This window comes from Pseudomonas sp. GW821-FHT02A11, from assembly GCF_059421985.1.
Map to the genome: position 1 here is coordinate 1 of NZ_JBWKWB010000029.1, position 57,671 is coordinate 57,671.

Below are 57,671 nucleotides of genomic sequence, written 5' to 3' on the forward strand. Positions count from 1 at the left end.
TGTCCACTAAAAAATGGTGTCCACTATCTTGGCTAATTTGGAGGGCTGTCAGGAGAGGGTGCTGGCCGGACGGTTACGAATTTACTAAACGCCATGGCCTACCAACAATGTTATTGGAGACGATGTGACTAGAGAATTTCCAGCAGTACTTAAGCAATTTCCAGATTTCGTGGAGCCATTCATCAGCGCTATTTCGCTAATCAAGCCTGATGACGAAAGAACCCCGCCCGGTGACCATCAAGGTACAGGCTCGTTCTTGTTGCTGGATGATGTCAGGCTGCTAGTTACATGTGAGCATGTGGCAAACGTACCCGCCAACGTAATCTTGGGTATGACTCAGTATGGCGCCGAACATGCGCTATCTATTCCAGGTGCTTTTTCCGCAAGTGAGTATCCTGTAGATGTCGCGGCCATTCATATTCCAGATAAAAACTGGAATCGTGTACCTCACGCTGCAAGATGTGTAGAGTTAAATATGCTTTCTAGAAAGCATGAGCCAGTAGAGGGCGAGTACCTGTATGTGTATGGATTTCCTGGTGATGATGCAGCAGTTGGCTTCGGACAGCATAGTCATCGCGGATTAGCGGTTTTCTCGCACGAGATAGAGTTTTCAAGTGTTACAGTTGATGAGGAGCCAAAACCTGTAGAGCCCCATCATTTCTTTATTCCATATAACCCTGAGCACGCAAAACTATTGGAAGGCAGTAATTCAGTGCTCTCTCTCGCCGATGGGATGAGCGGTTCATTGGTGTGGAATACACGTTATACCGAGGTTACTAGCCAAGGAGGAGAGTGGAAACCAGAGGATGCGCGAGTTACGGGAGTGCTTTGGGGACACTCATCGAAAGCGGGTGTTTTGGTCGTGACCAAGATCGAATATCTCCGTTACTTTCTTAGCATTGATGCGGATTGACTGACCTGGCACTCAACCCGCTAGGCTCTGTACGAAATCCCGACAAACCCAATCGCCGCCGCTCGAACGCTAGCAGGAAGCTGGGTCAAGGGCATCACCGCAAGCCGCAGCGGAGCGCAGCCCGGTAGGGCGAGCACCGAACGGGTGAGGATGATGGGCGTAGCTGTACCCTTGATGCAGCTGTAAGCGACTAAGCCTAGCGACAGGGGGAGGAACAAGGCGAAGCCGCCGGACCTGCCCCTGCCGCCCGTCCGGCAAGGATAGGACGCGGGATGCAACCGAAGGGGGTGCCCAAGCGAAGCGCGGAGTGTTCGGAACCATGATGCTCTCATTGGTTAGGCCGGTTTCGCTGCAGCTTGGCAAGGAACTTGTTTCCAATCTCACGATTGATTTCGAGCACTTGTGCGTTCTGGCGCTTTTGGGCAGGCATCGCGGATTTTCTTTTTCTGTCCCTGGCGATTTCGAGTCCTAGGTTTGCTCTGAACTGCCCCGCCCGGTACTTCATCGCGACTCCTGAAAGCCAATACTCAGGAGCTTTTCTGATGAGGCCGTTGGCTATCGCTCCTGCCAGCTCATCGAGGAGCATTTGCGCATCATCTAGCGAAATGCCTTTGAGTATCCGATCAACCGAGCTTTTCGAGTGCATAGACAGCCCACCGGGGTAGGTCAACAGCAAGACGTTTGCTGGAGCTTCCTGTAGTGGTGTCTTTGATTTTGTTTTCTTTGGTAGTTCTTGGTCCGTCACCTTATCGACAGTGGGTGGTGACCCTATGCTGCCACTCCCCCCTGCCACATCGATGTCATGGGGGGGTGACACAGCCGTGTCGTTCTCTATCACGTTGACTGTGTAGAAATTGCTCGTTTGCGAGCCGTCGCCCCTGAAGCGCGGGGTGGAGGTGACGTATCCGGCACTGCACAATTTTTTAAGAACTCTCTGAATGGTGCGCGTGGATACCCCGCATTTATTGGCTAGGTGTTTTACACTTGCAAAACAAGGCTCGTTCGGGTTTTCGCACTTTGCGATGTATACCAATATCAGCTTTTCCTGCGCAGGCAGCTTCTGGTTGTACACCCAGTCGATTGTGCTGTAGCTCATAGTTAAGCTCGCAAAGCAGGTGCGTCGAGAGATAGTGCCTGGTTGACTTGTAGCGTGCGGAAATACACTCGTCGCCCCACGCGGACTACGGCAGGCTTCAGCTTTCGTGAAAGCTCTGAGTCGCTGTACATGGCGACTCTGAAGCCGTCTGGTGACCTATCCAGCAGGCTTGCGACCTGTGCCATGCTCATCAAAGGGCCGAATCGGTCTAGAAGGTACTCTTCAGCAGTCATGGACTTTCTCCTTGCTTACGTTGAATTACGTATCTTTGTAAGTTCGGAGTGAAGCTATCAATTAAGTTTGGTGACAGTAAAGACGGTGGAGTGTCGTTGAGTTGTCACCAAACTTGGCTCTAAGACCTGCTAGAAAACAGTTTTGAAAACAGGTTGACAACAATGTAACAACAGAAAGAAAACAATGGGAAAACAAAAGGGCGGTTATTTAGTTTCTAGTCTATCTAGCTTATGAACTAAATCTTCAGCCCGCAGATGAGTATAGCGCTTCAGCATCTGCATCGATTTATGCCCGCTAATTGCCGAAACTTCTTGATCAGAAAGGCCGCCCTCAACCAGCCTGCTCACGGCCTCGTGCCGCAGATCGTGAAAACGGAAGTCCGGCACACCAGCCATTTTCTTGATGGCCCCCCAGATCTTTGTGAACGCATAGGGGCGACGCTTTCCATCACGGCCAGGCTCGCCGAAAAAAACCAGATCGCAGTCAATTGGCCGCACGGGATTCGCCAAGGCTGCGCGGAAAATTTCGGTCGCGAGCTTCGTCAACGGAACGGTGCGGGCAGTATCATTTTTTGTATCCGACAGCCGGACGATCCGTTTTTGGACGTCCACCTGTGATTGCCGCAGGCCTGCAATTTCCGATGCACGCATACCTGTTGCCAAGGCTATTTGGACGATCCAGCCCAGCATTGGATTGCTGTGCTTGCCCACAGCAGCCATAAGACGCTTTTCTTCGTCAGCCATCAGGCGCCTGTTACGACCTTCACCGGGGCTCGGTTTTCGAATGTTGAGCACGGGGTTAAAGGTAAGGCCAAGTCCCCATTCCTGAATTGCGACTGTGAACAGGTGGCTAAGGAGGGCGAGTTCAAGTCGCACAGTATTATTGCTCGTGGGTTGGCCGCGGTTGGTCAGCGAGCCCAGACGTGTATCGCGATAGTTGGCGATCACCTCGGATGACAGAGCTGCAAGCGAATACTTTCCCAGGTGCTGGATCAGCTGCTGAGCCTTGGTCGCCTCGGCTTTCTGCGTGGTGGGCTTCTTGGTAGGGCTGACTTCGCGCAGATATCGCTGCAGCGCGTTTTCGAGTGTCAGTCGCTCGGACCCGCTGCGCTGGATATACACCCCCCGCACCATTTCATCTTCGGTGCGCCGTGACCAATCCTCCGCGTCGCGTTTGGTGCGGAAGGTTTTAGCGTTGGTCGGCCATCCGGTCTTGCGGATGACGGCCTTCCAGGTGCCGGCAGGGGTTTTGACGATTGTGGCCATCTGAAGGACTCCAAAGGCGTGCAAGCGAAGCCGCACTGTACCTAATTTGTACCTTCGGACCATAGGACTGATCCGGTTGCCACCAGCTCAAAACGCCGAAAGCCGCGCAATGCGCGGCTTCGAAGATGGTGGGCCCACACGGACTCGAACCGTGGACCAAAGGATTATGAGTCCTCTGCTCTAACCAACTGAGCTATAGGCCCCAGTCAGGCGGCGGATTATAACGACGGTTTCCGTGCTGTGCTATCCGAAAAGTCTGAAACGGTCATGCGAAGAAACGTCGCGCAAAATTCCTCGGGGCGAAGCGGCAGACTGACGATGTAGCCCTGGATCTGTTCGCAGCCTTCGTCGGCGAGAAATTGCTGCTGTTCGAGGTTTTCCACGCCTTCGGCGATCACGGTCAGTTGCATGCTGCGGCCCAGGGCGATGATGGCGCGCACGATGGCGGCGTCGTGGGGATCGTCGGGCAGGCCGCGCACGAATGACTGGTCGATCTTGAGGATGTCCAGCGGCAGGCGTTTGAGGTAGCTCAGCGAGGAGTAGCCGGTGCCGAAGTCGTCGATGGCCAGTTGCACGCCGAGTTTCTTCAGGCGATGCAGCACCGAGAGCGCTTCTTCGGTCTGGGACATGATGAAGTTTTCGGTGATCTCCAGCTGCAGGCAACCCGGTTGCAATTGGTATTGATTGAGCAGCTGTTCGATGCGGTTGACCAGGTTGGGCTGACGCAGTTGTGCGCCGGCCAGGTTGACCGACAGCGAGCCAAACACGTCGTAGGACTGATTCCACTCATAGAGTTGCTGGCAGGCCTGCTCAAGCACCCATTCGCCGATCTGTAGGATCATGCCGTTTTCTTCTGCCAGCGGAATGAAGCGCTCGGGTGGGACTTCTCCGAACGTCGGGTGGGTCCAGCGAATCAATGCCTCGGCACCCACCAGCCGCTGTGTCAGCAGACTGACTTTAGGCTGGTAGGAAAGCGTGAACTCGTTGCGTTCGATGGCCCGGCGCAGCTCGTGCTCCAGCGCAATGCGCTCGCTGGCCTGGGCGGTGAGGTCGCGGGTGTAGCTTTCCACGCGGTTGCGGCCTTTGGCTTTGGAGCGGTACATCGCCGCATCGGCGTTCTTGATAAGGGTCGCGACGTCGGCTCCGTCGGTGGGGAACAGCGCCGTGCCGATGCTGGTGCTGATGAAGAACTCGTGCTCGCCGGCCTGGAACGGCGCGGAAAAGGTGTTCAGCAGCTTGGTGGCGATGGCTTCTGCATCGTGCTCGGTCTGCAGGCCGGGCAACAGGATGATGAACTCGTCGCCACCCAGGCGCGCGACGGTATCGATGTCGCGCAGGTTTTCCTTCAGGCGCTGGGCAATGCCTTTTAGCAGCAAGTCGCCCACTGGGTGTCCAAGGCTGTCATTGATGTGCTTGAAGCGGTCCAGGTCGAGGAACAGCACCGCTCCCAGGCTGTGAGCTTCCTTGCTGTGCACCAAGGCAGCATGCAGGCGGCTTTCGAACAGGGTGCGGTTGGGCAGGCCGGTGAGTGGATCGTGGTGGGCCTGGTAGTCGAGACGAGCTTGAGCCTGTTTGAGACTGGAAATGTCGGCGAACACGGCGACGAAATGGGTGATGAATTTGTCGCGGTTGCGCACAGCGCTGATGGTCAGCCAGCTGGGGTAGATTTCGCCATTCTTGCGCCGGTTACTGATTTCGCCCTGCCAGTGACCTTCAGCGGTGAGCTGGTACCACATGGCCGCGTAGAAGGCGCTGTCGTGCAAGCCGGATGCGAGCAGGCGCGGGGTTTCGCCGATCGCTTCGCTCTCGCTGTAACCGGTGATTTCACTGAAAGCGCGGTTGACGGCGTTGATGCGCTGGCGAGTGTCGGTGATCAGCACACCTTCGGCCGTGCTCTCGAACACAGTGGCGGCCAGTTGCAGTTTTTCCTGCATCTGGTGGCGTTCGGTGATGTCCCGCGCGATGGTCAGCATGCAGTCTTCGCCGCCAATGGGCAGCGGGCGTGACGAAATTTCGCACAGCCGAATCTGACCATCCCTGCGCCGGATGTGGCTGGTGAAGTCTTTGACGAAGCCGTCGCGGGCGAGCTGCTCCAGCAGTTGCTGACGTTCGTTGAGGTCGACCCAGATGCCCAGGTCCAGCGTCGTGCGGTCCAGCGACAGCGAGCTGTGATAGCCGGTAATGCGGCTGAAACCGTCGTTGATTTCCACCAGCAGGCCGTCGCTCTGTCTCGAAATGAGCATGCCGTCGGGGGAGGAGTGGAAGGCCTTGGCGAACTTCTCTTCGGACAACTGCAGCTGCTGCTGGGCTTCCTTGAGCGGCGTGATGTCGCGCACGACCACGACCACGGCAGGCGTTGAGTCCAGATCGAAGGGTTCGGCTGACAGTAAACCGGTAAATGTCTGACCGTTGCTGCGGCGAAACGGCATCTCCAGGTTTCGAATGCTGCCTTTTTGCAGGCGCTGCAGCAGGCTGGGGCCGATGTTCGGGATGCCCCAGATGTTCATCTCTGTCGGGGTTTTGCCAATGATGTCGCTGGCGCTGAGGCCGATCTGCTCAACGAACGCCTGGTTCGCCTCAAGGAAGCAGCCATCGCAGAGCCGAGCGATGACCAGAATGTCCGGGCATTGCGCGAACACCGAAGCGAATTTGCCTTCGGACAGCCGCAGCGCTTCTTCGGTTTGCTTGGCTTCGGTGATGTCGATCATCAGGCCGCGCATGACCGGTTCGTGCCCGTAGCTGATCAGACTGACGATGTCGCGCACCCAAAGCACCTGGCCATTGGCATGGATCACCCGGTAATCGAGGCTGTGATCATTGCCCAGCGCGGTTTGTTCGTTGCAATAGGCCTGCGCACCGGCGAGGTCTTCGGGGTGCACGATGCTGCCCCAGAAGCCGGAACGACGCCACTGGTGCAGCGGATAACCGAGCAGGTTTTCGGCGTGAGGGGAAACGTAGTTGTAGGAATAATCCTGAATGTTGGCTTCCCAGGCGATGGCGGAGAGACTCTCGATCAAGCCGCGATAGTGGTACTCGCTGCTGCGCAGCTCCTGTTCCAGTGCGACGCGCCGGGAAATCTCCGAGCTGAGGCGGCGGTTGATGCGCACAACGATCGCCAGAATCGTCGAAAGCAGCAACAGACCGGGCAGGCCGTAAAGCAGGAAGTCCTGCCAGAATTTTCCAGTATTGGCGTGGGTAGGTGGCGACGTGGCCGTATCGGTGGAGCCTTGCGGCAGGTCGGCGTAAGCCAGTGTTTCATGCAGGCGATCGTCGAGGCTGAATAGCCCATTGCTGGCGATTTCCGTGAGGCGGGGCTCGCTCAAGCGCTCAATGTCGGTCGATGCAGCATCCGTACTCTGCATTGATTCCCCGAGCATACCCTGCCAGGCGGTCGCCACTTGAGGCGTAACCTGAGTGTCAGCCATGGCCGACCCCGTCAAGCACAAGAACACAATGGCCGGCATCCAAAACATGGCAGCCTCAGTCGTTTCAGTGTTGAGAATGAGTCGAGTGTAGCTGGCTGAGGGCTGGTGGCACAGTGCCGAAAACGTATTCCTTTGAGCGCAAAACCCCCGGCATGGCCGGGGGTTTTGTGATGACGCTATGCGCTTACTCGTCCAGGAACGAACGCAGGTGTTCGCTTCGGGTCGGGTGACGCAGCTTGCGCAGCGCCTTGGCTTCGATCTGACGAATACGTTCACGGGTTACATCGAACTGCTTACCGACTTCCTCAAGGGTGTGGTCAGTATTCATGTCGATGCCGAAACGCATGCGCAGGACCTTGGCTTCTCTGGCGGTCAGGCCGGAGAGGACTTCGCGGGTCGCCTCTTTCAGGCTTTCAACCGTGGCGACATCGATTGGCGACTGCATGGTCGAGTCTTCGATGAAGTCACCCAGGTGCGAGTCTTCGTCGTCACCGATCGGGGTTTCCATGGAGATCGGCTCTTTGGCGATCTTCAATACCTTGCGGATCTTGTCCTCAGGCATTTCCATGCGTTCGCCCAGCTCTTCCGGCGTCGGTTCGCGACCCATTTCCTGCAGCATCTGACGGGAAATACGGTTGAGCTTGTTGATCGTCTCGATCATGTGCACCGGAATACGGATGGTGCGGGCCTGGTCGGCGATCGAGCGAGTGATCGCCTGACGGATCCACCAGGTGGCATAGGTCGAGAACTTGTAACCACGACGGTATTCGAACTTGTCCACCGCTTTCATCAGACCGATGTTGCCCTCCTGGATCAGGTCCAGGAACTGCAGGCCGCGGTTGGTGTACTTCTTGGCGATCGAGATCACCAGACGCAGGTTGGCTTCAACCATCTCTTTCTTCGCGCGGCGGGCCTTGGCCTCACCGATCGACATGCGACGGTTGATGTCCTTGATTTCCAGCACGGTCAGACCGGTTTCTTCTTCCAGCGCGGTCAGCTTTTGCTGGCAACGCTGAATGTCGGCCTGCAGGCGACCAATGGCTTCGGCGTATTTGCTCTTGCCTTTGGCCAGCGCGTCGGTCCAGCTCTGGTCAACTTCGTTGCCCGGGAACTGGCGCAGGAAGTCGGCACGCGGCATGCGGGCATCACGCACACACAGCTGCATGATGGCGCGCTCTTGTGCACGCAGGCGCTCAAGTGCGCTGCGAACGCGTTCAACCAGGCCTTCGAACTGCTTGGGAACCAGCTTGATCGGCATGAACAGCTCGGCCAGCGCCAGCAACTCGGCGTCAGCCTGCTTGCTGCCACGACCGTGTTTTTTCAGGGCCTTGAGCGTGACGGCCATCTGATCGGAGACGGCACCGAAGCGCTGAGCAGCGATGACCGGGTCCGGGCCGCTTTCGGCCTCTTCCTCATCATCGCCGTCGGCGGACTCTTCGTCGTCATCGTCGGAGTCGTCGGCTTTCGCGGCTTTCTGATCGACAGGAATCGGCGCTTCGGCAGGCGGCGCAATGCCGTCGTCCGGATCGATGTAACCGCTCAGGACGTCGGACAGGCGACCGCCTTCGCTGGTGACGCGATCGTATTCGGAGAGAATGTGCTCCACGGTGCCCGGGAAGTGAGCGATAGCGCTCATCACTTCACGGATGCCTTCCTCGATGCGTTTGGCGATTTCGATTTCGCCTTCACGAGTGAGCAGCTCGACCGTACCCATTTCGCGCATATACATGCGCACAGGGTCAGTGGTGCGACCGATGTCGGTCTCCACCGCTGCCAGCGCTGCCGCTGCTTCTTCCGCAGCGGCCTCGTCGGTATCGGCGTCGGCCAGCATAAGGGCGTCCGCATCCGGAGCACTCTCGTGTACGGGGATCCCCATGTCGTTAATCATGCGGATGATGTCTTCCACCTGCTCGGGATCTGAAATATCCTCGGGCAGGTGGTCGTTGACCTCGGCGTAAGTCAGATACTTCTGCTCACGGCCCAGTTTGATCAACTCAATGATACGAGACTGCTGTTGCGCTTTTCCGGACATAACACCCTATCCACTGAAGGTCTTGGCGGGCAAAAAACAAGCCGAGGATTATACCCGAGCTCGGACCTCACGCGCCAGTTGAGGTCGGGGTTTGTGCAGGAACTTTGCGATTTAACAGGTTGAGCAACTGAACTTTTTCCTCAGCACTCAGCCCGGTCTGCCGTTCCTTCCTGATCAATTGATCCAGGCTTCGCTCGCGTTGGCGGGCGGACAAGCTAGTTATAGTGTCGAAAAACTGTTGTTCAAGGTTATCGGCCGAGATCAGCCATTCCTTTTCCGCCAGCTGTCGTAATAGTCGTCCCTGATCGGTTCCGTGCCAGCGGGCGATCAGTTGCAGCGACCGCAGCTTCGGATTTTTTTGCAGCGCTTCAAGCAACGCGACCAGCAATTGCGAGTAAACGTTGTCTTCGGCCGCGAAGTGGCTGGTATCTTCCACTTTCTGCGACAGGTCAGGATGATGCAGCAGTGTCCTGAGCGCTGTCAGCGTGGGCGGCTCGACCGTCGCCGGAGTGCGTGGCGTGCGCGGTTCGAAATCCGGGCGTTTGCCGTTCTTGTCCCACTTCTTGCCCTTTTCCCACGGCTTGTTTTCCCACTTTTTCTTCTGCCCGGACGGCGCCTGCGGTGCCCACTCCTGTTGCGGCTCGTAGGCGTCGTGCGGCGGGTAGTCGCCGTATTCGGGCACTGAGTCGTAGTCGAAACCCGGGTCGTAGATCGGCGGCGCTTCAGCCGGTGCCGATTGCACCATCTGAGTAACCGCGGCGGCGTCCAGTCCGGTAATTTCCTTGAGTCGCCGACGCATCAGCTCGCGAAGGTTGGCACCCGGTACTTTTTCGATCAGCGGTGCCGCCAGGGTGACCATGTGCGCCTTGCCTTCCAGAGAACGGGGGTCCGCTTCCTTGGTTAGCTGCTCGAAGAAGTAATCGGCCAGCGGCTGCGCATGCTGATTGATCCTGGCCTTGAACGCATCGGTGCCTTCGGCGCGGACCAATGTGTCCGGGTCCTCGCCCTCAGGCAGAAACAGAAACCGCGCTCGACGACCGTCCTGCAAGCTCGAAAGCGTCGCTTCAAGCGCTCGCCAGGCCGCGTTGCGACCTGCCTGGTCGCCGTCAAAGCAAAACAGCACGTTGGGCACTACGCGAAACAGGCGTTTCAAGTGTTCTTCGCTGGTCGCCGTCCCGAGCGTGGCGACGGCATTGCGCAAGCCTTGCTGGGCCAGGGCGATGACGTCCATGTAGCCTTCGACAACGATGATCTCGTCGAGGTTGCGATTGTGTTTGCGTGCCTCGAACAGGCCGTACAACTCCTGGCCCTTGTGAAACACCGGCGTTTCCGGGGAGTTCAGGTATTTCGGCTTGTCGTCACCCAGCACTCGGCCGCCAAAGGCGATAACGCGGCCCCGGCTGTCGCGAATCGGAAACATCACCCGATCGCGGAAGCGGTCGTAGCGCTTGCCGGTTTCGGCGTTCTCGATCAACAGGCCGGCGTCGATCATGGCCTTTTGCTGAAGGGTGTCGCTGCTCAGGTGTTTGTAGAGATTGTCCCAGCCGGGCGGGGCGAACCCTAGGCCGAAATCGCGGGCGATCTCTCCCGAAAGGCCACGGCCCTTCAGGTAGTCCACTGCGGATTTGCGTGTCGGATGGCTTTTCAGCGCGGCACGGTAGAAATCGGCAGCGGCGGTCAATAACGGGTAAAGCGGCGAATCCGTGGGTTGTCGGGGCTTTTGGCCTCTGACGCCCTGTTCGCGGGGTACTTCCATGCCAGCGGCTTTGGCCAGTTCCTCGACGGCCTGGGGGAAATCCAGATTGTCGTGGTCCATGATGAAGCCGAGTGCGTTGCCGCCTGCGCCACAGCCGAAGCAGTAATAGAACTGCTTATCAGGGCTAACGCTGAACGACGGCGTCTTTTCCTTGTGGAAAGGACAGCAGGCACTGAAATTCTTGCCGGTTTTCTTGAGTTGGACGCGCGAGCTGACAACATCGACGATGTCGGTGCGGTTCAGGAGGTCGTCAATAAAGCCTTGGGGAATCAGTCCGGCCATGGCGTTCTCATCATCAGGCGCCCCGCCAGAAAGATCGTGGCGAATCCAAAGCGTAACGACGGTTGCTTGGTCAGTGTAGACGGGTCAACGTAGCCTGGTTCAGGCTGGAAGAGTTCGACGGAGCCTGTCGTGATCGCGTGCGCGACGTCGAAAGCCTCGGTCTGTAAAGCGTGGAGCTAAAACTGTAACTGCCGACAGCCCGGCTTTGAAGGCCGGGCAAGGCAGAAGCTTGCGACGAACGCCTGTATTAGTACAGACGAACGGCGCGGCGCTGTTCGCGCTGAACTTTCTTGGCGTGACGCTTAACAGCAGCAGCTGCTTTACGCTTACGCTCGGAAGTTGGCTTCTCGTAAAATTCGCGGCTACGAACTTCGGCCAGAGTGCCGGCTTTCTCGCAGGAGCGCTTGAAACGACGCAGAGCTACGTCGAAGGGTTCATTCTCTTTAACTTTGACGGCTGGCATCCAGAGCTACCTTCATTCATTACCGGGGTCGACGCCTCGCACAACACTTGTACTGAGTACGCCGGTTTTAAGGGTTGCGGATGTTAACCCCTCGGCGCGAGGAATGCAAAGCCTCTGATCGAAAAGCACTGGTCGCAGGCATGAGCGGCGACTATTATGCGCGCCTTCGAAATCAGCCTCCACAAGGCGTACCCCATGTTAGTACTGGGAATGGAAACATCCTGCGACGAGACCGGCGTAGCGCTCTACGACAGCGAACGCGGGCTTCTCGCCGATGCATTGTTCAGCCAGATCGACCTTCACAGGGTCTATGGCGGCGTGGTGCCCGAGCTTGCTTCGCGCGATCACGTAAAACGCATGCTGCCCCTGATTCGTCAGGTGTTGGCCGAGGCCGATTGCGCCGCGACCGAGATCGACGCGATCGCTTATACAGCCGGGCCGGGCCTGGTCGGGGCCTTGCTGGTCGGGGCTTCCTGCGCTCAGGCGCTGGCATTTGCCTGGGACATTCCGGCACTGGGCGTTCACCACATGGAAGGTCATTTGCTGGCCCCGATGCTGGAAGAACAACCGCCGGAGTTTCCGTTCGTCGCTTTGTTGGTTTCCGGTGGTCACACGCAGTTGGTTCGCGTCGATGGGATCGGCCTGTATGAGCTGCTGGGCGAAACCCTGGACGACGCCGCCGGCGAAGCCTTCGACAAAACCGCCAAGATGATGGGCCTGAATTACCCCGGCGGCCCCGAGATTTCCCGTCTGGCCCTCAAGGGTGTACCCGGGCGTTTTACCTTTCCGCGGCCGATGACCGATCGTCCGGGCCTGACGTTCAGCTTCAGCGGTCTGAAAACCTCGGCTCTGAATACCTGGCAGCAATGTCAAAGCGCTGGGGACGACGGCGAGCAAACCCGTTGCGACATCGCGCTGGCCTTCCAGGATGCGGTGGTAGAGACTCTGACCATCAAATGCAAGCGCGCGCTGAAACAGACCGGGCTCAAGCGTCTGGTGATCGCCGGTGGCGTCAGTGCCAACAGGGCGTTGCGTCAGTCGCTGGAGTCGATGCTCGGCGGTCTGGGCGGCAACGTGTATTACGCGCGTCCCGAGTTCTGCACCGACAACGGCGCGATGATTGCCTTTGCCGGTTGCCAGCGCCTCATGGCTGGCCAGCGTGAAAGCCTGAGCATCAGCGTTCAGGCCCGTTGGCCGATGGAGCACTTGCCGGGTTTGTAACACGCAGCGAACGATGAAAGAAAAAGGCTCCTATGAGCCTTTTTCATATTTTGCTTTCAGAAATGCCGTTCGCGCCCGGCGAAGAGGTCGCGTAGATTGCCGCGATGACGCCAGACGATCAGCAAGGTCAGCACCGTCATGGGCAATAACGCATGAGGTTCCTGCCAAGCCAGTAGCGGCAAAGTCAGCGGCGTTGCGATCAGCGCGGCCAGTGAGCTGGTGCGGGTCAGGTAAAAGGTCAGCAGCCACGCGGCGATGGCCAGCAGCGCTGCCGGTGGGTAAAGGCCCAGCAGCATGCCGGCGGCAGTGGCCACGCCCTTGCCACCACGAAAGCGAAAGTAAAGCGGGAACAAGTGACCGAGTACGGCGTAAAGTCCGATCCAGGCCTGTTGCCTGGGATCGAGCCCGATCCAGCCGGCGATCAGCACGGGGATCAGCCCTTTGCAGACATCGCCGATCAGCGTCAGGATAGCGAGCTTCTTGCCTGCCAGACGCAACATGTTGGTGGCGCCTGCGTTGCCTGAGCCACTGGCGCGCGGGTCCGGGCTGCCGCTGATGCGGCTGAGCAGGATGGCAAAGGACAGCGAGCCGAGCAGGTAGGCGAGGATCGCCAGTAACCAAAACATGCTAACCATTCCGGGCGGGGATGCCCTGATTCTAACGGCGCATCGCGCCCTTGTCGTGCAGCGGAGAGAAAGGCTTGGACAGAGTTTTCATTGAGGGTCTGGAGGTCGATACGGTGATCGGCGCCTACGACTGGGAGCGTGGCATTCGCCAGGTTCTGCGTCTGGACCTGAGTTTTGCCTGGGACAATCGGCCTGCCGCGGCAGGTGATGACCTGAGCAAGGCGCTCGACTACGCCAGCGTCTCTGCGCGCATTCAGGCCTTCGCCGAAGCCTCGCAATTCCAATTGGTGGAAACCTTCGCCGAGCGTCTGGCCGAGGTGTTGATGAGCGAATTCCACATTCCCTGGCTGCACCTGAAACTGACCAAGCCCGGCGCTGTGCCAGCAGCCAGGGGCGTGGGCGTGGAGATCGAGCGCGGATGCCGCTGACACGGGTTTTCCTCGGACTGGGCAGCAACATCGACCGCCACCGTCATCTGTGCGCCGGGCTGGATGCGCTGGCCGGTTTTCTGACCGACATGTCCTGCTCGCCTGTGTTCGAAAGTCATCCAGTGGGCATCAAGAGCGGGCCGTTCATCAATCTGGTGGTGTCGGCGTTGACTGATCTGCCGTTGATGGAGCTGGATCGCCGCCTGAAATTCATCGAAGCCGACAACGGTCGCTATGCGCCAGATCGTAGGGGCTTGCCGCTGGACATCGACGTGCTCCTATACGACGAACACGTTGGTAATTTCGACGGTCTGGTATTGCCGCGTGCCGAAATCCTGAAAAACGCCTTTGTGCTCTGGCCGCTGTCGTTGATTGCACCCGAGCGCCTGCATCCTGCTGTCGGCGTGTCCTTTGAGCGGCTGTGGGCCGAGGCGCAGATTGATCAGAAGCTCTGGCCAGTCGCCTTTGAGTGGCGCGCAACGCAGTTGACGCCTGCTTCGCTGCTCGCGTCGGTTTAGAGAGCACAGAACGTCTGTGGGAGCGAATTCATTCGCGAGAGGCAGGTGCATCCGACACATATGTGTCGTCTGATGAAGCTTCGCGAATGAATTCGCTCCCACAGGAAAGAACGTCAGGCGTGATCGATACGTCTACCCCTGATACGACGCCTTATAGACCATCAGCGTATCAAGCCGCTCACGCTTGAGCGCCTCGCCCAGTTCATGACCCTGATATCCCTGATCCAGCAACGGCTGCACCGCGACTTTTCGCGCTGCTTCGGCTGCGCCGCGCAAGTATTCCGCCTGTGGGTAACTTCGGTTTTCAAAGCCTTTCCGGCCTCGGGCGTCCATTTCGCACGCAACGATAAACTCTTCGAACCGTTGCGGACGGCGGTAAACATCGAACGTCTGCAGCAAATCGAGCAACGTTGAGGGCTTTAGCTCAAGGGCGCGATGCCCGTGCGTGTGATACTGGCCGACCAACAGCGCCAGCTCCTGGCAATCTCTTGGTACCTTGAACCGCAGGCTCACGGCCTTGATTGCCTTGAGACCTTTTTGTTCGTGGGCAATGTGTCGTGGCCATTCTTCTTCCGGGGTCAGGCCTTTGCCCAGGTCGTGCAGCAAGCAGGCCCAGCGCACGCTCAGCGGTTGGCGATGCAGGGCCGATTGATGCAACACGCTCAGCACATGCACGCCTGTGTCGATTTCCGGGTGGTGAGCTTCAGGTTGAGGCACGCCGAACAGCGTGTTGACCTCGGGCATCAGCACCTTGAGCGCGCCGCATTCACGCAACACCTCGATAAATACCTGTGGTTCGCGCTCCATCAACGCGCGGGAAATTTCCTTCCAGCTGCGCTCCGGCGTCAGGGCCTGCAGTTCGCCTGAGGCGCTGAGCTGGCGCATCAGCTCCAGCGTTTGGGGGGCAATGGTGAAACCGTCAGGCGCGTAACGGGCGGCGAAGCGCGCCACGCGAAGCACCCGTAAAGGATCTTCGGCGAATGCGGGGGAAACGTGACGCAAAATGCGCGCTTCGAGATCGCGTTGGCCATGATAAGGGTCGGTCAGGTGGCCGTCCTTGTCTTCGGCGATGGCATTAATGGTCAGGTCGCGGCGAATCAAGTCTTCTTCGAGGGTGACGCCAGGGTCGGCGTGAAACACGAAGCCGCCGTAGCCCGGCGCGGTTTTGCGCTCGGTGCGCGCCAGCGCGTATTCCTCGCCGGTGAGGGGGTGCAGAAATACCGGAAAATCCGTGCCGACCGGGCGATAGCCTTTGATCAGCATTTCATCGGTTGTCGCACCGACGACCACCCAGTCCGTATCAGCGACCGCCTTGCCAAGCAGGCGATCGCGAACCGCTCCGCCAACTTTATAGATCTGCATAAAAAACCTCCGTAAGCGCGACAGGATAAACCTTGCGTCGCCCTTGCGGAGGTGCAAATTGCTTTATCAGGTCAACGACCGTCAGGTCGAGTAACCCTATAGATGAACGACGGCCAGGTCGAGCCGGGGATATTCACTGTCAGCGTGTTCGCCTCTCGGTGGTACGTGGTGGACTTTCATGACCTGATCGCCTTGCAGTGTCTCCAGATGAATGTCGAAGCCCCACAGACGATGCAAGTGTTTGAGCACTTCGTCGGTCGAATCGCCCAGCGGTTTGCGGTCGTGTTGTTGGTGGCGCAGGGTCAGTGACCGGTCGCCACGACGATCGATGCTGTAGATCTGCACGTTGGGCTCGCGGTTGCCCAGGTTGTACTGAGCGGCGAGGGTTTCTCTGATGGTTCGGTAGCCGGCTTCGTCATGGATCGCAGGAACCAGCAGATCCTCCTTCTGATCGTCATCGAGAATGCTGAACAGCTTCAGGTCGCGAATCACCTTGGGCGAGAGGTATTGCAGAATGAAACTCTCGTCCTTGAAGCTGCTCATCGCGAACTTAACCGCCGTCAACCAGTCGGTGCCCGCCAGGTCCGGAAACCAGCGGCGATCTTCGTCGGTGGGGTGTTCGCACATCCGGCGAATGTCCTGATACATGGCAAAGCCCAGGGTATACGGGTTGATGCCGCTGTAATAAGGGCTGTCGAAACCGGGCTGGAACACAACGCTGGTGTGGGACTGCAGGAATTCGAGCATGAATCCTTCAGTCACCAGGCCTTCGTCGTACAAATCGTTCATCAAGGTGTAGTGCCAGAACGTCGCCCAGCCTTCGTTCATGACCTGAGTCTGACGTTGCGGGTAGAAGTACTGCGCAATCTTGCGCACGATGCGCACCACTTCACGCTGCCAGGGTTCCAGCAACGGCGCGTGTTTTTCGATGAAGTAGAGGATGTTTTCCTGCGGTTCGGCCGGGAAACGTGCGTTGTCCTCTTTGTCGTTCTTGCTGGCATTTTTCGGGATGGTTCGCCACAGGTCGTTGATCTGTTTTTGCAGATGCTCTTCGCGATCCTTCATGCGCCGGCGTTCTTCTTCCGCCGAAATAGGGTAGGGGCGCTTGTAGCGATCAACGCCGTAATTCATCAGCGCGTGGCAGGAATCGAGCAGGTCCTCGACCGCATCGATGCCGTGGCGCTCTTCGCATTGCATGATGTACTGCTTGGCAAACACCAGGTAGTCGATGATCGAGCTGGCGTCAGTCCAGGTGCGGAACAGGTAATTGCCTTTGAAGAAGCTGTTATGGCCATAGCAGGCATGCGCTACCACCAGCGCCTGCATGCAGATGGTGTTTTCTTCCATCAGGTAGGCGATGCACGGGTCGGAGTTGATGACGATCTCGTAGGCCAGACCCATCTGGCCACGTGAATAGGATTTTTCGGTGCTAAGGAAGTGCTTGCCGTAGGACCAATGGTGATAGCCCAGCGGCATGCCGACAGACGCATAAGCGTCCATCATCTGCTCGGCGGTGATCACTTCGATCTGATTGGGGTAGGTGTCCAAAGCATAACGCTCGGCGATGCGGCTGATCTCCCGGTCGTAGGCCTGGATCAGTTCGAACGTCCACTCTGAACCCGTGGAAAGGGGTTGGCGCTTCTGCTCTCTAGCGGTCATGTCACTAACCTGCGCTGGAAGAGTTCACGGAATACCGGATAGATATCACCGGCAGAGACCAGCTGCTGCTGGGCGAACGTATCAGCGAAAGCCTCGCCGATGCGTTCGTATTCGAACCACAGCGCCTGATGCTCGCGTGGGGTGATTTCGACGTAAGTGTAGTACTGCACGAACGGCATGATCTGCTTGATCAGGATGTCACGGCAGATGGGCGAATCATCATTCCAGTTGTCGCCGTCCGATGCCTGGGCCGCGTAGATGTTCCATTCATTGGTGGGGTAACGCTCGGCCATGATCTCCTGCATCAGTTTCAGGGCGCTGGAGACGATGGTGCCGCCGGTTTCCCGGGAATAGAAAAACTCCTCTTCGTCGACTTCCCGCGCACTGGTGTGATGGCGGATGAACACCACTTCGATCTTGTCGTAGTTCCGCTTGAGGAACAGGTACAACAGGATGAAAAACCGCTTGGCGATGTCCTTGGTTGCTTGGGTCATGGAGCCCGAAACGTCCATCAGGCAGAACATCACGGCCTTGGAACTGGGGTTAGGCTGTTTGACCAGCAGATTGTATTTGAGGTCGAAAGTGTCCAGATAAGGGACGCGTTTTATGCGCGCCTGCAAGCGCTGGATTTCGACTTCCAACTCCTGAATATCGCCGAAGTTGTCAGGTTCGTCACGTTTCAGGCGTTCAAGTTCGGCGAGCGCCAGTTTGAGCTTGGCTCGGCTGCTGCCGGACAGGGCGATACGTCGGGCATGTGCCGAGCGTAGCGTGCGGATGATGTTGATACGCGAGGGATTGCCCTCGTTGCTGATGCCTGCGCGTACGGTCTTGAAGGTGTCGGTGCCGGTCAGGTTGCGTTTGACCAGATTGGGCAGTTCGAGGTCTTCGAACATAAATTCCAGGAATTCTTCCTGGGTGATCTGGAACACGAACTCGTCCATGCCTTCACCGGAGTTGCTCGCCTTGCCGGCGCCTTTGCCACCGCCGCCACCTTGTGGGCGGGCGATGTGTTCGCCGGAAGTAAATTCCTTGTTGCCGGGGTGGACGACGGTCTGTTTGCCGCCGCGACCATGGTGCAACACCGGTTCGTCGATGTCGCGACCGGGAATGCTGATCTGCTCGCCGTGTTCCATATCGGTAATGGAACGGCGGCTGACGGCTTCCTCTACTGCTTTCTTGATGTGGTCACGGTAACGGCGCAGAAAACGCTGCCGATTCACCGTGCTCTTGTTCTTGCCATTGAGACGTCGGTCGATCACATAGCTCATAGGCCCTCCGGGCAGCTACAAGAAAAAATCAGCCACAAGCTGCAAGCTGATTCGGACCAGGCATTCAAACGCTGACCCGTTCAGCTTGCCGCTTGAAACTTGTAGCTCACAGCTGCTTTATTGGGATTTACGGACCCGCAGGTACCACTCGGAGAGCAAGCGTACCTGTTTGTCGGTGTAACCCCGCTCGACCATCCGGGTGACGAAGTCGTTGTGTTTCTGTTGATCCTCTTTACTGGCTTTGGCGTTGAAACTGATCACCGGCAGCAGATCTTCGGTGTTGGAGAACATTTTCTTCTCGATCACCACCCGTAGCTTCTCGTAGCCGAGCCAGGTCGGGTTTTTGCCATTGTTGTTGGCGCGGGCACGCAGGACGAAGTTGACGATCTCGTTGCGGAAATCCTTCGGATTGCTGATGCCAGCCGGTTTTTCGATCTTTTCCAGCTCTTCATTGAGCGCTACGCGGTTGAGGATTTCGCCGGTCTCCGGATCGCGGTATTCCTGATCCTGAATCCAGAAGTCTGCGTACAGCACGTAGCGGTCGAAGATGTTCTGGCCGTACTCGCTGTAGGACTCCAGATAAGCCGTCTGGATTTCCTTGCCGATGAACTCGATGTAGCGCGGTGCCAGGTATTCCTTGATGAAGCGCAGATAGCGCTCGCGGGTTTCGGCCTGGAACTGCTCCTGTTCGATCTGCTGTTCGAGCACATACAGCAAGTGCACCGGGTTGGCGGCGACTTCGTGCGGGTCGAAGTTGAAGACCTTGGAGAGGATCTTGAACGCAAAACGGGTCGACAGACCGTTCATGCCTTCGTCGACGCCCGCGCTGTCGCGGTACTCCTGGATCGACTTGGCTTTCGGGTCGGTGTCCTTGAGGTTCTCGCCGTCGTACACCCGCATCTTGGAGTAGATGTTCGAGTTTTCCGGCTCCTTGAGGCGTGAAAGCACGGTGAACTGCGCGAGCATTTTCAGGGTGTCCGGCGCGCAATGAGCCTTGGCCAGAGAACTGTTGAATAGCAGTTTGTCGTAGATCTTGATCTCGTCGCTAACGCGCAGGCAGTACGGCACCTTCACGATGTAGATACGGTCGATGAAGGCTTCGTTGTTCTTGTTATTGCGGAAGCTGTGCCATTCCGATTCGTTGGAGTGGGCCAGCAGAATACCGGTGAACGGGATCGCGCCCAGGCCTTCGGTACTGTTGTAGTTACCTTCCTGGGTAGCGGTGAGCAGTGGGTGCAGGACCTTGATAGGTGCCTTGAACATCTCCACGAATTCCATCAGGCCCTGGTTGGCCCGGCACAGCGCGCCCGAATAGCTATAGGCATCGGCGTCGTTCTGCGGGTATTCCTCAAGTTTACGAATGTCGACCTTACCGACCAGCGCGGAGATGTCCTGGTTGTTCTCGTCACCCGGTTCGGTCTTGGCCACGGCGATCTGGTTGAGGATCGACGGGTAGAGTTTCACCACCTTGAACTGGCTGATGTCGCCCCCGAACTCGGCCAGACGCTTGGTCGCCCAAGGCGACATGATGGTGTTGAGGTAGCGGCGCGGAATGCCGTAGTCCTCTTCGAGGATTTGCCCGTCTTCTGAGGGTTTGAACAGGCCCAGGGGCGATTCGAAAACCGGGGAGCCCTTGATGGCGTAGAACGGTATTTTTTCAACAAGCTGTTTGAGTTTTTCAGCCAGGGACGACTTGCCGCCGCCTACGGGGCCGAGCAGGTAGAGGATCTGTTTCTTCTCTTCCAGGCCCTGGGCGGCATGACGGAAGTACGAGACGATTTGCTCGATGCAGTCCTCCATCCCGTGGAAATCCTCGAACGCCGGATAGCGCCGAATGACCTTGTTGGAGAAGATTCTGGACAGCCTGGAGTTGGTCGACGTGTCGAACAGCTCTGGCTCGCCAATGGCCATCAGAAGACGTTCTGCGGCTGAGGCGTATGCACTGCGATCGGTTTTGCAGAGCTCCAAGTACTCCTGTAGCGAGAGCTCTTCCTGGCGGGTCGATTCAAAGCGTTGTTGGAAGTGGCTAAAAATACTCATGACGTCACCTCGCTCGATACGTGGAGCCGGCGGCGGATCGTCAGTCGATGCTGGATGACTGCTGATCACTCAGCGGTCATTTACCCCCCAAACACCATAAAAGTAGCTACCGATGACCCACGCGCCGGTGTACCGGCTCTCCCCTGATTTGGATGGCCTGAGGACAAGGATAGTTCGGATTCGCACACAGAAAGAAGGAAGGCGTATGAATGAAGGGCAACCGTTCGTCAGTTAGACGCGCGAGGCCGCGTAGAACGCGGCTTGGCGCACTGAAAAAAAATTTTTCGATCAGCCTTGCGCGGTTTCGGCTGGAAATGTGTTTTTCCACAGCTCAAAACCGCCGTCCAGGCTGTAGACCTCGGAGAAGCCCTGACCTACAAGATAGGCCGCCGCGCTCTGGCTGGAGTTGCCGTGATAGCAGACGACGACGAGCGGCTTGTCCAGGTCGGCATTGCGGATGAAGTCGGCGATCGAATGGTTATCCAGATGGTGCGAGTTGGGGATGTGATTGCTGGCAAACGTCTGTGCGTCGCGTACGTCGACCAGCACGGCGCCTTGTTCGCGCAGGGCCTGGGCCTGCTCCGGCGGGATGCGTTTGAAGTCGGTCATGGCATGGGCTCCTGGGCCGTTGGGTTCTCGAAGGGTCGAGAACGAAAAAGAGGATTCTAACGTCGGACCGCGTTTGAGTCGCCGGCCGGTGTCTGCGCAGATGTCGACGTGGCGAGGTTACCGCGCTCGTCGCAGTCGCAGCTGATCAGCTCTCGGGTGTCAACGTTGAGCATCGACATCGCGCCGCCCCATACGCAACCGGTGTCCAGCGCGTAGACGCCGGGCTCGTCGCAGCGACCTTCAAGCGCAGCCCAATGGCCGAAGATGATGTTCAGGCCGCGAGTCTTGCGCTCCTTGTGGCTGAACCATGGCGCGTAGCCCGCTGGCGCGCTGTCCAGGCCTTCCTTGCTCTTGAGGTCCAGCTTGCCGTCGCTGGTGCAGAAGCGCATGCGCGTGAAGTAGTTGGTGATCACGCGCAGTCGCGTGACGCCATGCAGGTCTTTGTCCCACTTGGCGGGCTCGTTGCCGTACATGCCGTCCAGAAACGGCTCGAGCAGGTTGTCGTCACGTAATGCTTCTTCGACTTCCTCCGCGCAGCGCAGGGCTTTTTTCAGCGTCCACTGCGGCGGGATGCCGGCATGCACCAGCGCGATGTCGCGCTCGGTGTCGTAATGCATGAGTTTTTGCTGACGCAGCCAGTCGAGCAATTCGCTGGCGTCGGGGGCTTCGATGATTTCTCGAAGGGTATCGCCCTTTTTCAGTCGCTCGATATTGCGCCCGGCCGCGAGCAGGTGCAGGTCATGGTTGCCCAGCACACATACGACAGATTCACGAATGCGGTACAGAAAGCGCAGGGTTTCCAGTGACTGCGGGCCGCGGTTGACCAGATCACCCACCAGCCAGAGTTTGTCTTTGCTGTAGTCGAACGACACGCGCTTGAGCAGGCATTTCAGGGGTTCGAGGCACCCTTGCAGATCGCCGACTGCGTACACCGCCATCAGTGAAGCGCCCCCGGCACCGCCAGCCGGAAGGGCGCGATGATAGCGTCGAAACGTTTGCCGTCGTCGGCCAGCATCTGATAGCTGCCCTGCATGTTGCCGACCTTGGTGGTCATGACCGTGCCGCTGCTGTAGGTGTGGCTCTGGCCTGCCTGAATCAGCGGCTGCTGCCCTACGACGCCCTCGCCACGCACTTCTTCGACATTGCCGTCGCCGTCGGTGATCACCCAGTGGCGCGACAACAGCTTGGCTGGCAACTCGCCGTTGTTGTGAACGGTGACGGTGTAGGCGAAGGCAAAGCGGTTCTGCTCTGGCTGAGATTGTTCCGAGAGAAAGCGGGTGACGACGCTGACGTCGATCTGATAACGAGGATCGGACATGCAAGAGGCCTTAAAAGCGGGAGCGGAAAAAGCCGGAAAAGCCCGGAGAAGAATGAGTCTAGGACATGTAACGGGTAAAAAACCATCGAGTGCTTTGACCCGGCATGTCCCCAGAGGTTTAAGCGACGACAGGCTTGTCCGCCAGTTTGTCGGCCAGACGCACGAACGCGGCCAGGTCCAGTTGCTCGGGACGCAGGCTGCCGTCGACGCCCGCTTCGGTGATTTCCTCAGTGCTCAGCAGGGCCTTGAGGGTGTTGCGCAAGGTCTTGCGGCGCTGATTGAAGGCTTCGCGAACGACGCGCTCCAGCACGCGGTGATCCTTGGCCGGGTGCGGCAGGGTGTCGTGCGGGACCAGACGAACGATCGCCGAATCGACTTTCGGCGGCGGGTTGAACGCGCCAGGGCCGACGTTGAACAGGTGCTCCACGCGGCAGTGGTATTGAACCATGATCGACAGACGCCCCCAGTCACCGCCGCCAGGGCCTGCGGCCAGACGCTCGACCACTTCCTTTTGCAGCATGAAGTGCATGTCGCGGATCAGGTGAGCGTTCTGCAGCAGGTGAAAGATCAGCGGTGTGGAGATGTTGTACGGCAGGTTGCCGACCACGCGTAGTGTATTGGGGGCTGCGTTGAGCGTATTGAAATCGAACTTCAGCGCATCACCCTGATGCAGGTTGAAGTTTGGCAAGTGGCTGAACTGGCCCATCAGGATGGGCACCAGGTCCTTGTCCAGTTCGACGACGTCCAGTTGTGCGCCGCTGCTCAGCAGACCTTCGGTCAGCGCGCCCTGGCCTGGCCCGATTTCCAGCATGCGGTCCTCGGCCTTGGCGCGGATCGAGCGCAAGATCTTGTCGATCACGCCTGCATCGTGCAGGAAGTTCTGGCCGAAGCGCTTGCGCGCCTTGTGTTGGTATTGCTCAGTCATTTACGTGTCTCGGCCATCTGATAGGCGGTGTGCAGCGCGACCTTGAGGCTGCCGGTGTCGATCTTGCCACTGCCAGCCAGGTCCAGCGCCGTGCCGTGATCCACGGAGGTGCGGATGATCGGCAGGCCAAGGGTGACATTGACGGCGGCGCCGAAACCTTTGTACTTCAGCACGGGCAGGCCCTGGTCGTGGTACATCGCCAGCACTGCATCGCAGTGTTCCAGGTATTTGGGGGTAAACAGAGTGTCGGCGGGCAGCGGGCCACGCAGGTCCATGCCTTCGCCGCGCAGACGCTCCAGAGTGGGTTCGATGATGTCGATTTCTTCGCGACCCAGATGGCCGCTTTCGCCCGCGTGGGGATTCAGTCCGCAGACCAGAATGCGCGGTTGAGCGATCCCGAACTTGTTGACCAGATCGGCGTGGAGAATACGTGTGACGCGCTCCAGTCGATCAGGGGTGATGGCGTCGGCGATTTCGCGCAGGGGCAGGTGAGTGGTCACCAGTGCCACGCGCAGATCACCGGTGGCGAGCATCATCACCACTTGTTCGGTCTGGGTCAGTTCGGCGAGAAACTCGGTGTGTCCGGAAAAAGCGATACCGCTTTCGTTGATCACGCTCTTGTTCACGGGGGCGGTGATCATCCCGGCGAAGTCGCCGTTCAGGCAGCCTTCTCCTGCGCGGGTGAGGGTTTCCAGCACGAACGGGCCGTTGGCCTTGTTCAGCTCCCCGGTCACCACGGGTGCGTGCAGGGGAGTGTCCCACACGTACAGGCTGCCGGAAGGGGCGGGGGCATCTGGCCACGCGCCTGGCGTGACAGGAAGCAGGCTGACAGCCACACTCAGTTGCGCAGCACGCTCATTGAGCAGGTCGCAACTGGTGATGGCAATCAGGGGATGCGGCTGGGACTGCGCGGCGAGCAGCAGGCAAAGGTCAGGACCGATGCCGGCAGGCTCGCCGGGTGTCAGGGCGAAACGCTGGGGTTTCACTTGGCAGCCTGGTCAGCGCCAGGCAGCTTGATTTCAACGTAGGCTTCGTCGCGGATTTGACGCAGCCAGGTTTGCAGCTCTTCGTCGTACTTGCGGTTACGCAGCACGGTCATCGCTTGTTGCTCGCGCGCCTGGTTGGTGCTGTCGGTGGCGCGACGGCCCAGCACTTCCAGCACGTGCCAGCCAAACTGGGTCTGGAACGGCTTGGATACCACGCCTTGCGGCGTCTCGTTCATTACGTCGCGGAACTCGGGCACGAGCGAACGTGGATCGACCCAGTTCATGTCGCCGCCGTTGAGTGCCGAACCCGGATCTTCCGAGAAGCTCTTTGCCAGTTCGCCGAAATCTTCGCCGTTCTGGATACGGTCGTAGATCCGCTGAGCCAGCATCTTGGTTTCGGCTTCACTGCGGATTTCGCTAGGCTTGATCAGGATGTGACGAACGTGGACTTCGTCGCGCATCTGAGTCTGATTTTCACCGCCGCGTTTTTCCAGCAACTTGAGGATGATGAAGCCCCCTGGGGTGCGGGCTGGAGGCGTCACTTGGCCTGGACTCATCGAGTTCAGCATGTCGCCGAATGGAGGAGGCAGCTGAGCGGCTTTACGCCAGCCCATGTCACCACCGTCCAGGGCGCTTTCGCTCGCCGAGGAGGAAATCGCCAGCTGTTCAAAGTTCGCACCTTGTTGCAGCTTGCCGTACACGTCCTTCGCCTTGGCCGCCGCTTCCTGGATCTGCGCCGAAGTTGCACTGTCCGGCGTAGGAATCAGGATGTTGGCCAGGTGGAATTCTTCAGAGAACTGCGCCTTGCCCAGATCCGAGGCGAGAAAGTTCTTCACTTCTTGCTCCGAGACCTGAATGCGTTCGGCCACACGACGCTGACGCACGCGGCTGATGATCATCTCGCGTTTGATCTGCTCGCGGGCGCTCTGGTACGACAGACCGTCGTGAGCCAAGGCAGCCTTGAACTGGTCGATGCTCATGTTGTTGCGCTGAGCGATGGTACCGACCGCCTGGTTCAGTTCTTCATCGGTGATGCGAATACCGGAGCGTTCGCCGATCTGAAGTTGCAGGTTCTCGAGGATCAGACGATCCAGCACCTGCGACTCCAGCGCGCTGGCAGGCGGAACGCCTTGCCCGCGCTTGGCGATGGTCTGTTGAACTTCGCGGGTCCGCTGGTCGAGCTGGCTTTGCATGACCACGTCGTTGTCGACGATGGCTACAACCTTGTCGATGGAGCGCACTTCAGCGTGCGCTACGGTACCGATGAGTAGCGCGCCCAGCATTAGCGGGCGCAGACAATCAGAAAGCTTGCTCTTCACGTTCACGATAACCTTGGATGCCTTTGTCGAGGAAGCTTTCAACTTTCTGGCCAACAACGCCGCCAAGTCCCTTCAACACGATTTGTAGGAAGATGCCGCGGTCGCCTTTCTCGTTCGATGCGACTTCTTGAGTCGACTCGTCATAGTCAACCCAGTAGCGGTTGATCAGGCGCAGCTTCCAGCAGCAGTTGTCATACTCAAAACCACCAAAGGCTTCGAGAGTACGGTTGCGGTTGTAGTCGTACTGCCAGCGACCGATCGCGCTCCACTGAGGAACGACCGGCCAGATGACCGAGAAGTCATGCTGCTGGATCTTGTAGTAGTCCTTGATGACCGAACCGTCTGGCAGTACGGCATCACCGCCGCCCACAGTCCAGCGACCAGTCGTCTGGTCGTAGCGGATCTGGTCGTTACGGTAACGGTAGCCGGCGTTGATGATCTTGCCCGGCTCGTCTTCAGGCTGGTAGTGAACCATTGCGCTGCCTGAGCGGGTGCTGCGGCTGTCCGGGTCCCAGTTGAAGTCAGACGTTGCACGCCAGTCGCGGTTGAAGCGGTATTCATATTCCAGCGCGTAGGGCGAGACATCGGACTGTGCGTCTTTACGAGTATCTGCATCGATACCCGGCAGCTGGACCTTGCGATCCTTGAAGTACAACGCCTGACCGATGCTGAAGCGTTGACGTTCGAAGCCATTGTCTTCGATCCAGCGGTTGGTTACGCCCAGTGACAGTTTGTTCTCGTCACCGACGCGGTCGGAACCGACGAAACGGTTGTCGCGGAACAGCGAGCTGTAGTTGAAGGTGGTCTCACCCGAGTCGAAGATCGGGATGTCGGTCTGATCCTTATAAGGAACATAGAGGTAGTACAGACGCGGTTCTAGGGTCTGGCGATAGTCTTTGCCGAACCAATTGGTATTGCGATCAAAGTACAGACCGCTGTCGACGCTGAAGATCGGGATCGAGCGGTCCACGCCGCTGTCGAACTGCTCGTCGGCCAGCAGGGTGGTCTTGCCTTTGCCGTCCAGATCAAGGTCGTACTTGGTGTACTGGTATTTCAACTTCGGCGTGACATAACCGTAAGACGCCGTCAGCGGCAGGCTGATCGAAGGCGCCAGGTTCAGGCGGTTGCCGTTGGCGCGCGCCAGCCCGGAAATGTTGTTGTCCAGGCGAGATACACCGACTATTCCAGTGATTGGGTCCACCGGCCCACCGTCTTCATCTACGTAATTGCCAGTGCGCAGATCGCGATCAAACCGAACCAGTTCGGTCTCGTAATCGAACTTCAGGCCTTCTGGACGGAAGGGCAGCGTGCCGTTTAGAGTCAGTTGCGGCAGACGGGCGTATGGCGTGATCTGCGTGATGGTCGTCAACTGATACTGCTGCACATTAAGTGCAGCGTTATAGTTGTCGCCACGATAGTAAAGTGCACCTTGCTGATTCAGGTAGTCATGAGTACTCACGCCTTCCTGACCGCTCTTCAAGTCCTTGAAGTAGTAGGGATCGCTAACCTTGGTGTAGTCAATCTTGGAGGTCAGGCGCGAATCCAGCCCGCTACGATCCTGCCAGTTGATCATCCAACGGGTGTCTTTGTAGTCCGACTGCTCTTTACGATCGTCGTTGTCGTCGTTCAGGTAAGCGGCACCGAACTGACCTTCGCTGCTTTTGGTCAGGTAACGGAATTCGCCTTCGAGCAACAGGCCACGCTTGGCCATGTAGGTCGGGTACAACGTGGCGTCGTAGTTCGGCGCCAGGTTGAAGTAGTAGGGGGTGAGCAACGAGAAGCCGGTGTCGCTGCTGGCACCGATGGTCGGTGGCAGGAAGCCGGACTGGCGGCGGTCGTCGATCGGGAAATAAATGTACGGCGTGTACAGGACCGGGATGTCGTGAACGCGCAGGGTGGCGTTGGTCGCGGTACCGAAGCCGGTGGCCGGGTTGAGGGTGATGTTGTTGCCCTTCACCGTCCAGGCGTTGCTGCTCGGTTCGCACGTGGTGTACGTACCGTCCTTCAGGCGGATGATCGCGTTCTCTGCACGGCGGGCGTACAGCGCGTTACCGCGCACGTTGGATTTGTGCAGCACGTATTCGGCGTTGTCGACCTTCGCCTCGCCGGTGTCCAGTTGCACTTCAGCGTGGTCACCGACAATCAGCGCGCCGTTGTCGCGCAGACGGACGTTGCCGTTCAGCTCGCCACGGTTCTCGGCCTGATGCAGAGCCGCCTCGTCGGATTCGACCTGCATGGAGCCCTGGCGCATGACGACGTCGCCGGCCAGGCTCGCGATCTGTTCTTCCTGCTGATACCGCGAAGCCTTGGCGCCGATGAAGGTCGGTGCGTCGCTCTTGGCGGTCTTGTCGTCCATGCCTGGACGAATGGGCTCGATGTAGGCACCCGAGCAGTATGGGCCGGTCTCTGCCAGTTGGGCAGCGGTCAGCTTCTCGCGTGGCACCCAGTCCAGATGGCTGTAGTCTGCGCTGCGCGATTTCAGGCCACGGCCCTTGGCCTCGGTGACCAGCATCGTCTTGGGCACGACTTCACCGTTTTCGGTGGTGGTCGTCGACTCCGATGTTGCCGTGCTGCTGTTGGACGACACGCTGTTGGCGTCGTGCACAGGGCGCGGAGGCAACTGGGCTGCGTTGGTTTTCGGGGAGCAATCCCAGGAACCTGTTGCAGACACGGAGCAGTCATACTGCTCAGCTGCAACCACGTACTGGGTGGCCAGAGGTTGCATCGCCAGCAGACTGCCGGTTACCAGCAACGGAAATTTTTTACGAAACGCGGGGGATTTCAATGCCATCTTATTAGTCCGGGCTTCCTGCGCGCCATCTGCCCGCGGGGGGGCCGCACGCCTCTCGATGGGCTGAAAAAGATGTCGGATAATAAAGCATGACCCGCTTGACGGCTAGCGCCGTCGGAGACCCTTGCAATGCCAGATCAAGATGTACGCCTGCAACACCTGAAAGTTTGGCTCGATGAGCAGCTCCCAACGTTGTTCAAAGCCCAGGGCTGGGGCGCGATACCCCCGGCCACGTTGACTGCGGCGAGCAGCGACGCGAGTTTCCGCCGCTATTTCCGTTGGGAAGGCGAGGGTCATACTTTTATCGTGATGGATGCTCCACCCCCGCAGGAAAACTGCAAACCCTTCGTGGATATCGCTCATTTATTGAGCAAGTCGGGAATTAATGTTCCGAAAATTTATGCCGAAGACCTGAGTCAGGGCTTCTTGCTGCTCAACGATCTGGGTCGAAAAACCTATCTGGACGTGATCGACGAGCACAATGCCGATCAGTTGTTTGCCGATGCCATTGACGCGTTGCTCGCGTATCAGCAACTGCCAATGGATGCGCCGCTGCCAAGCTACGACGTGGCGTTGTTGCGTCGTGAGCTTGAGCTGTTCCCCGAGTGGTATGTAAAACGGCATCTGGGCGTGGAGTTCAACGCGTCGCAACAGGCCAGCTGGCAGCGTGTCAGCGCGCTGCTGATCGACAGCGCGCTGGCGCAGCCCAAGGTGTTGGTGCACCGCGACTACATGCCGCGCAACCTGATGCTCAGCGAGCCGAACCCTGGCGTGCTGGATTTTCAGGATGCGGTGTATGGCCCGGTGACCTACGACATCACCTGCCTGTTCAAGGACGCGTTCCTGAGCTGGCCGGAAGAACGGGTGGCTGGCTGGTTGAAGGCCTACTGGGACAAAGCCGCTGGCCTGGGCATTCCCGTGCAGCAAGATTTTGAAGAGTTTCGCCGCGCCAGCGATTTGATGGGCGTACAGCGCCATCTGAAGGTAATCGGCATTTTTGCGCGAATTTGTCATCGTGATGGCAAGCCGCGTTACGTCGCCGATGTCCCGCGTTTCTTCTCTTATATAGAAGCGGTGCTGGCGCGCCGACCTGAACTGGTCGAGTTGAGCAATCTACTGACCAGCCTTGGCCAGCCAAAACAAGAAGCCTGCGTTTAAAGGAATGGATGTGAAGACTGTTTTGAAGAGGGCCGCATGAAAGCGATGATTCTGGCGGCAGGCAAGGGCGAGCGCCTGCGCCCGTTGACCCTGCACACGCCCAAGCCACTGGTGCGCGCGGGTGGGGTGCCGTTGATCGAGTACCACCTGCGTGCGTTGAAAGCTGCTGGGTTCAGCGAGGTGGTGATCAATCACGCCTGGCTGGGCCAGCAGATCGAGGACTATCTGGGCGATGGCCAGCAACTGGGCCTGAACATTCGCTATTCCCCTGAGGGTGAACCGCTGGAAACCGGCGGCGGCATTTTTCGTGCGCTACCGCTGTTGGGCGACGAGCCGTTTCTGGTGGTCAACGGCGACATCTGGACCGACTGCGATTTCACCGCGCTAAATGCTTCACTCAACGGCGCGCCGATCAAAGGCTTGGCTCACCTCGTGCTGGTGGACAACCCGCTGCATCACCCCGCAGGTGATTTCGCGTTGGTCGGCGGTGAAGTGCGTGACGACGCCAGCTTGCCGCGCCTGACCTACAGCGGCATCGCCGTGCTGCATCCACACCTGTTCGCCGGGTGCAGCGACGGGGCGTTCAAGCTGGCGCCTTTGCTGCGCGAGGCAATGGCTAAGGGGCTGGTGACCGGTGAGCATTTCACCGGGCGCTGGGTGGATGTCGGTACCCACGAGCGGTTGGCGGAAGTCGAGCAGATCCTTGCGGTGAAATCCTAGATGCTCTGGCCATTCACACTGATCGGCGGTGGCGCCGGGTACGCGATTGCCAGCATACCCGGCGCGATGCTGGGTGCATTGTTGGGCCAGGCGCTGGACCGGCGTCTGCATGTGCAGAGCCTGGCCGAGCTGCGTGAGCGGCTCAGTGGACGCAAGGTGCCTCGTGATGACGAAATGATCTTCATCCTCCTCGGCCGCCTGGCCAAGAGCGGTGGCCGGGTGGTCGATGGCCATATCCAGCAGGCCAGGGCCGAGATGCGTCGCCTGGACATGAACGAACCGGCGATGCGTCGTGCGATTGCGGCGTTCAATCGCGGCAAGGATGGTCGCGACAACCTGCGCGTGCACCTGACGCGTCTGAAACCTCAGCCCAATGCGGCGGAGGGATTATTGCGCGCGTGCTGGCGCATGGCCTGGGCCGACGGCAAGGCGTCAAGCACCGAGCGTGAGCTGATCGTGCTGTGGGGCAAATGGCTGGGCTGGACGACGGAGAAGGTCCAGGCGCTGTCCGCCACCGAAGACGAACAGCGCGCGCGAGCGCCGGCCGGCAGTAGTGGTGAGTATCAGGAGGCGTTGCGCCTGCTGGGGGTCAAGGCCGATGCCGAGCCTGCGCAGATCAAGCGCGCCTATCGTCGTTTGTTGAGTCGCCATCATCCGGACAAGATCGCTGGGTCGGGCGCGAATCAGATGCAAGTGCGAGACGCCACCGAGAAAACCCGCGACCTGCACAATGCCTATGCCGTGATCAGGGAGCGGCGCGGGTTTCGGTGAGGGCACAAGACGCTACTGGCTCTCCAGCCAGCCGCGAACCCGGCGATACAGCTGATCCTGCTCCATCGCCGAATTGCCCGGAATCGCGCTCAGCGTCACTTGGGTAAAGCGCGAGTTCTTCACGCGTTTGCTCGCATCCAGACGATCCTGCGCGTGCTGACGCGGCACGGCTTTGTCCTTGTTGACGAAATCCGCTGTCGCAACTTTCAGGGTCGGCAGTACATCCACCAGCAGCGGTGTTTCCTTGCCCGTGTCAACGGCGGTGACCATGACCAGCTTTTGCACCGCAGGCGATGGCCGCTCGCTCAGGTAACGCGCAGCCCAATAGGCGCCGGTGCCATGCCCGAGCAAGACGATGCTGCGCGCCTTGTTCTGTTGCGCAAAGGCGACGGCGCTGTCGATGCGGGCGAAGATCTTCTCCGCATTGGCCTTGGCGATTTCAGCTTGCGCGGCGGCCTGCTCGGCGGTGGCGGCGGCTTCGGCTTCAGCAGTCGCGGCCGGGTCTGGCGCCTTGGCTCTGTCTTTGTCTGCGGCGGCTTTGTCTTGCGTAGCGGGCGCATCTGCTGCACGGGCGAACACGCCATCGTTATACACATCGGGCAGGCTCAGGCTCAGGCTGGCCCAGCCATTGTCCGGGAATTTGCGCCGCAAGGGGCCAACGGCATCAGGCCAGTCGGCCGACTCATTGGCTCCCGGCACGATGATGACCGCGCCTTTGGCGTCGTCGGTATTGGCCGGTTTCCACAACGCCAGAAAGCTTTCGTCGCCGGCCTGCAATGGTTCCTGCTCAGCCTTGGGCACCTGACGCTCCAGTGCCAGGGCATCTTCCTGACTGCGCGATGGCAACGCCGCGCGCTCGACCGGTGCTTCGGCAGCCTTGGCATCTTTGGCCGGGGCCGGATCGGCCGCCATCGCAATTGATGAGCAAGGTAGTATCAGTGTCAGGCAAATCGCGGGAAACATTGCGCGAATGGTGTAGGACATCGAATATTCCAAAGGCCGGAAACAATTCCGGCAGCCTAATGGGTTCATGACGGTTTGTCAGGCCGTGTATCGGCGCCAGCCCTCAAGGCCGCGCATCAGACATGATTGATCAGGATTCAAGGAAGTGGAGATGACAGCTTGAGGATCCCCGTGCGGTGCCTTTGGGTTATCGGCCGTCCGAAAGCGCTCTTGATGGGGGTGGCGTTGAGTGTTGTGTTCTCCTCGGCCTTTGCCAGTGTGCCGACCGTGGCGCCGGATGTGCTGAGCAGCGTTCAGCGCGAATGGCTCAACCAGCGCGGCCAGTTGCGGGTGGGTCTGGTGCTGCAGGCACCTTATGCGCAGTTCGATCGCCGCGCCCAGGTGCTGTCCGGCGCCAACGTCGATCTGGTCAATCTGATGGCCAAGACCCTGCAGGTCGAACTGCTGTGGCGCAACTTTTCCGATCAGGCGGAACTTGAAAAGGCTTTGAACACAGGCGAGATCGACTTCGCCCCGGGCCTTACGCAAACACCTGCCGGCCTGCGCATGTGGCTGTACTCGGACCCCTACATGCGCGTGCCGCAACTGGTGGTGGGTGAGCGTGATGGCTCGGGGGCAGTGGACCTGGAAAAACTCGACAGCCAAGTCAGGGTGGCCGTGCGCATGCCCAGCGTCACAGCCGATTACCTGCGTTCCAACTACACCCACCTGAATCTGCAAGGCGTGCCGCTTGAGCGTCAGGCGTTGCAGCTGTTGCTGAGCCAGCAGGCGCGTTATGCGGTGATCGACGAAGCGCAGCTCAGCCGTTTGTCCCGCGAAAGCGACTTCGCAGGCCTGGCGGTGGTGGGTGACATCGGCTTCCCGCAATTGCTGCGCGTGGCCTCTCGCCGCGACATGCCGCTGCTTGCCGAGATCATCAGCCAGGCGCTGGGCGCGATTGCCCCCAAGGATCTGGATCAGCTGCACGCTCAATGGCTGCAGCCCAAATACCCGCAAGTCAGCGAGCTGCCCGGCCTGTGGAAAAACATCTCGCTGTTGCTGCTGGTGCTCCTGATGGCCAGTGGTGCGATCGTGTTCTGGCAGCGCAAACAGCAGCAGGTGCTGGAGCGTGATCTGCTGGCGGCGCGCGAGGACATCACCAAGCGTCTGGCCAGCGAAGAGGCCCTGCGCCTGGCGCAGTTTTCCATCGATCAGAGCACCGTGGGCATTCTCTGGGTCAACTGGGACAGCCACGTGCGCTACGCCAACCAGGCCGCCGAAAGCATGCTGGGTTACGGGCGAGGTGGCGTGGTGGATCGCCCGCTGATCGACTTCGAGCCCAACCTGAATATGGACCGCTGGCTCAACCTGTGGAAAAACGCCCGCTCCAGCGACGAGGCCCCGCAGAACTTCGAAAGCAATTGCGTGCGCGCCGATGGCAGCATTCTGCCTGCTGACGTCTCGCTGAGTTTCCTGCGTTTTCGCGAAGCCGAGTACCTGGTGGTGTTCATCACCGACGTCACCGAGCGTCGACGTTCCCTTGCCGCGTTGCAGGAAAGTGAAGCGCGGCTGCAAGTGCTGGCCGAGCAATTGCGCGAGCTGTCGGCCCACCTGGAAACCGTCAGGGAAGAGGAAAAGGCGCGCATCGCCCGGGAAGTTCACGACGAGCTGGGTCAGATGCTGACCGTGCTGAAGCTGGAAACGTCGATGTGCGAACTGGCCTACGCCGATCTCGACCCTGGCCTGCGCGATCGCTTGAACAGCATGAAGCGCCTGATCGCCCAGCTCTTCCAGTTGGTGCGCGATGTGGCCACGGCGCTGCGTCCGCCCATTCTCGACGCCGGCATCGCTTCGGCCATCGAATGGCAGGCGCGGCGCTTCGAGGCTCGCACGCAGATTCCGTGTCTGGTGCAGGTGCCGGACAACCTGCCGACGTTGCCGGATGCCACGGCCATCGGCCTGTTTCGCATCCTTCAAGAATCGCTGACCAACGTGATGCGCCACGCCGAGGCGCACACTGTCGAACTGAACCTGAGCCTCAACAATGGCGTCTTGTGCATGACTGTCGCCGACGATGGCAAGGGTTTCGATCAGCTTGAGGAACGTCCGGCGTCGTTCGGGCTGGTGGGCATGCGCGAGCGGGTGCTGATCATGGGCGGACGATTGCATCTGGACAGCACGCAGGGAGAAGGCACAACCTTGCGCATCTACATTCCGCTGGAACAGGTCGCGCAGGAGCAAGTGCAGTGATTCGTGTATTGGTCGCCGAAGACCACACCATCGTCCGCGAGGGCATTAAGCAGTTGATCGGTCTGGCCAAGGACCTGCAGGTGGCGGGGGAGGCCAGTAATGGCGAACAGCTGCTGGAGGCTTTGCGCCACATTGAGTGCGAGGTCGTGTTGCTCGATATTTCCATGCCGGGGGTGAATGGGCTGGAAGCGATCCCGAGGATCCGTGCGCTGAGCAACCCCCCGGCCATTCTCGTGCTGTCGATGCACGACGAAGCGCAGATGGCCGCCCGCGCGCTGAAGATCGGTGCGGCGGGATATGCGACCAAAGACAGCGACCCTGCACTGCTGCTGACGGCGATCCGACGGGTGGCGGCGGGCGGGCGTTACATCGACCCCGACCTGGCCGACCGTATGGTCTTCGAAGTGGGTTTGACCGACAGCCGGCCGCTGCATTCGCTGCTGTCCGAGCGCGAGTTTTCGGTGTTCGAACGTCTGGCTCAGGGCGCCAACGTCAACGACATCGCCCAGCAACTGGCGCTGAGCAGCAAGACCATCAGCACCCACAAGGCCCGGCTGATGCAGAAGCTCAACATTACGTCGCTGGCGGAGCTGGTGAAGTATGCGATGGAGCATAAGCTGGTCTGAAAACGACATTCCAGTCAGCACCGAACCACCTTGTGGGAGCGAATTCATTCGCGAGGCGACGGTTCGGACGATACGGATGCGGCGCCTGAAAACCCGTCATCCCGAATGAATTCGGTCCCGCAGGTACAGTGTCCGATCCCCCGATGTAATCAGTCCCACGAGCCTTAAAGAAATATCCCTCAACGCCACGTATCTATCCACGCCATCCGTGTAGGGCAATCCCTACACGCAACCTTCCATCGCACCTAGGCCAATCTCTCCTGCGCCCCGATTTGCGCGGCTTGTAGCCTCATCTAGGCTTGTTTCCACGGTTGATTAAACAAAGGTGTGGGTAATGAGCAACGTCGATTCAAGCGCTGGGGCATATGATGTTCTGGTCAGCTTTCGTGGTGTGCAAAAGAGCTACGACGGCGAAGCCCTGATCGTCAAAGACCTCAACCTGGACATTCGCAAAGGCGAGTTCCTCACCCTGCTCGGGCCTTCGGGTTCCGGCAAGACTACCAGCCTGATGATGCTCGCCGGTTTCGAAACGCCGACCGCGGGCGAGATCCTGCTGGCCGGTCGCTCGATCAACAACGTGCCGCCGCACAAGCGCGACATCGGCATGGTGTTCCAGAACTACGCGCTGTTCCCGCACATGACGGTCGCCGAGAACCTTGCGTTCCCGCTGTCGGTGCGTGGCATGAGCAAGACCGACGTCGCCGAGAAAGTGAAGAAGGCGTTGGACATGGTTCAGCTCGGCGCGCTTTCTCATCGTTATCCAGCGCAGATGTCCGGTGGCCAGCAACAACGTGTGGCCCTGGCGCGCGCGCTGGTGTTCGAGCCGCAGTTGGTGCTGATGGACGAACCGCTGGGCGCACTCGACAAGCAACTGCGCGAACACATGCAGATGGAGATCAAGCACCTGCACCAGCGTCTGGGCGTGACAGTCGTCTACGTGACCCACGACCAGGGCGAGGCGCTGACCATGTCTGATCGCGTGGCGGTTTTCCATCAAGGCGAAATCCAGCAGATCGCCCCACCGCGCACCCTCTATGAAGAGCCGAAGAACACCTTTGTCGCCAACTTCATCGGCGAAAACAACCGCCTCAACGGCACCCTGCTCAGTCAGACCGGCGATCGCTGCCTGGTGGCTCTGGGCCGGGGCGAGAAGGTCGAGGCGCTGGCGATCAACATCGGCCCCGCAGGCAGCCCGGTGACGTTGTCGATCCGCCCCGAGCGCGTGAACCTCAATGGTCGCAGCGAGAGTTGCGTCAACCGTTTCTCAGGTCGCGTCGCCGAATTCATCTACCTGGGCGACCACGTGCGTGTGCGTCTGGAAGTTGCCGGTAAAACCGATTTCTTCGTCAAACAACCGATTGCCGAGCTCGACCCGGCACTGAGCGTTGGTGACGTTGTGCCACTTGGATGGCAGGTCGAGCACGCTCGCGCGCTGGACCCTTTGCAGGATGCGCACTGATTCACCCTGTGTAGGCGTCACCTGCGGTATGCGTCACCCGATGCACCAGAGGCGAAAAAATCGCCCCATCGCTTAACCAACATTTGTTCGTGGAGAGAAAAATAAATGCTTACGACATTGAAGCTCACCGCCTTATCGGTCGGCATGATGTGCGCGGCGCAAGCCATGGCCGCCGATCTGACGGTCATTTCCTTTGGTGGCTCGAACAAGGCCGCTCAGGAGAAGGCCTTCTACGCACCTTGGGAAAAGGCGGGCAACGGCAAGATCATCGCCGGTGAGTACAACGGTGAAATGGCCAAAGTCAAAGCGATGGTCGACACCAAGAGCGTGACCTACGACTTGGTAGAGGTTGAATCCCCAGAGCTTTCCCGTGGTTGCGACGAGGACATGTTCGAAGAGATCGACCCTGCCATCCTCGGCAAAAAAGAAGACTACGTGCCAGGTGCCATCCAGAGCTGCGGCGTGGGCTTCTTCGTGTGGTCGACCGTGCTGGCCTACAACGCCGACAAACTGAAAACCGCTCCGGCCAACTGGGCCGATTTCTGGGACACCAAAAAATTCCCGGGCAAGCGCGGCCTGCGCAAGGGCGCCAAGTACACCCTGGAATTCGCTCTGATGGCGGATGGCGTTGCGCCAAAAGACGTCTACAAAGTGCTGGCCAGCAAAGACGGCCAGGACCGCGCATTCAAGAAACTCGACGAGCTCAAGCCAAGCATTCAGTGGTGGGAAGCTGGTGCTCAACCGCCGCAATTCCTGCAGTCGGGTGACGTCGTGATGAGCTCGGCCTACAACGGCCGTATCGCTGCCGTGCAGAAAGAAAGCAACCTGAAAGTGGTGTGGACCGGCGGCGTTTACGACTTCGACTCCTGGGCCATTCCAAAGGGCGCGAAAAACGTCGAAGAAGCCAAGAAGTTCCTGGCATACACCCTCAAGCCTGAGCAGCAGAAGACCTACTCCGAGAACATCGCCTACGGTCCGGCCAACTCTCAGGCCGTTGCCCTGCTGAGCGCCGACAACCAGAAAAACATGCCAACCACCCCTGAGAACATCAAGGATCAGGTGCAGTTGAGCGTCAGCTTCTGGACCGACAACGGCGAGTCGCTGGAACAGCGTTTCAACGCCTGGGCTGCCAAATAAGCGTTACGTGTTGCGTTAAATCAGGTGCGTTTTCTCTCTCGTAAGGGCGAGAAAGCGCACCCATCGTTGAAAGATTTCGGAGTTCGCTATGGCCACCGCCGTGCCCCTGACTGAAGGCGCCAGCCCGACCTTGAAGCAACGCCTGGCCCGTGCCGAGCGCGTCAACCGCTGGAAGGCTCAGGCGTTGATCGCGCCATTGGCGATTTTCCTGCTGCTGGTATTTCTCGTGCCGATCGCGGCGCTGCTCTACAAAAGCGTCAGCAACCCTGAAGTGGTTGGCGGCATGCCGCTCACTGTGACGCAAGTGAGCAAGTGGGATGGCAAGGGGTTGCCACCGGAGGCTGTGTACAAGGCGGCAAGCCAGGACCTGGCCGACGCCCGCAAGAATCAGACCCTGGGCGATCTGTCCAAGCGCCTGAACCAGGAGCTGGCCGGTTACCGCAGTCTGCTGGCGAAAACCGCTCGCGCGCTGCCGTTCAAAGAAGAACCCGCCTCCTATAAAGAAGGCCTGGAGAGTATCGACGAACGCTGGGGCGATCCGGCGTACTGGCAGGCGATCCGTCGCAACACCTCAAGCTTTACCCCGTATTACTTGCTGGCCGCTGTCGACCATCGCATCGATGACCTCGGTGAAGTGGCGCCTGCGACCCCTGATCAGGCGATCTACATCGACATCTTTACCCGCACCTTCTGGATGGGCTTGGTAATCACAGTGATCTGCCTGTTCCTCGCGTACCCGCTGGCGTACCTGCTGGCCAACCTGCCCGCGCGTCAGAGCAACCTGCTGATGATTCTCGTGCTGCTGCCGTTCTGGACGTCGATCCTGGTGCGCGTCGCGGCGTGGATCGTGCTGCTGCAATCGGGCGGCCTGATCAATGGCGCGCTGATGGCCATGGGCATCATCGATAAGCCGCTGGAGCTGGTGTTCAACCGGGTCGGCGTGTACATCTCGATGGTCCACATCATGCTGCCCTTCATGATCCTGCCGATCTACAGCGTGATGAAAGGCATCTCGCCGACTTACATGCGTGCGGCGATTTCCCTGGGCTGCAACCCCTTCGCCAGCTTCTGGCGGGTGTACTTCCCGCAGACCTACGCCGGTGTCGGCGCGGGCTGTCTGTTGGTGTTCATCCTCGCCATCGGCTACTACATCACCCCGGCGCTGCTGGGCAGCCCGAACGATCAGATGGTCAGCTACTTCGTGGCGTTCTACACCAACACCAGCATCAACTGGGGCATGGCGACCGCCCTGGGCGGCCTGCTATTGCTGGCGACCGTCGTGCTGTACCTGATTTATAGCTGGCTGGTTGGCGCCAGCCGCCTGCGCCTGAGCTGAGGAGAATGACCATGTTGAGCCCCTATTCCTCGCCCGCAGAACGGGTCTGGTTTTACACCTTGCGCATTTTGTGCGGCCTGATTCTGTTGTTCCTGGTGCTGCCGGTGCTGGTGATCGTGCCGTTGTCGTTCAACTCCGGCAGCTTTCTGGTGTACCCACTGCAGGGCTTCTCGCTGCACTGGTATCAAGACTTCTTCAACTCGGCGGAGTGGATGCGCTCGCTGAAGAACAGCATGATCGTTGCCCCGGCGGCGACCCTGCTGGCCATGGGCTTCGGCACCCTGGCGGCGATCGGCCTGACCCGCAGTAACTTCCGCGGCAAGTCACTGATCATGGCGCTGGTCATCTCGCCGATGGTGGTGCCGGTGGTGATCGTCGGTGTGGCGAGCTACCTGTTCTTCGCTCCGTTGGGGCTGGGCAACAGCTACACCTCGCTGATTCTGGTCCACGCGGTGTTGGGTGTGCCATTTGTGATCATCACCGTGTCGGCGACGTTGCAGGGCTTCAACTACAACCTGGTGCGTGCTGCTGCGAGCCTCGGCGCGTCGCCTGTGACCACCTTCCGCCGCGTGACGCTGCCGCTGATCGCACCGGGGGTGATCTCGGGTGCGCTGTTCGCGTTTGCCACTTCGTTCGATGAAGTGGTTGTGACGCTGTTCCTCGCCGGTCCCGAACAGGCGACATTGCCACGGCAGATGTTCAGCGGCATTCGCGAAAACCTCAGCCCGACCATTGCAGCAGCGGCGACCCTGCTGATCGGGTTTTCGGTGGTGCTGTTGCTGGTGCTGGAATGGTTGCGTGGGCGCAGTGAGAAGTTGCGTACGGCGGTGGAGTAAGAGATACACATCACCCCCCTGTGTGAGCGAATTCATTCGCGAGAGGCCATTACATTCGACAAATTCCGCTGAATGTACTGCCGCATCGCGAATGAATTCGCTCCCACAGGCGATCGCATTTCTACCTCCTGTTTTGTATCAATTGCTCTATCACCGTTTAAACTTCACCGCTCCTCACCCCGCCACGGAGCCCCTCGGTGAACGTCAACGACGCCAGTTTCGAAGAACTGCTCAACGCTCTGCACGACGGCGTCTACATCACCGACGGCAACGGCAAGACCCTCAAGGTCAACCACGCCTATGAGCGACTGACCGGCTTGAGCGGGACCGAGCTGGTGGGCCGTTCGATGCAGGAGCTGGTCAAGGAAGGCGTTATCTCGCAATCGGCCTCGCTGCGGGTGCTGCAGGAAGGCCGCCCCGTTTCCGTGATGCAGAGCCTGAGTCAGGGGAAAAAACTCCTCGTCAGCGCAACGCCGATTCTCGATGCCGAACACCGGGTTTCCTACGTCGTCAGCACCGTGCGCGACATGACCGAACTGCTGCGCATGAAGCACGAGCGAGACGAGCTTCAGCAGCTTAAGCAACTACGTAACAGCACCGCCAAGCTCCACGCCGGGCAGCGCGACAACCTGTTGCATTCGCCGTTGATGGCCGATCAGGAAGTGTCCGGTCGGGTCTTCGCCTTGGCCAGGCAGGTGGCCAGCAGCTCGGTAAAAGTCCTGCTACAAGGGGAAACCGGTGTCGGCAAGACCCTCGTTGCGCAGTTCATCCACAACGCCAGCCCCCGGGCGGGCGAGCCGTTTTTGGCACTCAACTGCGGCGCGCTGCCCGAAAACCTGATCGAAGCCGAGCTGTTCGGCTATGCCCCAGGCGCGTTCACCGGGGCAGGCCCGAAAGGCAAGCGCGGGATGCTGGAACTGGCTCACCACGGCACGTTGTTTCTCGATGAAATCGGTGACCTGCCGCTGCCGGTTCAAGTGAAGCTGCTCAAGGTCATCGAAGAAAACCGCTTCATTCCGGTGGGCGGCCTGGAGCTGAAAGAGGTTGATGTGCGGATCATCAGCGCCACCCACCACGACCTTAAAAGCCGGGTGGCCGAAGGGAAATTTCGCGCTGACCTGTATTACCGGCTCAACGTGGTGCCCATCAGCATTCCGGCCCTGCGCGAGCGCAGCGAAGAAATTCCGCCGCTGCTGCATTACTACCTCGACAGCTTCAATACCCGCTACGAGCGGCAGGTGCAGTGGAGCCTCGAAGCGCTTGACCTGATGTGCGAGTACGCCTGGCCCGGCAACATTCGTGAGCTGATCAACATGGTCGAACGGCTGGTGGTGACCAACCAGAGCGGTGTCGTCGAGGCGCTGGACCTGCCCGAGGAAATCCTCAACCTCAATCCGCAGAACACCGACGACAGCCGTCTGCCGCTGCGCAAGGTGCTGGAAAACGCCGAACGCTCGGCGATTCGCGCGGCGCTGCAGGTGCACAAGACCACGCGACTCGCCGCAAAAGCCCTGGGCGTGAGCCAGGCCACGGTCGTGCAGAAGATGAAGCGCTGGGATCGTACGAGCTGGCAGCGCTCTGATCAGCATTTCAATCAACACCTGCTAAAACGATCAAAAAGCTGATCGGAACTTGCCGTTCAAAACCCTTGCAAACCTCGCGTGATTCGCGCAAGGCCTTATAACACGGGGTTTTGCACGGATTGGCACAGCTTTCGCTATCTCATCTGTCACGTCTTCCAATAAAACAATGCACACAGGACGAGCCCGATGAGCGCAACTCTCTCCAACATCAGTGCCTTCAAAATCGCCAACAAACTGATCACAGGCCCTGCGGCCATAGATCAGCTTGCCGCTGAACTGACTCGCCTCAACGTCAACAACCCGCTGATCGTCACCGACGCCATTCTGGTCAAGTCCGGCACCGTCGACCTCGCGCTGGCGCAGCTGGGTGGTCGTCGTTACGGGATTTTCGATCAGGTCAAACCCGAGCCGGAAATCTCCATCGTCGAGGACTGCACCCGCGCCTACCGCGAAGGTGAGCACGACGGCCTGATCGGTCTGGGTGGCGGCAGCGCCATCGACATCGCCAAGGGCGTTGTCGCATTCGCCGGTCACGAAGGGCCGCTGGCCGAGCTGTTCGGTGTGGACCTGGTGAAACGCAAGGGCCCTGCGCTGATTGCGATTCCAACCACCGCAGGCACCGGTTCCGAAGTGACCAACGTCGCGATCTTCTCTGACAAAGAAGCCCAGCTGAAAAAAGGCATCGTCAGCGATTACCTGCTGCCGGACGTCGCGCTGGTCAGCCCGGTCATGACCCTGACCTGCCCGCGTAGCGTGACCGCCGCCAGTGGTGTCGACGCACTAGTGCATGCGGTGGAGTCGTATCTGTCGGTCAACGCCTCGCCCATCACCGATGCCATTGCCCTGGGCGCGATCAAGCTGATCGCCAAGGCGCTGCCCAAGGCCTACGCCAACCCGGCCAACCTGCACGCCCGCGAAGACATGGCCACCGCCAGCCTGATGGCCGGCATGGCGTTCGGCAATGCCGGCGTGGGCGCAGTGCATGCGCTGGCTTATCCGTTGGGCGGGCGCTTCAACATCGCCCACGGCGTCAGCAATGCCTTGCTGCTGCCGTACGTGATGGAGTGGAACAAGATGGCCTGCGTCGAGCGCTTTCGCGACATCGCCGAAGCCATGGGCGTGCGCGTTGCCGACCTGAGCGACAAGGACGCCGCCGATCAGGCCGTCAAGGCCATGGCAGAGCTGTGCGCCGCCGTCGACATCCCGTCGGGCATGCGCAGCTTCAACGTGCCGGAAGATGCCATTCCTGCCATGGCCGAAGAGGCCAGCAAGATCGACCGCCTGATGCGCAACAACCCGCGCAAATTGACCGCCGCCGATATCGAGAAAATCTACCGCGCAGCCTACTGATCCCGAAAAGCCACGTCGCCCGGCCATACGGTACGGGCGCCTGCCGCCACAAGACCCACGAATAAGACCAATAAGACAGGTGCACTCAATGTCCAACATTCCTCCTGATCTTCTCCCAGCACTTCAATGAGCTGAAACAGCGCAGCCGTTTCTGGTGGCTGCTCTTCAGAAAAGAAGGGCGCCAAGCTGGGGATCCTGCCGATCATTCTGATGGCGGTGGTGATCGCGCCGCTGTTCGGTGAAGTGCCGTGGCCGACCATTCAGTGGGGCATCAGCAAACCGGACTTCGCAGGGCTGTGGAACCACTACACCGTGTTCGGGCTGGGCATGCCGCCGCTGTCGATGTTCATCTCGGCGCTGCCGACCATGCTGGCGGTGTACATCATCGTCTTTGGCGACGTATTGAGTGCGAAATCGCTGCTCGATGAAGCAGAAACCGTCCGCACCGATGAAGTCGTAGACTACAACCCGGACCGCGCTCACCTGATCTTTGGCGCGCGCAATGCCTTCATGAGCATCTTTGGCCCGGACGTCGCCATGTGTGGCCCGAAATGGGCGGCGATGCTGGTTGTCGTGATCGAGCGTTTCAAAGGCGGCCCCAAGGCCATGCAGTCGATCATCGGCGGCGTGGGCTCGTTCCGATGGGGCACCAATACTGGTTTGCTGCTGTTGCCGGTCGTGACCCTGGTCCAACCGATCCTCGGTGTGGCGTTGTCGCTGACCTTGCTGATTCAGGGCTACGTCAGTGTGCGCCTGGGCATCCTCGAAGCGCGCAGCCAGCGTGACCTGGGCATCGCCGGCGTGATCGGCGCGGTGCTGGCGATCAAGGGCGCGAGCTGGGCATTCGCGATTGGCGTGGTGCTGTGCCTGCTGATCTACGGCAAGAATTTCTTCAAGGGCGAAGTGGACGGCACGTTCAGCAAGGACCTGAAGGCTGTGGATGCCAAGCCGGTGGCAAAAACCGAGCGTGTGAAGGAAGAAGCGCTGGCCGATTGATAGACGCACATCCTCTGTGGGAGCGAATTCATTCGCGATGCGGTGCTGCATCCGCCAACGATGTATCGGATGCACGGGCCTCTCGCGAATGAATTCGCTCCCAAAGGGGAAGGCCGTCATTCACGAGACTCTCAGTGTGGGGCGGGCTGCAGCACATCCTCAGATGAAACCGCATTCATCCGCCCGCGACCCACGTTTCAAACTCTTGGAGTACAATGCGCGCCACCGTGATTTCGCTCAAAAAAGGTGCGTCATGCAGCCCTTCGCTATTGCTCCGTCGATTCTGTCCGCCGATTTCGCCCGTCTGGGTCAGGAAGTCGACAATGTCCTGGCCGCTGGCGCCGACATCGTTCACTTCGACGTCATGGACAATCATTACGTCCCCAATCTCACCATCGGCCCGATGGTTTGCTCGGCGCTGCGCAAGTACGGCATCACCGCGCCCATCGACGTGCATCTGATGGTCAGCCCGGTCGACCGCATCATCGGCGACTTCGTCGAAGCCGGCGCGACCTACATCACCTTTCACCCGGAAGCGACCCAGCACATCGACCGCTCCCTGCAGCTGATACGCGAAGGCGGTTGCAAGTCTGGCCTGGTGTTCAACCCGGCAACCCCGCTCAACCTGCTCGAATACGTCATGGACAAGGTTGACATGATCCTGCTCATGAGCGTCAACCCAGGCTTCGGTGGTCAGAAATTCATCCCTGGCACCCTCAACAAGCTGCGTGAAGCCCGCGCGCTGATCGATGCCTCCGGGCGCGACATCCGCCTGGAAATCGACGGCGGCGTCAATGTCCAGAACATTCGTGACATCGCTGCAGCGGGTGCCGACACCTTCGTGGCGGGTTCGGCCATCTTCAATGCACCCGACTACAAAGAGGTCATTGAAAAAATGCGTGCAGAACTGGCGTTGGCCCGCTGATGAGCGGCTTCGAGCAGCTGTTTCCGGGTCGCCTGCCCAAACTGATCATGTTCGATCTGGATGGCACACTGGTCGACTCGGTGCCGGACCTGGCCGCAGCTGTGGATAAAACCCTGACCCAGCTCGGACGCGCGCCTGCGGGCATCGAGCGCGTGCGTGACTGGATCGGCAACGGCGTGCGCGTGCTGGTGCGCCGCGCCCTGGCCAATGACATGGATCACTCCTCGGTCGATGAAGCGTCAAGCGAAGAAGCGCTGGCCATTTTCATGGAGACCTACGGCGATAACCATTCGCTGACCCAGGTCTACCCCGGCGTGCGCGAAACCCTGAAGTGGCTGCAGAAGCAGGGCGTGGAAATGGCCCTGATCACCAACAAGCCGGAGCGTTTCGTCGCGCCGCTGCTCGACGACATGAAGCTGGGTCGTTTCTTCCGCTGGATCGTCGGCGGCGACACCCTGCCACAGCAAAAGCCTGACCCGGCGGCGCTGTTTTTCGTGATGAAAATGGCCGGCGTGCCAGGCTCGCAATCGCTGTTCGTGGGTGACTCGCGCAATGACGTGCTGGCCGCCAAAGCCGCCGGTGTCGCCTGCGTGGCGTTGAGCTACGGCTACAACCATGGCCGCCCGATTGCCGAGGAATCGCCTGCGTTGGTGATCGATGATCTGCGCAAATTGATTCCCGGTTGCTTAGATCTTGGGGCTGAGATAACGTTGCCCGACGTTAAACCTCCCTCCTTTAGAGAATCCATCGTGGTGGTCACTCGCAAACTCTGGATGAAAGTCATCAAGGCCCTGGCCCGCTGGCGTTGGCGCGCCTGACTTGAATCTGGCCGCACGTTCGGCACGTTTGCACACCTGACCGTTTTACCCTCAGACCACGAGGCTGATCATGACCCGCGAAGAATTCCTGCGCCTGGCCGCCGAAGGCTACAACCGCATTCCGCTTGCCCTTGAAACCATTGCCGACTTCGACACGCCGCTGTCGATCTACCTGAAACTCGCCGATGCGCCCAACTCCTATCTGCTGGAGTCGGTGCAGGGCGGGGAGAAGTGGGGCCGTTACTCGATCATCGGCCTGCCGTGCCGGACCGTGATGCGCGTGCACGAGCACACCATTAGCGTGACCCACGACGGCGTCGAGATCGAACGTCTGCAAGCCGAAGACCCGCTGACCTTCGTCGAAACCTTCAAGGCGCGCTACAACGTGCCGACCATCGCCGGCCTGCCGCGCTTCAACGGCGGTCTGGTGGGTTACTTCGGTTACGACTGCGTGCGCTACGTCGAGCCGCGTCTGGGCAAGTGCCCGAACCCGGACCCAGTGGGCGTGCCGGACATCCTGCTGATGGTTTCCGACGCGGTCGTCGTCTTCGACAACCTCGCGGGCAAGATGCACGCGATCGTGCTGGTCGATCCGTCGCAGCCTGAAGCCTATGAAAGTGGCCTGACGCGTCTGGACGAACTGATGGAGAAACTGCGTCAGCCGATCACGCCGCGTCGCGGTCTGGACCTGACCCGTCCGCAGGCAGCAGAGCCGGTCTTCCGTTCCAGCTTCACCCAGGGCGACTACGAAAAAGCCGTCGACACCATCAAGGAATACATCCTGGCGGGCGACTGCATGCAGGTGGTGCCGTCCCAGCGCATGTCCATCGACTTCAAGGCCGCGCCGATCGATCTCTACCGCGCGCTGCGTTGCTTCAACCCGACGCCGTACATGTATTTCTTCAACTTCGGCGACTTCCACGTCGTCGGCAGTTCGCCGGAAGTGCTGGTGCGGGTCGAAGACAATCTGATCACCGTGCGCCCGATCGCCGGCACTCGTCCTCGCGGCGCGACCGAAGAAGCGGACCACGCGCTGGAAGTCGACCTGCTGTCCGACGACAAGGAAATCGCCGAGCACCTGATGCTCATCGACCTGGGGCGTAACGACACGGGCCGCGTTTCGGAAATCGGTTCGGTGAACCTGACCGAGAAGATGGTCATCGAGCGTTATTCCAACGTCATGCACATCGTTTCCAACGTCACCGGCCAGCTGAAAAGCGGGCTGACGGCGATGGACGCACTGCGGGCGATCCTGCCGGCGGGCACCCTGTCAGGCGCACCGAAAATCCGCGCGATGGAAATCATCGACGAGCTGGAGCCGGTCAAGCGTGGCGTCTACGGCGGGGCGGTGGGCTACCTGGCGTGGAACGGCAACATGGACACCGCGATTGCCATTCGTACGGCGGTGATCAAGAACGGCGAGCTGCACGTGCAGGCTGGCGGCGGCATCGTGGCCGACTCGGTCCCGGCGCTGGAATGGGAAGAAACCCTGAACAAACGCCGTGCAATGTTCCGCGCGGTGGCGCTGGCGGAACAGACGCCGCAGGCGTGATCGAAAGAAGTGATATCTGTGGGAGCGAATTCATTCGCGAACGGCGGCTCAGGCGATGGAAATGTGTCGGCTGACAGACCCATCGCGAATGAATTCGCTCCCACAGTTTTTTGCGCGGCGCTAGAAATCCAGGCTCAGTGCCAGATTCACCCCTTGCTGTGTCACGTCATCATTCTTGCGCCAGTTGTAGCCGGCCCTTAACGTCAGGTCGGGTGCCAGTTTCTGGCTCACCCCCACGCTCGCCCGATTCAGGCTGCGCTGCGGTTCATACCCCTGCAGATTGAAATCCACCCCCGGCACGCTGTTCAGGGCGATGGTCACGTCCTGCTGATCGGTGTCGAATTCGCGCTCGTGGGCGACTTCACCGAACACCTGCGTCTGTGGCGTGATCTCGAACTTGCCTTGCAGGCCTGCGCCCAGGCGTTTGGACCGGCGGGTCTGGTCGCCGTAGTTGAGCGCGGTGGCGCGGGTGCTGTTCTCCGAATAGCCATCGACCTCCACGCGCGAGTAGTCGGCACTGATGAAGGGTGAGACATGCCAGCGGCTGCTCTGCTCGGCCAAGTCATAGCCAAGCCTTCCGCTGAGGGCCCAGAGGTTGCCATCAGTGTCGCCTTTCTCTGCGCCCTCGCTGACCCCGAGCGCGAATTTGCGCTTGAGGTTGTCGTAGTCCAGCTTGCCGCCTGACGCGGCCAGATCCGCCCACCAGTGATTTGCCTGAAACTGCACGAAAGCCGTGGCGATGTAACTGTTGAGCTTGTAGTCCGAATCCCTGGGCCCGGCCTCCAGCGTTTGCCGATAGGCGCCGGCAACCAGCCCTGCGCGCCAGTCTTCGGCAAAGCGGTAGCTGCCGCCGACGGTCAGGTTGTAGCCATGGCCGTCGCCGCTCGCGGAACTACCTTGCGCATCGAAGTCCAGTTTCTGACCACCACCTGCGACGATGGCGCGCCATTCTCCGACGTTCTGCCAGTTGCCCCAGTCTGCCAGCCACTGACTGCGCAGCTCATCCTGCTGCGCGCGCAAGGTGCCGTTGGCCATCTCCGGGAGCAAGGTGATTTCCCACGGTGCCGAGAGGATCGAGTAACCGTAGTCGGCGATCAGGCGCTGGCCCGCGACTGTCGGGTGCACGCCATCGTTGAACAGCAATTTGCTCGGATCGGGCGTGGTGCCACCGATGCCGTAAACGCTGTTGGCGGTGCAGCTGTTGCCGCTGAAGCAGGTGCCGACGAGGTTCTGATCGGCGGCCAGGCCGAAACGGGCAGGATCGTCCAGGACTTCCCGGACAAGGCCCGGCACGTTGAGTGGGACGACTTCGGCGTCGATCTGCCCAAGGCGGCTGATCAACTGCTGGTTGAACACGCCGCTGAGCAACGTCGAAGGGGTTTGCAATGGCGTGCCGAACACCGCTGGGGTCTGGCCGATATCCGGCAGTAGCCAGACCATGATGTAGCGCGCGCCTGCCTGGGACAGCACTTGTGCGCCATCGGCGAGGTTATTGGCTGCGCTGATGGCTTGGCCCGGGCTGAGCACGCGCCCTTGCAGGAAGTCATTGCCGCCCCCGGTCAGGTAATAAAGGGCATTGGGGTCGGCGCGAAAATTGTTCTCGACCAGATAGCCCGGGCGGGTGCGCAAAACCGTCGTTACGCCCGAGGTGGTGTTGGCGACCTGGGACTGGGTGGTGATGGCCGCGAGGATCTGGTCCGTTCGATCCCCGCCCACCGCCCAGTTGTTGCCGTCCGCCAGGCCTTGAGCCGCGCGCACTGGCGAAGTCGAGGCCTGCAGGTCGTTGGGTGCGACGCCCAGCATGCCGCCCAAGAGCGTCGATGAGTTCAACCCGAACGCTTCGCCACTGCCGTTCAGGTAAGTCGGGCCGACACGGTTGGTGAAGCGCAAAGTCGCGCCGGCAGGTCCGCCAGCATCGGGGAACTGGCCCGCGTCAGCGAGGCTGTCGCCGAAGACGATCATCGTCGAGTAAGGAGAAGACGCCGCCATGGCCGAGTAGCAGGCGAGCGAGAGGAGACAGGCCGCGAAAGGGCGGCGCAGAACAGTGTTGAGCATCGAGAAATCCCTTCTTTTTATGTATTGCTGAACGAGAAGGTAGCAGTTACGACACATATCGCCATGTCATGCATCAACAGTCAGGCATGTGCACGGGGGACTGATACGCCCTATGCATGCCGATCTGCCTGCTTCCATTGGCTTTTTTCTATCGTAGAATGCGGTTGCGCCACCGGGTTCGGTACGCTAATGTCCCGAAACGTTTAGACGAGACCCCTTCCGTGACAATTGTCAGCAAACTCTTGATGCGCGTTATCAAGGCCCACGCCCGCTGGCGTTGGCGCGCCTGACTTTTTCTCCTGCCGGAACTTCCGGCCCTGCAACACCCTGCCTTCAACCCGTGACGTCCGCCGCCAGCGCGCTTTTCCAAAGCGCTGAAACCGCGGGGCGATAAACCGGGCACGGATTTCGAAGGTTCGAATAAAGGTCAGATTTCAAGAGGTTAAGCACACCATGCTGCTGATGATCGATAACTACGACTCCTTTACCTATAACGTCGTGCAGTACCTGGGCGAGCTGGGCGCCGACGTTAAAGTGATCCGCAACGACGAAATGACCGTCGCCGAGATCGAAGCCCTGAACCCCGAGCGCATCGTGGTTTCCCCGGGCCCTTGCACGCCGAACGAGGCGGGCGTTTCCATTGACGTGATCAAACACTTCGCCGGCAAGCTGCCGGTGCTGGGTGTCTGCCTGGGCCATCAGTCCATCGGTCAGGCGTTCGGCGGCGACGTGGTTCGCGCCCGTCAGGTGATGCACGGCAAGACCAGCGACCTGATCCACGAAGACAAGGGCGTGTTCGAAGGCCTGAAACATCCGCTGACCGTGACCCGCTACCACTCGCTGGTGGTCAAGCGCGAAACCCTGCCGGACTGCCTGGAAATGACCGCATGGACCCAGCTTGAAGACGGCTCGGTCGATGAAATCATGGGCCTGCGCCACAAGACGTTGAATGTCGAGGGTGTGCAATTTCACCCTGAGTCGATTCTCTCCGAGCAGGGCCACGAGCTGTTCGCCAACTTCCTCAAGCAGACCGGCGGCACTCGTCAGGGTTAAGGGCACTTCGTTATGGCAATGAATATCAAGACGGCGTTGGGCCGGGTTGTGAATCAACTGGACCTGACCACCGACGAAATGCGCGACGTCATGCGCGAAATCATGACCGGCCAGTGCACTCAGGCGCAGATCGGCGCGTTCCTGATGGGCATGCGCATGAAAAGCGAAACCATCGACGAAATCGTCGGAGCGGTCTCGGTCATGCGCGAGCTGGCTGATCAGGTCGAGCTCAAGTCGCTAGACCGCGTGGTCGACATCGTCGGCACCGGCGGTGATGGCGCGAACATCTTCAACGTGTCCACGGCGGCTTCGCTGGTCATCTCGGCCGCTGGCTGCACGGTGGCCAAGCATGGCAATCGCGCGGTGTCGGGCAAGAGCGGCAGCGCTGACCTGCTGGAAGCCGCAGGCGTGTACCTGAACCTGACGCCGGTGCAGGTGGCGCGCTGCATCGACAGTGTCGGCATCGGCTTCATGTTCGCCCAGACCCATCATCAGGCGATGAAATACGCAGCAGGCCCGCGCAAGGAAATGGGCCTGCGCACCCTGTTCAACATGCTCGGCCCCCTGACCAACCCGGCAGGCGTCAAGCATCAGGTGGTTGGCGTGTTCAGTCAGGCTCTTTGCCGCCCACTGGCCGAAGTGCTGTTGCGTCTGGGAAGTAAACACGTGCTGGTGGTGCATTCCCAGGACGGCCTGGACGAATTCAGCCTCGCCGCGCCGACCTTCGTTGCTGAGCTGAAAAACGGCGAAGTCGCCGAGTACTGGGTGCAGCCGGAGGACTTGGGCATGAAGAGCCAGAGCCTGTTCGGTCTGGTGGTCGACAGCCCGCAGCAGTCGCTGGAATTGATCCGTGATGCGCTGGGGCGCCGCAAGACCGAGAACGGTCAGAAAGCGGCCGAAATGATTGTGCTCAATGCCGGTGCTGCGCTCTATGCTGCAGATCATGCCGCGACGTTGAAAGAAGGCGTGGAACTGGCCCACGATGCGCTGCATACCGGCCTTGCCCGTGAAAAACTGGAAGAGCTGGGCGCCTTCACTGCGGTATTCAAACAGGAGAATGAAGGATGAGTGTGCCGACGGTACTGGAAAAGATTCTTGCCCGTAAGGCTGAAGAGGTCGCGGCGCGTCGTGCCAGCGTCAGCTTGTCCGAGCTGGAAACTCTGGTCGCCACCGCCGACGCGCCGCGTGGTTTCGCCAACGCGCTGATCGAGCAGGCCAAGCGCAAGCAGCCCGCGGTCATCGCCGAAATCAAAAAGGCATCCCCGAGCAAGGGCGTGATTCGCGAGAACTTCCAACCCGCCGAGATCGCCAAAAGCTACGAAGCGGGTGGCGCAACCTGCCTCTCGGTGCTCACCGACATCGACTTCTTTCAGGGCGCCGATGCGTACCTGAAGGAAGCCCGTGGCGCGTGCAAGCTGCCGGTGATTCGCAAGGACTTCATGATCGACCCGTATCAGGTTGTCGAGGCTCGCGCCCTGGGCGCCGATTGCATCCTGTTGATCGTCTCCGCGCTGGACGATGTGAAGATGGCCGAGCTGGCCTGCGTTGCCAAAGGGGTCGGTCTGGATGTGCTGGTCGAAGTGCACGATGGCGATGAGTTGGAGCGCGCACTGAAAACCCTCGACACCCCGCTGGTGGGCATCAACAACCGCAACCTGCACACCTTCGAGGTCAGCCTGGAAACCACGCTCGATCTGCTGCCACGCATCCCTCGCGAGCGTCTGGTGATCACCGAGAGCGGCATCCTCAACCGTGCCGATGTCGAGCTGATGGAAATCAGCGAGGTGTATTCCTTCCTGGTGGGCGAAGCGTTCATGCGCGCCGAAAAGCCGGGCGTGGAATTGCAGCGCCTGTTCTTCCCGGAGAAGGGCACTGCGGCGATCAAGTCCAGTACGCTGGACTGATCAAGCCCTTAGAATGCTCGCGGTCCTGGGGCTGTGGGGGCGAATTCATTCGCGAAGCGGTAGTGCATTCGACGCAAACGTGTCAGACGTAACGGCCAATCGCGAATGAATTCGCTCCCACAGGGGGCTCGATTCACGGCCGCGAGTGCATCTGATGTCAGCATCGTCGACCTGAGGATTTTGAATGAGCGTTATCGATATCTGCGTCGAAGCCGGACTCAAGGCCGAGCAGGACCTGCTCGCCTCGGTTTGCGCCGGGGATGCCGATTACGGGCTGCTGTTCTGGCGGCCCAATGAGCATGCGCTGGTCATGCCCCGTCGCTTGAGCCGCCTTGATGGCTTCACCGAAGCCAGCGAGACCCTCGCCGATATCGGTTGGCCCGTCCTGCTGCGTGAAAGCGGCGGTGAACCGGTGCCGCAGTCACCTGCCACGGTGAACGTCGCGCTAGTCTACGTGCAGCCCAAATCCGATCTGGACCGTGATCGCATCGAGAGAGCCTACATGCGCCTGTGTCAGCCCATGCTCGACGTGTTGAGCGAACTGGGCGGCGTGGCGTCGCTGGGTGAAGTCGAAGGCGCGTTTTGTGACGGTCGCTTCAACGTCAATCTCGACGGCCGCAAGATGGTCGGCACGGCCCAGCGCTGGCGTCAGAGTCAAGGTGGGCAGCGCCCGGTCGTCCTGGCCCATGGCGCAATGCTGCTGGATAACGAGCGGGTCGACATGGCCAATGCCGTTAACCGCTTCAATCAGATGTGTGATCTTGAACAGCGCTGTCGAGCCGAGAGTCACATCGCCTTGCACGAGTTGTTTGCCGCTGGGGATTTCATATCCCGACTGGGCGAGCGCTACGCGGACATCTTCGCCCGCCTGTAAACGCGCTCAACGTGTGCCGTACACCACCATGGTCTTGCCGCGCACATGCACCAGCTTCTGTTCTTCCAGCGCCTTCAAGACGCGACCGACCATTTCCCGCGAGCACCCCACAATACGGCCGATTTCCTGGCGCGTGATCTTGATCTGCATGCCGTCGGGATGAGTCATGGCGTCTGGCTGTTTGCACAGGTCCAGCAGACTGCGGGCAACACGACCGGTGACGTCGAGAAACGCCAGGTCGCCCACCTTACGCGTGGTATTGCGTAAGCGCTCGGCCATTTGGCCGCCCATGGCGTACATCAGTTCGGGATCGTGCTGACTCAACTCGCGGAATTTGGCGTAGCTGATCTCGGCCACTTCGCACTCGGTCTTGGCGCGTACCCAGGCGCTGCGTTCGGAGCCTGTGCTGACAGGCTGAAACAGCCCCAGCTCGCCGAAGAAATCGCCGCTGTTGAGGTAGGCCACGATCATCTCGCGGCCATCACTGTCTTCGATCAGGATCGTCACCGAGCCTTTGATGATCAGGTACAGAGACTCGGACTGCTCACCCGCACAGATGATGTTGCTCTTGGCGGCGCACCGACGCCGTTGAGCGTAGGGGAGAAGCTTGTCGAGGAGTTTCATTTTGTTTGGAGGGGTCATGGCAAGCATGGCTGTATCCCGTAAAAAACTGCGCCCTGGGGCATTCTTATAGGTATCGGCAGTATTTCTGATTTGTCGCAGTTCGACAGCGGCAATTCGCCATTTTTTCGGAAATTTCCTACATTTCTGTCGCTTCTCGACATTTTCAGCTCGCTCAGCGACATAACGGCCTTGTGCTAAGCTGGCCGCCATTTTTCAAGCATTGGAGTCCTGGGGATGAAAGCGCGTATTCAATGGGCGGGTGAGGCCATGTTCCTTGGCGAGTCGGGCAGTGGTCACGTGGTCGTGATGGACGGCCCGCCCGAGAGCGGCGGCCGCAACCTGGGTGTGCGCCCGATGGAAATGGTGCTGATCGGCCTGGGTGGTTGCAGCAACTTCGACGTCGTCAGCATCCTCAAGAAAGCCCGTCAGCCGATTGAAAGCTGCGAAGCGTTCCTGGAAGCCGAACGCGCCACTGAAGACCCCAAGGTGTTCACCAAGATCCACCTGCACTTCGTGGTCAAGGGCCGCGGGTTGAAGGAAACCCAGGTCAAACGCGCGATCGAACTGTCAGCCGAGAAATACTGCTCGGCGTCGATCATGCTGGGCAATGCGGGCGTTGAAATCACCCAAGACTACGAAATCGTCGAATTGGGTTGATCGTCAGGCTGAACAATTGAACAAAAAAGGCGCCATTGAGGCGCCTTCTTTATGTCTGCTATTCGGTATATGTGTCGAGCGCGAGACCTGTGGGAGTGAGCTTGCTCACGAAGACTGGATCTCTCACATCGGCCAAAGGATGTACACAACCCTGTGGGAGCGAATTTATTCGCGAGAGGCCCGTTCAATCGATGCATCTCTGTCGCCTGACTTATCTTTCGCGAATGAATTCGCTCCTACAGGTATCAGCTCCGGCAAATCTCAAGTCAAACCCGATACGTGCTCTTGGTCATGACCTTGGCCAGCAAACTCATGCCGAACTTCACCGGTGCGGGGAAGCGATAACCTCCCGCGTCGATGGCGCCTTCGGCATGCTGCTCTTCATCGGTACGCATCTGCTCAAGGATCGCCCGGGACTTCTCGTCCTCGACCGGCAGTTGCTCCAGATGTTCGTTCAGGTGCTTGCAAACCTGATCTTCCGTCGCGGCGACAAACCCCAGACTGACCTTATCGCTGATCAGACCGGCCACTGCGCCGATGCCGAAGGACATGCCGTAGAACAGCGGATTAAGCACGCTGGTATGGCTGCCCAGTTGGCGAATGCGTTGTTCGCACCACACCAGATGGTCGATTTCTTCCTCGGCGGCGTGCTCCATGGCCTTGCGCACGTGGGGAAGCTTCGCGGTCAGGGCCTGACCCTGATACAGCGCCTGGGCACAGACTTCGCCGGTGTGATTGATGCGCATGAGACCTGCGACATGTCTGGTGTCGATCTCGCTCATCTTCGTGTCGGGTTGAACGATGGCAGGCGAGGGGCGGTGAGAGTGCGCGCTGGCGGGCAGCAGTGTTTTCATCGCGGCGTCGGCTTGCAGCAGAAAACGGTCGATAGGGGAGTAGTGACGTTCGGTAGCCATGGGCACCTCCGGATAAATCCACGGCGGCCAGTCTACCTCAATCAATGTGACGAGGCTTGCCTTGCGTCAGCCCGCCGAGGCGCGTGATAGACGCTCGACGGGTATAAGTCGTTGAAATTGCGACTCAGCCCGGCGGCCAGGTCATCTGACGCTTGCCCAGCACGTGCATGTGAATGTGATAGACGGTCTGGCCACCTTTCTCATTGGTGTTCATGACCACGCGGAAGCCATCCTCGCACCCTTGCTCCCTGGCCAGGCGCTGCGCGGTGAAGAGGATATGGCCCAGCAGACCCTTGTCTTCTTCGGTCACGTCATTGAGGGTGGCGATGGGTTTTTTCGGGATGACCAGAAAATGCACCGGCGCCTGTGGGGCGATGTCGTGAAAGGCCAGTACCTGGTCGTCTTCGTAGATGATCTTCGCCGGAATCTCCCGGTTGATGATCTTGGTGAACAGAGTTTCCACAGCCTTGTTTCTCCGTTTCGAGGGGCATTCGCCGAGTGTACTGAGCGCGTTGTGCCACGCCCAGCCGTTTCTTGCCTTGGGGTCAGACCGAGGTACGCGACTTGAGCATCGAACCCCAGATCTTGCGGGTCAGCCAGCGACCGGCGAAGCGCGGCAGACGCGTCAGGACGCGATTGCGCCAGCCGGGGATGATAATGGCGCGGTTCTTGTCGAGGGCGCGGACGGTATAGAGTGCGATTTCTTCGGCGCTCATCGTCTTGTCGTCGGTGAATTTGTCGGCATTGAGCTGCGCGGTGCGAAAGAAAGAAGTACGCGTCGGGCCCGGGCACAGCACGGAAATCTTCACGCCGGTTTTCTTCAGTTCTTCACGCAGGCCTTCAGAAAAATGCAGCACGAACGCTTTGCTCGCCGCGTAAGTGCTCATCCAGGGGCCTGGCTGAAACCCCATGATCGACGCGACATTGAGAATCTGGCCGCCACCTTGAACCGCCATCAGGTTGCCAACGGTATGACACAGGCGAGTCATGGCCAGCACGTTGAGGTCTAGCAGGTCCTGCTCCTGCGCCCATTCCTGGGCGAGAAACGGCCCGCTGTTGCCAATGCCGGCGCAATTGACCAGCAGGTCGATCTGCCGCTCGCCCTCTTCCAGTTCCAGCAAAAAACCTGAAAGGCGCAACGGCTCACCCAGATCGCAGGCGCGAAACAGCACCTCGACGCCGAAGCGCTGAGTGAATTCGATCGCGATGCTCTCCAGCATGTCCCGATGACGGGACACCAGAATCAAAGGGCGACCACGGCGGGCCAAGGCTTCAGCGATGGCCAGGCCAATACCGCTGGATGCGCCTGTGACCAAGGCGTAACGGGTCATGCAATTCTCCAGTGTTGCACATGTCCAGACCGCTTCCGTGCGGTCAGGCAGTTATTGATCTTCGTCGTCATCGCCCGCATCAGGGGGCGTGGCGGGCTCAACCTGGACATCGGGTGTGGCCTGATCCGAATCGTCGTCATAGGGCAGCGACTGTTCGTAGTCGCCGGTCGTGGCCTCGACTTCTTCTTTGATCTTGTTGAAGCCGCCCAACAGGGCGCCGACGAACACCAGTGCCAGGAAGATCACCCAAAGCGCGGCAAGGACCTTCACCGAGCGGGTGTTCTTCGGCGGTGGCGGGCCGTAACGGTTAGGGCCTGCGTTGCCTGGAATGACCATCATCAACAGCGGGAAAACACTGTTGACCAAAGGGATCAGGTTCAGCAGCAACAACCAGGCAGACCAGCCTGCGTCATGCAGACGCTGGGCGCCCATTTGAATACTCACCACCAAAAAGGCGATCACCAGCACGGTGGCCAGCAATCCGCCCGCCACCAGGGACATGCTCAACACCCCAAAGCACAGGGCCGCGAGCAGCATGCCCACAAAGCTCAGCGCCATGGTCCAGGCCAGATAACGCAACCTGCCGATGCGGCCCTGAACGGTGAAGACCTTGAGCTCGCCCTCGGCAGGCCAGTCCTGGGTGACCGCCGAGCGCGGTGGCGCGTAGGGCGAGGCCGCAGGTTCGAATGCCGGTCTGACCGGTGCGGGCTCCTCTATCTCTTCAAGGGTCCAGGCCACCGGCTGCTCGGGTTCAATCCGCGCTTCCATGCCCGCGTCGTTCAGCGCCTTCAGGTAGCGCTGGGCATCGTCTTGGGTCAGACCGCGTTTGACCGTCATGGGCTTGCCGGTGAACAGGCGGTCGATGCTCGACACATCGCTCTTGAACAGCTGCGCGAGGTTCAGACGTGCCGTTTCCAGGTCGACACCCGTTCGCAGCTGTCCTTCGAAAACGATCTTGAAGTGTTCGGCCATGCTCGGCTTCCTTGTCTTGGGTTAAAAGCGTCTGGTGCGTGAGATCAGAACGGTTTGACGACCACCAGAATGACGATCGCCAACAGGATCAATACAGGGATTTCGTTGAACCAGCGATAAAACACATGGCTGCGACCGTTTTCGCCGCGCGCGAAGCGTTTCACCTGGGCACCGCACATGTGGTGGTAGCCGATCAGGATGACCACCAGGGTCAGCTTGGCGTGCAACCAGCCTTGCTGAAGGTAGCCGGGGATGAGTGTAATCAGCCAGATGCCAAACACCAGCGTGGCGA

Annotated in this window: 48 protein-coding genes, 1 tRNA gene and 2 pseudogenes (1 of these 51 running past the window's edge); 24 read left to right on the plus strand and 27 right to left on the minus strand. The window is 59.6% G+C overall.

The genetic code is table 11. The features are described from left to right. The first annotated feature begins 124 nt into the window (after positions 1-124). A complete protein-coding gene (locus AC07V9_RS26035) occupies positions 125-913 on the plus strand; it encodes a hypothetical protein (protein ID WP_495018504.1) in 789 nt (262 codons plus the stop codon). 328 nt (positions 914-1,241) lie between these two features. On the opposite strand, the gene AC07V9_RS26040 is transcribed toward AC07V9_RS26035, so the two are convergent. From AC07V9_RS26040 to rpsU, 7 genes and pseudogenes are all read right to left on the minus strand, one after another. Continuing rightward, positions 1,242-2,009: a helix-turn-helix domain-containing protein gene (locus AC07V9_RS26040; RefSeq protein WP_495018505.1), complete on the minus strand. Its 768-nt coding sequence runs from the start codon at positions 2,007-2,009 to the stop codon at positions 1,242-1,244. A gap of 437 nt (positions 2,010-2,446) precedes the next feature. Continuing rightward, on the minus strand, positions 2,447-3,508 hold the full coding sequence (locus AC07V9_RS26045) for a site-specific integrase (protein WP_495018506.1): 1,062 nt from the start codon (positions 3,506-3,508) through the stop codon (positions 2,447-2,449). 126 nt (positions 3,509-3,634) lie between these two features. After that, positions 3,635-3,711, minus strand: a tRNA-Ile gene (locus AC07V9_RS26050). Between the two features lie 15 nt (positions 3,712-3,726). Further along, positions 3,727-6,684: pseudogene (locus AC07V9_RS26055) on the minus strand (sensor domain-containing protein); the annotation flags it as partial. A 433-nt stretch (positions 6,685-7,117) separates the two neighbouring features. Further along, positions 7,118-8,965 carry an RNA polymerase sigma factor RpoD gene (rpoD, locus tag AC07V9_RS26060; protein ID WP_495018507.1) on the minus strand — a complete coding sequence of 616 codons (1,848 nt, stop codon included), beginning with the start codon at positions 8,963-8,965 and terminating at the stop codon, positions 7,118-7,120. A gap of 67 nt (positions 8,966-9,032) precedes the next feature. Beyond that, a complete protein-coding gene (gene dnaG / locus AC07V9_RS26065; protein WP_495018508.1) occupies positions 9,033-11,003 on the minus strand; it encodes a DNA primase in 1,971 nt (656 codons plus the stop codon). Between the two features lie 247 nt (positions 11,004-11,250). Further along, positions 11,251-11,466 (minus strand): 30S ribosomal protein S21, encoded by a 216-nt coding sequence (gene rpsU, locus AC07V9_RS26070; RefSeq protein WP_108239945.1) that lies wholly within the window; start codon positions 11,464-11,466, stop codon positions 11,251-11,253. Between the two features lie 195 nt (positions 11,467-11,661). Here rpsU and tsaD point away from each other — a divergent pair, with 195 nt between their 5' ends. After that, positions 11,662-12,687 (plus strand): tRNA (adenosine(37)-N6)-threonylcarbamoyltransferase complex transferase subunit TsaD, encoded by a 1,026-nt coding sequence (gene tsaD / locus AC07V9_RS26075; RefSeq protein WP_495018509.1) that lies wholly within the window; start codon positions 11,662-11,664, stop codon positions 12,685-12,687. Positions 12,688-12,743: 56 nt separating this feature from the next. Here the strand turns inward: tsaD and plsY are convergent, their stop codons facing one another. Further along, the gene (gene plsY / locus AC07V9_RS26080) at positions 12,744-13,313 is read right to left on the minus strand and encodes a glycerol-3-phosphate 1-O-acyltransferase PlsY (protein ID WP_495018510.1); all 570 of its coding nucleotides are present in this window, start codon (positions 13,311-13,313) and stop codon (positions 12,744-12,746) included. Between the two features lie 74 nt (positions 13,314-13,387). Between plsY and folB the strand changes: the two genes are divergently transcribed. Next, a complete protein-coding gene (gene folB, locus AC07V9_RS26085; protein WP_495018511.1) occupies positions 13,388-13,741 on the plus strand; it encodes a dihydroneopterin aldolase in 354 nt (117 codons plus the stop codon). Then, on the plus strand, positions 13,732-14,259 hold the full coding sequence (gene folK, locus AC07V9_RS26090; protein WP_495018512.1) for a 2-amino-4-hydroxy-6-hydroxymethyldihydropteridine diphosphokinase: 528 nt from the start codon (positions 13,732-13,734) through the stop codon (positions 14,257-14,259). Before folB ends, folK begins: the two co-directional genes overlap by 10 nt. Before the next feature lie 132 nt (positions 14,260-14,391). Here folK and AC07V9_RS26095 read toward each other — a convergent pair whose 3' ends face one another. From AC07V9_RS26095 to AC07V9_RS26145, 11 genes are all read right to left on the minus strand, one after another. Next, entirely contained in the window at positions 14,392-15,621 is a 1,230-nt protein-coding gene (locus AC07V9_RS26095; RefSeq protein WP_495018513.1) for a multifunctional CCA addition/repair protein, read from the minus strand. 96 nt (positions 15,622-15,717) lie between these two features. After that, positions 15,718-17,280 carry a SpoVR family protein gene (locus AC07V9_RS26100; protein WP_495018514.1) on the minus strand — a complete coding sequence of 521 codons (1,563 nt, stop codon included), beginning with the start codon at positions 17,278-17,280 and terminating at the stop codon, positions 15,718-15,720. Beyond that, entirely contained in the window at positions 17,277-18,548 is a 1,272-nt protein-coding gene (locus AC07V9_RS26105) for a YeaH/YhbH family protein (protein ID WP_495018515.1), read from the minus strand. The genes AC07V9_RS26100 and AC07V9_RS26105 overlap by 4 nt, the downstream gene beginning before the upstream one ends. Positions 18,549-18,665: 117 nt before the next feature. Beyond that, complete coding sequence (locus AC07V9_RS26110; protein ID WP_495018516.1) at positions 18,666-20,588, minus strand: PrkA family serine protein kinase; 1,923 nt, start codon at positions 20,586-20,588, stop codon at positions 18,666-18,668. Between the two features lie 288 nt (positions 20,589-20,876). Further along, a complete protein-coding gene (gene glpE / locus AC07V9_RS26115; RefSeq protein WP_495018517.1) occupies positions 20,877-21,197 on the minus strand; it encodes a thiosulfate sulfurtransferase GlpE in 321 nt (106 codons plus the stop codon). A gap of 56 nt (positions 21,198-21,253) precedes the next feature. After that, positions 21,254-22,135 carry a symmetrical bis(5'-nucleosyl)-tetraphosphatase gene (locus AC07V9_RS26120; RefSeq protein ID WP_495018518.1) on the minus strand — a complete coding sequence of 294 codons (882 nt, stop codon included), beginning with the start codon at positions 22,133-22,135 and terminating at the stop codon, positions 21,254-21,256. After that, positions 22,135-22,515 carry a Co2+/Mg2+ efflux facilitator ApaG/CorD gene (apaG, locus tag AC07V9_RS26125; RefSeq protein ID WP_495018519.1) on the minus strand — a complete coding sequence of 127 codons (381 nt, stop codon included), beginning with the start codon at positions 22,513-22,515 and terminating at the stop codon, positions 22,135-22,137. The genes AC07V9_RS26120 and apaG overlap by 1 nt, the downstream gene beginning before the upstream one ends. 118 nt (positions 22,516-22,633) lie before the next feature. After that, complete coding sequence (gene rsmA, locus AC07V9_RS26130; protein ID WP_495018520.1) at positions 22,634-23,440, minus strand: 16S rRNA (adenine(1518)-N(6)/adenine(1519)-N(6))-dimethyltransferase RsmA; 807 nt, start codon at positions 23,438-23,440, stop codon at positions 22,634-22,636. Further along, positions 23,437-24,426 (minus strand): 4-hydroxythreonine-4-phosphate dehydrogenase PdxA, encoded by a 990-nt coding sequence (pdxA, locus tag AC07V9_RS26135; RefSeq protein WP_495018521.1) that lies wholly within the window; start codon positions 24,424-24,426, stop codon positions 23,437-23,439. The genes rsmA and pdxA overlap by 4 nt, the downstream gene beginning before the upstream one ends. Further along, the gene (locus AC07V9_RS26140; RefSeq protein ID WP_495018522.1) at positions 24,423-25,745 is read right to left on the minus strand and encodes a peptidylprolyl isomerase; all 1,323 of its coding nucleotides are present in this window, start codon (positions 25,743-25,745) and stop codon (positions 24,423-24,425) included. Before AC07V9_RS26140 ends, pdxA begins: the two co-directional genes overlap by 4 nt. After that, the gene (locus AC07V9_RS26145) at positions 25,726-28,536 is read right to left on the minus strand and encodes an LPS-assembly protein LptD (RefSeq protein WP_495018523.1); all 2,811 of its coding nucleotides are present in this window, start codon (positions 28,534-28,536) and stop codon (positions 25,726-25,728) included. The genes AC07V9_RS26140 and AC07V9_RS26145 overlap by 20 nt, the downstream gene beginning before the upstream one ends. A 129-nt stretch (positions 28,537-28,665) precedes the next feature. On the opposite strand from AC07V9_RS26145, the gene AC07V9_RS26150 reads away from it, so the two are divergent. Genes AC07V9_RS26150 through AC07V9_RS26160 form a run of 3 tightly spaced genes read left to right on the plus strand, consistent with a single transcriptional unit; the run spans position 28,666 to position 31,185 of the window. Further along, the gene (locus AC07V9_RS26150; protein WP_495018524.1) at positions 28,666-29,694 is read left to right on the plus strand and encodes an aminoglycoside phosphotransferase family protein; all 1,029 of its coding nucleotides are present in this window, start codon (positions 28,666-28,668) and stop codon (positions 29,692-29,694) included. Positions 29,695-29,730: 36 nt separating this feature from the next. Beyond that, positions 29,731-30,414 carry an N-acetylmuramate alpha-1-phosphate uridylyltransferase MurU gene (gene murU, locus AC07V9_RS26155; protein WP_495018525.1) on the plus strand — a complete coding sequence of 228 codons (684 nt, stop codon included), beginning with the start codon at positions 29,731-29,733 and terminating at the stop codon, positions 30,412-30,414. Further along, on the plus strand, positions 30,415-31,185 hold the full coding sequence (locus AC07V9_RS26160; protein WP_495018526.1) for a DnaJ domain-containing protein: 771 nt from the start codon (positions 30,415-30,417) through the stop codon (positions 31,183-31,185). Between the two features lie 12 nt (positions 31,186-31,197). On the opposite strand, the gene AC07V9_RS26165 is transcribed toward AC07V9_RS26160, so the two are convergent. Continuing rightward, on the minus strand, positions 31,198-32,169 hold the full coding sequence (locus AC07V9_RS26165; protein WP_495018527.1) for an alpha/beta hydrolase family protein: 972 nt from the start codon (positions 32,167-32,169) through the stop codon (positions 31,198-31,200). A 192-nt stretch (positions 32,170-32,361) separates the two neighbouring features. Between AC07V9_RS26165 and AC07V9_RS26170 the strand changes: the two genes are divergently transcribed. The 12 genes and pseudogenes from AC07V9_RS26170 (at position 32,362) to trpE (ending at position 46,995) form a co-directional block, all read left to right on the plus strand. After that, positions 32,362-34,377, plus strand: a complete 2,016-nt coding sequence (locus AC07V9_RS26170; RefSeq protein WP_495018551.1) for a PAS domain-containing sensor histidine kinase — start codon at positions 32,362-32,364, stop codon at positions 34,375-34,377. Then, complete coding sequence (locus tag AC07V9_RS26175; RefSeq protein WP_495018528.1) at positions 34,374-35,003, plus strand: response regulator; 630 nt, start codon at positions 34,374-34,376, stop codon at positions 35,001-35,003. Before AC07V9_RS26170 ends, AC07V9_RS26175 begins: the two co-directional genes overlap by 4 nt. 334 nt (positions 35,004-35,337) lie before the next feature. Continuing rightward, positions 35,338-36,462, plus strand: a complete 1,125-nt coding sequence (locus tag AC07V9_RS26180; protein ID WP_495018529.1) for an ABC transporter ATP-binding protein — start codon at positions 35,338-35,340, stop codon at positions 36,460-36,462. A 105-nt stretch (positions 36,463-36,567) separates the two neighbouring features. After that, positions 36,568-37,599 (plus strand): ABC transporter substrate-binding protein, encoded by a 1,032-nt coding sequence (locus tag AC07V9_RS26185; protein ID WP_495018530.1) that lies wholly within the window; start codon positions 36,568-36,570, stop codon positions 37,597-37,599. Between the two features lie 88 nt (positions 37,600-37,687). After that, positions 37,688-38,935: an ABC transporter permease gene (locus AC07V9_RS26190; RefSeq protein WP_495018531.1), complete on the plus strand. Its 1,248-nt coding sequence runs from the start codon at positions 37,688-37,690 to the stop codon at positions 38,933-38,935. An 11-nt stretch (positions 38,936-38,946) separates the two neighbouring features. After that, positions 38,947-39,771, plus strand: coding sequence for an ABC transporter permease (locus tag AC07V9_RS26195; RefSeq protein ID WP_495018532.1), 825 nt, complete (start codon positions 38,947-38,949; stop codon positions 39,769-39,771). Positions 39,772-39,968: 197 nt separating this feature from the next. Continuing rightward, on the plus strand, positions 39,969-41,396 hold the full coding sequence (locus AC07V9_RS26200; protein WP_495018533.1) for a sigma-54 interaction domain-containing protein: 1,428 nt from the start codon (positions 39,969-39,971) through the stop codon (positions 41,394-41,396). A gap of 144 nt (positions 41,397-41,540) precedes the next feature. After that, positions 41,541-42,704 carry an iron-containing alcohol dehydrogenase gene (locus AC07V9_RS26205; RefSeq protein ID WP_495018534.1) on the plus strand — a complete coding sequence of 388 codons (1,164 nt, stop codon included), beginning with the start codon at positions 41,541-41,543 and terminating at the stop codon, positions 42,702-42,704. A gap of 98 nt (positions 42,705-42,802) precedes the next feature. Continuing rightward, a pseudogene (locus AC07V9_RS26210) lies at positions 42,803-43,700 on the plus strand (hypothetical protein); the annotation flags it as partial. Positions 43,701-43,953: 253 nt separating this feature from the next. Then, positions 43,954-44,625, plus strand: a complete 672-nt coding sequence (rpe, locus tag AC07V9_RS26215) for a ribulose-phosphate 3-epimerase (protein WP_495018535.1) — start codon at positions 43,954-43,956, stop codon at positions 44,623-44,625. Then, positions 44,625-45,443, plus strand: a complete 819-nt coding sequence (locus AC07V9_RS26220; RefSeq protein ID WP_495018536.1) for a phosphoglycolate phosphatase — start codon at positions 44,625-44,627, stop codon at positions 45,441-45,443. The genes rpe and AC07V9_RS26220 overlap by 1 nt, the downstream gene beginning before the upstream one ends. 70 nt (positions 45,444-45,513) lie before the next feature. Continuing rightward, positions 45,514-46,995, plus strand: coding sequence for an anthranilate synthase component I (trpE, locus tag AC07V9_RS26225; RefSeq protein ID WP_495018537.1), 1,482 nt, complete (start codon positions 45,514-45,516; stop codon positions 46,993-46,995). Positions 46,996-47,115: 120 nt separating this feature from the next. On the opposite strand, the gene estP is transcribed toward trpE, so the two are convergent. Next, positions 47,116-49,050, minus strand: coding sequence for an esterase EstP (gene estP, locus AC07V9_RS26230; protein WP_495018538.1), 1,935 nt, complete (start codon positions 49,048-49,050; stop codon positions 47,116-47,118). A gap of 453 nt (positions 49,051-49,503) precedes the next feature. Between estP and AC07V9_RS26235 the strand changes: the two genes are divergently transcribed. The 4 genes from AC07V9_RS26235 (at position 49,504) to AC07V9_RS26250 (ending at position 52,881) form a co-directional block, all read left to right on the plus strand. Further along, a complete protein-coding gene (locus AC07V9_RS26235; RefSeq protein WP_074752203.1) occupies positions 49,504-50,103 on the plus strand; it encodes an aminodeoxychorismate/anthranilate synthase component II in 600 nt (199 codons plus the stop codon). 18 nt (positions 50,104-50,121) lie between these two features. Beyond that, complete coding sequence (gene trpD / locus AC07V9_RS26240; protein WP_495018552.1) at positions 50,122-51,171, plus strand: anthranilate phosphoribosyltransferase; 1,050 nt, start codon at positions 50,122-50,124, stop codon at positions 51,169-51,171. Continuing rightward, a complete protein-coding gene (gene trpC, locus AC07V9_RS26245) occupies positions 51,168-52,007 on the plus strand; it encodes an indole-3-glycerol phosphate synthase TrpC (RefSeq protein WP_495018539.1) in 840 nt (279 codons plus the stop codon). The genes trpD and trpC overlap by 4 nt, the downstream gene beginning before the upstream one ends. A 184-nt stretch (positions 52,008-52,191) precedes the next feature. Next, the gene (locus tag AC07V9_RS26250; protein WP_495018540.1) at positions 52,192-52,881 is read left to right on the plus strand and encodes a lipoate--protein ligase family protein; all 690 of its coding nucleotides are present in this window, start codon (positions 52,192-52,194) and stop codon (positions 52,879-52,881) included. Positions 52,882-52,887: 6 nt separating this feature from the next. Here AC07V9_RS26250 and crp read toward each other — a convergent pair whose 3' ends face one another. Beyond that, positions 52,888-53,532, minus strand: coding sequence for a cAMP-activated global transcriptional regulator CRP (crp, locus tag AC07V9_RS26255; RefSeq protein WP_495018541.1), 645 nt, complete (start codon positions 53,530-53,532; stop codon positions 52,888-52,890). Positions 53,533-53,739: 207 nt separating this feature from the next. Between crp and AC07V9_RS26260 the strand changes: the two genes are divergently transcribed. After that, complete coding sequence (locus AC07V9_RS26260) at positions 53,740-54,162, plus strand: OsmC family protein (protein WP_495018542.1); 423 nt, start codon at positions 53,740-53,742, stop codon at positions 54,160-54,162. Positions 54,163-54,428: 266 nt separating this feature from the next. Here the strand turns inward: AC07V9_RS26260 and coq7 are convergent, their stop codons facing one another. The 5 genes from coq7 to hemJ form a co-directional block, all read right to left on the minus strand. Continuing rightward, a complete protein-coding gene (gene coq7 / locus AC07V9_RS26265) occupies positions 54,429-55,076 on the minus strand; it encodes a 2-polyprenyl-3-methyl-6-methoxy-1,4-benzoquinone monooxygenase (RefSeq protein ID WP_495018543.1) in 648 nt (215 codons plus the stop codon). Positions 55,077-55,200: 124 nt separating this feature from the next. Continuing rightward, complete coding sequence (locus tag AC07V9_RS26270; RefSeq protein ID WP_495018544.1) at positions 55,201-55,539, minus strand: histidine triad nucleotide-binding protein; 339 nt, start codon at positions 55,537-55,539, stop codon at positions 55,201-55,203. An 82-nt stretch (positions 55,540-55,621) separates the two neighbouring features. After that, on the minus strand, positions 55,622-56,407 hold the full coding sequence (locus tag AC07V9_RS26275) for an SDR family NAD(P)-dependent oxidoreductase (RefSeq protein WP_495018545.1): 786 nt from the start codon (positions 56,405-56,407) through the stop codon (positions 55,622-55,624). A 51-nt stretch (positions 56,408-56,458) separates the two neighbouring features. After that, on the minus strand, positions 56,459-57,379 hold the full coding sequence (locus tag AC07V9_RS26280; RefSeq protein WP_495018546.1) for a DUF805 domain-containing protein: 921 nt from the start codon (positions 57,377-57,379) through the stop codon (positions 56,459-56,461). Positions 57,380-57,423: 44 nt separating this feature from the next. Then, positions 57,424-57,671: the 3' portion of a protoporphyrinogen oxidase HemJ gene (gene hemJ / locus AC07V9_RS26285; RefSeq protein ID WP_421423002.1), read on the minus strand. Its footprint extends 178 nt past the window's final position; only the last 248 of its 426 coding nucleotides appear in the window; its start codon lies beyond the right edge, outside the window — the gene reads right to left on this strand; the stop codon is at positions 57,424-57,426.

Coding starts and splice junctions, on each gene's coding strand:
- glpE (WP_495018517.1), bottom strand. CDS start 21,197: ATGACCGACTTCAAACGCATCCCGCCGGAGCAGGCCCAGGCCCTGCGC.
- AC07V9_RS26220 (WP_495018536.1), top strand. CDS start 44,625: ATGAGCGGCTTCGAGCAGCTGTTTCCGGGTCGCCTGCCCAAACTGATC.
- coq7 (WP_495018543.1), bottom strand. CDS start 55,076: ATGGCTACCGAACGTCACTACTCCCCTATCGACCGTTTTCTGCTGCAA.
- AC07V9_RS26160 (WP_495018526.1), top strand. CDS start 30,415: ATGCTCTGGCCATTCACACTGATCGGCGGTGGCGCCGGGTACGCGATT.
- AC07V9_RS26250 (WP_495018540.1), top strand. CDS start 52,192: ATGAGCGTTATCGATATCTGCGTCGAAGCCGGACTCAAGGCCGAGCAG.
- AC07V9_RS26180 (WP_495018529.1), top strand. CDS start 35,338: ATGAGCAACGTCGATTCAAGCGCTGGGGCATATGATGTTCTGGTCAGC.
- AC07V9_RS26105 (WP_495018515.1), bottom strand. CDS start 18,548: ATGAGCTATGTGATCGACCGACGTCTCAATGGCAAGAACAAGAGCACG.
- trpE (WP_495018537.1), top strand. CDS start 45,514: ATGACCCGCGAAGAATTCCTGCGCCTGGCCGCCGAAGGCTACAACCGC.
- AC07V9_RS26110 (WP_495018516.1), bottom strand. CDS start 20,588: ATGAGTATTTTTAGCCACTTCCAACAACGCTTTGAATCGACCCGCCAG.
- AC07V9_RS26170 (WP_495018551.1), top strand. CDS start 32,362: ATGGGGGTGGCGTTGAGTGTTGTGTTCTCCTCGGCCTTTGCCAGTGTG.
- estP (WP_495018538.1), bottom strand. CDS start 49,050: ATGCTCAACACTGTTCTGCGCCGCCCTTTCGCGGCCTGTCTCCTCTCG.
- AC07V9_RS26235 (WP_074752203.1), top strand. CDS start 49,504: ATGCTGCTGATGATCGATAACTACGACTCCTTTACCTATAACGTCGTG.
- AC07V9_RS26095 (WP_495018513.1), bottom strand. CDS start 15,621: ATGCAGATCTATAAAGTTGGCGGAGCGGTTCGCGATCGCCTGCTTGGC.
- AC07V9_RS26165 (WP_495018527.1), bottom strand. CDS start 32,169: ATGTCCTACACCATTCGCGCAATGTTTCCCGCGATTTGCCTGACACTG.
- AC07V9_RS26280 (WP_495018546.1), bottom strand. CDS start 57,379: ATGGCCGAACACTTCAAGATCGTTTTCGAAGGACAGCTGCGAACGGGT.
- rpsU (WP_108239945.1), bottom strand. CDS start 11,466: ATGCCAGCCGTCAAAGTTAAAGAGAATGAACCCTTCGACGTAGCTCTG.
- AC07V9_RS26205 (WP_495018534.1), top strand. CDS start 41,541: ATGAGCGCAACTCTCTCCAACATCAGTGCCTTCAAAATCGCCAACAAA.
- AC07V9_RS26190 (WP_495018531.1), top strand. CDS start 37,688: ATGGCCACCGCCGTGCCCCTGACTGAAGGCGCCAGCCCGACCTTGAAG.
- rsmA (WP_495018520.1), bottom strand. CDS start 23,440: ATGACTGAGCAATACCAACACAAGGCGCGCAAGCGCTTCGGCCAGAAC.
- AC07V9_RS26185 (WP_495018530.1), top strand. CDS start 36,568: ATGCTTACGACATTGAAGCTCACCGCCTTATCGGTCGGCATGATGTGC.
- AC07V9_RS26275 (WP_495018545.1), bottom strand. CDS start 56,407: ATGACCCGTTACGCCTTGGTCACAGGCGCATCCAGCGGTATTGGCCTG.
- dnaG (WP_495018508.1), bottom strand. CDS start 11,003: ATGGCCGGACTGATTCCCCAAGGCTTTATTGACGACCTCCTGAACCGC.
- AC07V9_RS26045 (WP_495018506.1), bottom strand. CDS start 3,508: ATGGCCACAATCGTCAAAACCCCTGCCGGCACCTGGAAGGCCGTCATC.
- plsY (WP_495018510.1), bottom strand. CDS start 13,313: ATGTTTTGGTTACTGGCGATCCTCGCCTACCTGCTCGGCTCGCTGTCC.
- AC07V9_RS26260 (WP_495018542.1), top strand. CDS start 53,740: ATGAAAGCGCGTATTCAATGGGCGGGTGAGGCCATGTTCCTTGGCGAG.
- rpe (WP_495018535.1), top strand. CDS start 43,954: ATGCAGCCCTTCGCTATTGCTCCGTCGATTCTGTCCGCCGATTTCGCC.
- AC07V9_RS26120 (WP_495018518.1), bottom strand. CDS start 22,135: ATGGCGGTGTACGCAGTCGGCGATCTGCAAGGGTGCCTCGAACCCCTG.
- AC07V9_RS26195 (WP_495018532.1), top strand. CDS start 38,947: ATGTTGAGCCCCTATTCCTCGCCCGCAGAACGGGTCTGGTTTTACACC.
- tsaD (WP_495018509.1), top strand. CDS start 11,662: ATGTTAGTACTGGGAATGGAAACATCCTGCGACGAGACCGGCGTAGCG.
- trpD (WP_495018552.1), top strand. CDS start 50,122: ATGAATATCAAGACGGCGTTGGGCCGGGTTGTGAATCAACTGGACCTG.
- trpC (WP_495018539.1), top strand. CDS start 51,168: ATGAGTGTGCCGACGGTACTGGAAAAGATTCTTGCCCGTAAGGCTGAA.
- murU (WP_495018525.1), top strand. CDS start 29,731: ATGAAAGCGATGATTCTGGCGGCAGGCAAGGGCGAGCGCCTGCGCCCG.
- AC07V9_RS26100 (WP_495018514.1), bottom strand. CDS start 17,280: ATGACCGCTAGAGAGCAGAAGCGCCAACCCCTTTCCACGGGTTCAGAG.
- crp (WP_495018541.1), bottom strand. CDS start 53,532: ATGCTTGCCATGACCCCTCCAAACAAAATGAAACTCCTCGACAAGCTT.
- AC07V9_RS26150 (WP_495018524.1), top strand. CDS start 28,666: ATGCCAGATCAAGATGTACGCCTGCAACACCTGAAAGTTTGGCTCGAT.
- folK (WP_495018512.1), top strand. CDS start 13,732: ATGCCGCTGACACGGGTTTTCCTCGGACTGGGCAGCAACATCGACCGC.
- AC07V9_RS26145 (WP_495018523.1), bottom strand. CDS start 28,536: ATGGCATTGAAATCCCCCGCGTTTCGTAAAAAATTTCCGTTGCTGGTA.
- apaG (WP_495018519.1), bottom strand. CDS start 22,515: ATGTCCGATCCTCGTTATCAGATCGACGTCAGCGTCGTCACCCGCTTT.
- rpoD (WP_495018507.1), bottom strand. CDS start 8,965: ATGTCCGGAAAAGCGCAACAGCAGTCTCGTATCATTGAGTTGATCAAA.
- AC07V9_RS26040 (WP_495018505.1), bottom strand. CDS start 2,009: ATGAGCTACAGCACAATCGACTGGGTGTACAACCAGAAGCTGCCTGCG.